Here is a 56,362-nt window from a genome sequence, read left to right as displayed (position 1 = left end):
CGCCGACATCCTCGTCGTCGCGGCGGGCAAGCCCGGTCTCATCAAGGCCGAGATGGTCAAGGAAGGCGCAATCGTGATCGACGTCGGGATCAACCGGATGCCGGATGGGCGCATCGTCGGCGATGTCGATTTCGAACCGGTGCGCGAGCGGGCTTCATGGATTACGCCCGTGCCAGGCGGCGTCGGACCGATGACGGTCACGATGTTGATCGAAAACACACTGCGCTCGGCAGAACGTTTTGCCGACGGAGAAGCGTTTCACCCAGCCCAGCCTTTCTGGCAGATGCCGGCCGTCTAGGCGAGGGGGAATGGGTTATAGCGTTCACGATGACAGGGAGTCTCGGATGACTGACGATACACACAAGGCACTTAAGACCGCCGCGCCTCTTGCGCCGTCATGCCGCATCGCGCGCCGGCTTGCGTTGGGACCCGGCGTCGCGCTGGTCAACGAGAACGAGTCGAACGAGGTGATCGCGCGCTTCGGCTCCTCCTACGACGACGCGCTTGCCGACCAGCTGACGTTGCGCACGATCGCGCGCATCCAGGCGCAGGGCGTCGGCGATGTGCGTGCGGCAGTGTGGCAAGGACGTGCCGTGATGCGCCTGTCGGTCATTGCGTGGGCGACCACCGGGCATGACGCGGATTGCGCTGCCGATGCCATTCTGTCGACCTGGAATCAGGTGCATGGCGACTATCTGTGTCAGGAACGTGAGGCGATGGCGCTGGCCTTCGGCTGACCGTTGAACTGACATCGCATAGGTATGAGGGGCGGCCCCGCGGGCCGCCCGCTTCTTTTCCGGACTACCGCTTACTGTCATTGCCGATCGCGTCCGCAGTCGCGAGCAACGCCTCGGCCATCCGGATACTCGCGGCATCGATCAGTCTCCCATCGAGCGAAACGGCGCCTTTGCCTTCCTTTGCGGCTTGCGCCATCGCATCCATGATGCGGCGAGCCTTGGTGACTTCGGCTTCGGCGGGCGTGAATACGCGGTTGGCGAACTCGATCTGCGACGGATGGATCGCCCACTTGCCCTCATAGCCCAGCACGGCAGCGCGGCGCGCGGCTGCATCGTAGCCATCGGGATCGCTGAAATCGCCGAACGGACCGTCGATGGGACGCAGCCCATACGCGCGGCACGCGACCATCATCCGCGTTTGCGCGGCATGCCATTGATCGCTCCAGAAGTAATCGCGCTCGCCGCGCTCGTTCTTGTCCGTGAGCACGCCGTAGTCGCGATTCACGCCGCCGATCACCGTCGTGCGCGCGCGCGTCGATGCCGCATAGTCCGCGACGCCGAACGACATCGCCTCCAGACGCCGGCTCGATTGCGCGATGCTCTCGACGTTCGCCATGCCGAGCGCGGTCTCGATCAGCACTTCGAAGCCGATGCGTTTGCTGCGCCCGCGCGCGGCCTCGATCTGCGTGACGAGCATGTCGACGGCGTACACGTCCGCGGCCACGCCGACCTTCGGAATCAGGATCATGTCGAGACGCGGACAAGCCTCGACGATATCGACGACATCGCGATACATGTAATGCGTATCGAGACCGTTGATGCGGACCATCATCGTCCTGGTTCCCCAGTCGATTTCGTTGAGCCCTTCGATGATGTTCTTGCGCGCCTGTTCCTTGTCGTCCGGCGCGACAGCGTCTTCGCAGTCGAGGAAGACGATGTCGGCGGCCGAGCGCGCAGCCTTTTCGAACATCGCGGTATTCGAGCCGGGGACAGCCAGCTCCGAACGATGCAACCGCGCTTTGGCCTGCTCGATGACAGTGAAGCTCATGCGGGTTCTCCTGTAGGCAACCTGTGGATGGCGGGTATCGACGACGGGCGACGGACGTTCAGCCCGTCGCGCCGAAACCCGATGCGATGCAGTTGATGGACAGCAGCAGCGGCACCTGATACGCGCGCCGCTGCCGTTCGGTCTCTGCGGAGCGGTAGAGGCGAAGCAGTTCGATCTGCTGCCGGCTGATGAGATCGATCGCGGGCAGGCGGCGCTGCAGGCGGGCAGTGAACTTCGGAAAGCGCGCGCCCAGTCCGGGCGAACCCGTGACCGTCTTCACCATCTTCACGGTGAGCTGGTATTCGGCCTCGATCTGCCTGAAGAGCGTGTCGCGGGTCTGCTCATCCTGAACGAGGCTCGCGTATTCCCGCGCAATATCCACGTTCACCTGGGCCAGCGTCTTCTCGACTTCGTCGATGACGAGCCGGAACAGCCGCGATTCGTCGAACATCCGCCGCAGCAGATCGAGTCCGCGTTCCTGACGCACCGAGAGAAAGCCTTCGATCGCGCTGCCGACGCCGTACCAGCCCGTGAGCGCGTGGCGGTTCTGCGCCCATGCGAACACCCACGGAATCGCGCGCAGATCCTGCAAGCTCTTTGCGCCGAAGCGGCGCGCAGGGCGCGAGCCCATGTTGAGCATCGACAGCTCTTCAAGCGGGCTCGCCGCCTGAAAATACGCGAGCACGCCCGGCTGCTCGATGAACTTCGCGTACGCGGCTCGCGACGCGCCGGAGAGCGCTTCCATCGCCTCATCGAATTCGCCCTTGGGCAGCAACGCTTCCTCGCGCTCGGACTTCAGCGTATGTTCGAGCACGCTCGATGCCAGCAACTCGACGTGATACTGCGCGGTGCCTCGATTCGCGTATTTGAACGACACCACTTCGCCCTGTTCGGTTACGCGAAAACGTCCGTTGACCGAGCCGGCGGGCAACGCGGCAATCGCGCGGCCAGCAGGGATGCCGCCCCGGCTCACGGAACCGCCGCGTCCATGGAAGAACGCGATCGAAATGCCGAGTTCGTCGCCAAGCCGCTTGATCTTCGTCTGCGCCTTCGACAGCTCCCAGTTGCTCGCGAAGAATCCGCCGTCCTTGTTCGAATCGGAATAACCGATCATGATCTCCTGCACGCCGCCCTGCGCGCGGATGCTGCGGCGGACCATCGGCACGGCCAGCAGTTCGCGCAGGATTTCAGGCGCGCGGCGCAGATCGTCGATGGTTTCGAGCAAGGGCACGACGGGCAGCGTGCAGCTTTCCGTGCCCGCCGCGTCGGAAAAGAGTCCCGCTTCCTTCGCAAGCAGATAGACGCCGAGCACGTCGTTCGCACGATGCGTCATGCTGAGAATGAACGCGCCGAACGCATTGCGATCCACCTGCTGACGCATCTCGCGCACCGTGCGGAAAATCTGCAGCGTCTGTGCCGCCTCGGGCGGCAGCGCGAGAAAACGGCGCTCCCGTTCCGCTTCGCTGTCCGACGCTTGCCCCAGTTCGCTCAAGAGCCACGCTTTCCATTCTTGCGAGTCGCTCGCGGGCGGCTCGCCGGACGTGCCGCAGGTCGCGCGCCACAAAGCACGCAGGGCTTGCTCGATGACAGTCGTGTTCTGGCGCAGATCGAGCTGCACGGTGCTGAAGCGAAACGTCTCCACTTCGTGCCGCAATGGCCGTATGAGCATCCGCGCCAGCTGCCCGCTTTCTGTCGCGAGGAGTGTCTGCTCGATCACGAGCAGGTCGGCGGCCAGTTCGTCGGCGCTCGTGTAGCCGCCCTGAACGGGAGCGCCGTCGGCGGGACGGCTCGCGTTGGCGAGCGTCGCATCGAGCCGCCGCAGGATGCACGTCAGGTATTGACGGAACAGTTCGCCCGGATTGCGTGACGCGATGGACGTGGGTTCGCCGCTGGCCATCAATGCGCGTGCAAGCGCTTCGTGAAAGCTGTCCGGCGCGGGCAAGGCTTCGGATGTGATGCTCAGCATCTGCGTCAGTTCGACGAGACGCAGCCGATAGCGCTTCAGACACGCCAGCCTGTTCTCATGCAGCGTCGCGCGCGTGACGCTGTCGTCGACGAACGGATTGCCGTCCCGGTCTCCGCCTATCCACGAACCGAACTGGAAAAAGCGCGGCAGGTCGAAGCGCTCGCCCGGATAGTGGCGCTCGAGCGCGTTCTCCAGCTTGTCGAACAGCAGCGGCACGGCTTCGAACAGCGTCTCGCCGAAAAAGTGCAGTCCCCACGCGACTTCCTGTGCGACAGTGGGCTTTTCGAGCCGCAGTTCGCCGCTCATCCACAACAGCTCGATATCGTTTCTGAGCGCGAGGACGAGCGCAGTGCGTTCGCGAGGCGTCCAGCGCGGCGATTCGAGTTCCATCAGGCGCCGGTAGATGCGCCTGTGGATTTCGAGCACGGTGACCCGCTTCGCTTCCGTCGGATGGGCCGTCAGCACGGGCCGAACTTTCAGATGGCTCAGCGCGTCGCGCACTTCGGCAGCGGGAACGCCGGCGTCAGCGACTTCGGCAATCACGCGCGCAAACGAATCGGGCAACTGGTCATAGCCGCCTTCGATCTCGATCTCGCGGCGCCGGCGCATCGCCGTGCTTTGCTCGGCAATGCTGAGCAGCTGGAACCACATGCCTTGCGCTTGCAGCATGCGCCGCAGCACGACGCGGGCGGTGCGGTCGTCCATTCGCTCGCGCATCAGCTCGCTCATCGATTCGTGCGCGGACTCTCCCCGCAACGTGCGTTCGACTTCGGGCTGACGGGCGTGCGCGATGTCGCGCAACAGCTCCGACAGCAGATCGATCACTGCTTCTTCATAGTCGTCCGCGCTGAGGGCGGGCAGCGACGCCGACGCGGCCGCGAGCTTGTGCAGCCCGTCGGCGGCGGCGTGCCTGCCCGCATGGAGGGGGCGCACAGCCTCGACGCGCGGCGGGTCGGGCTGTGTGTCGATGCCGTAGCCCCAGTCAGGCAACGCGGCGCGCGACATTGTCTTCGAGCACAGAGGCAACCGTGGAACCCAGCTCGGACGCGCTCGGCGCAACCGGGAGGCCGTAGGACTTCATGATTTCGGCTTTCTCGGCGGCGCTATCGCCTGCCGCCGAGATGATGGCGCCCGCGTGTCCCATGCGCCGGCCCTTCGGTGCCGTGAGACCGGCCACATAGCCGACGACGGGCTTCGTCATATGCTCGCTGACCCACTTCGCGGCCTCCGCTTCCTGCGGGCCGCCGATCTCGCCGATCATCACGACGGCTTCCGTCTCGGGGTCCTGTTCGAACAGCTTCAGATGATCGAGGAATGAGCTGCCGTTGATGGGGTCGCCGCCGATGCCCACGCTCGTCGTGACACCGAGGCCGAGCGCGTTGAGTTGCGCGGCGGCTTCGTAACCGAGCGTGCCCGAACGCGACACGATGCCGATATTGCCGCGCCGGTAGATATGACCCGGCATGATGCCGAGCATCGCGCGTCCCGCGCTGATGATCCCCGCGCAGTTCGGGCCGACCACCATCGTGCGGGTTTCCTTCGGATAGCGCAGCAGATAGCGTTTGACGCGCATCATGTCCTGCGCCGGGATGCCGTCGGTGATCACGCAGACGAGTTTCAGCCCCGCGTCGGCGGCTTCCATGATGGCGTCGGCGCAGTAGGGCGGCGGCACGAACACGAGGCTCGCGGTCGCGCCCGTTTCGCGTACGGCCTCTTTCACGGTGTCGAATACGGGGCGCTCGAGGTGATGCTTGCCGCCCTTGCCGGGCGTCACGCCGCCGACCACGCTGGTCCCGTAGGCAATCATCTCCTTCGCGTGGAACGAGGCCTTGTCGCCCGTGAAGCCCTGCACGATGACGCGGGTGGTTTCGTCGATCAGGATACTCATGTCTGTTCTCCTTATCTGTGATTGCCGGCCTGGCGCGCGCGGTGCGCCTTGGATGCCTCGACGGCCTTTTGTGCCGCATCCAGCAGCGATTCCGCCGAGATGATGGGCAACCCGCTTTCCTTGATGATGCGTCGTCCTTCCGCGACGTTCGTCCCCGCCAGTCGCACGACCAGCGGCACCCTCAGGCCGCGTGCCGCCTGCACGACGCCCTCGGCGACCCAGTCGCAGCGATTGATGCCGGCGAAGATGTTGACGAGGACGGCCGACACGTTCTGGTCCGACAGCACGAGGCGAAATGCGGCCGCCACGCGCTCGGGCGATGCGCCGCCGCCGACGTCGAGAAAGTTGGCAGGTTCGCCGCCCGCATACTTGATCGTGTCCATGGTGGCCATGGCGAGGCCGGCACCGTTGATGATGCAGCCGATATCGCCGTCGAGCCCCACGTAGTTCAGGCCGAACTGGGCGGCTTCGGCTTCGCGCGGATCTTCCTGCGTCGCATCGCGCATCTCGGCCACATGAGGATGGCGGAACAGCCCGTTGTCGTCGAAGGAAATCTTCGCATCGAGGGCGATCACGCGATCGTCAGCCGTCACGACGAGCGGGTTGATCTCCACCATCGTCGCGTCGAGATCGCGAAACGCGCGGTATGCGCCCATGATCGTCGAGACAGCGCGGCTCACCTGCTTGATGCTCAGGCCCAGACCGAAGGCGATTTCGCGGGCCTGAAAGGGCTGCAAGCCGACGGCGGGCTCGACCACCGTCTGGAGCACGGCCTGCGGGTTGGTGCGCACGATATCCTCGATATCCATGCCGCCCTGTGCAGAGGCGATCACGCGCACGCGTTCCGCTTTCCGGTCGAGCACGATGCCGAGATAGATCTCGCGTTCGAATTTCTCCGCGACTTCCACGTACACACGCTCGACGACCTTGCCTTCCGGTCCCGTCTGCGTCGTCACCAGATGCTTGCCGAACAGGCCGGTCGCCGCATCGTGCACGTCGTGATAGGTCTCGCAGAGCTTGATGCCGCCCGCCTTGCCGCGCGCGCCCGAATGGATCTGCGCCTTGACGGCCCAGTGCCAGCCGCCGAGTTCCGTTGCGCAATACACGGCCTGATCCGGCGTGTAAGCGACCGCGCCGCGCTGGATCGGCACGCCGAAGCCAGCCAGCAGGTCTTTGGCCTGATACTCGTGAATGTCCATATCGATGTCTCCGATGTAGTGCTGGTTTCCGTTGCGTGGTTCGATGGTTCCGTGGCCGTCAGGTCACGAGGTTGCGCGGCTCGCCACGCGCGAAGGCCTCGATGTTCTCGATCAGCTGGTCGGCCAGCGACTGCATGGCGTCGTCGGAGGCCCACGCAACGTGAGGGGTCAGGATGAAGTTGGGCAGATCGAGTTCGAGCAGCGGATTGCCCGCGACGGGCGGCTCCTGGCTCAGCACGTCGAAGCCCGCGCCCGCGATCAGCCCTTCCTTGAGCGCCGTGGCAAGCGAGGCTTCGCACACGAGCCCGCCGCGCGCCGTGTTGATCAGCAGGCAGTCGCGCTTCATGATGCGCAACTCGTCGAGTCCGATCAGGTTTCGCGTAGCGGGCGTGAGCGGCGTGTGCAGCGAGATCACATCGGACGTGCGCAGCAGCGTGTCGAGCGGCACGTAGTCGAGACCCGGCGTGCGTGCGCGCTTCGAGTCGTGGGCGGCGAAGATCACACGCATGCCGAAGCCGCGCGCGATCCGCGCCGTGCCCTGGCCGAGCGCGCCGCCGCCGATGATGCCGAGCGTCGAGCCATGCAGATCGCGGATCGGGTGATCGAAGAAGCAGAACTGCTTCGTCTGTTGCCAGCGTCCGCGCCGAACGTCGCTGCGGTAAGCGAGCAGATTGCGCCGCAACGCAAGGATCAGCGCGAACGTGTGTTCGGGCACCGTGTCCGTCGCATAGCCGCGGATGTTCGCCACGGCGATCCCGCGCTCGCGGCAGTACGCCGTATCGACACAGTCGTAGCCCGTTGCAGCCACCGCGATCATCCTGATCGACGGGTGCTTGTCGAGCACATTGGCCCTCAGCGGCACCTTGTTGGTGATCGCGATGGTGGCGCCTTCGAGCCGCCGCTCGACCTCGTGTGCGGAGGTCGATGCGTACTGGACCCAGTGGTGCTCGAACGCGGGGCGCCGCACGTCGGCGTTCAGCGTGGAACGGTCAAGAAAGACGATGTCGTGTTGCATGATGTCGTGAGTGCCGTGGTGTGAGCGGGAAGATCGCGACCCGAAACGCCTGCATCGGGACAGTGCAATCAGGCAGCGGCGACCCGGCGCACGGCGGTCCCGGCTGCCGGTTGAGTCGCCGCTTGCGCGCACGGCGCATGCGTGCGCCAATACTGTCCCGCTGCACCTGCGCCGCTGCCGGGGCGAACGTCGATTCCGGCATCGAGCATCGCCATTTCCGCGCCTGCAATCGCGCTCATCAGCATCAGTTCGTTCAGGTCGCCGAGGTGCCCGATGCGGAACACCTTGCCCGCGACCTTCGAGAGTCCCGCGCCGAGCGCGAGGTTATAGCGGCGATACGCCGTGTCGATCACCTGGGCGGCGTTGAAACCTTCCGGCACCACGATCGCCGAGACCGTATCGGAGTGCCACTTCGGCGCCTTCGCGCACACCTGCAGTCCCCAGCCTTCCGTGACGGCGGCGCGCACGCCCGAGGCGAGATAGTGATGCCGCGCGAAGACGTTTTCGAGTCCTTCCTGGAACAGCAGATCGAGCGCGGCGCGCAGCCCATACATGAGCGAAAGGGCAGGCGTGTAGGGGAAATAGCCCGTTGCGTTGGCGCGCACCATGTCGGCGAGATCGAAGTAGCAGCGGCGCGATTTCGCGTGCGCGATGGTCTTCAGCGCTTTCTGGCTCACGCACAGGATGCCGAGGCCCGCAGGCAGCATCAAGCCTTTTTGCGAGCCCGTCACGGCGAGATCGACGCCCCATTCGTCCATGCGGAAGTCGATGCAGCCAATCGAGCTTACGCCATCGACGAACAGCAAGGCGGGGTGACCCGCCTCATCCATCGCGCGGCGCAGCGCGCCGATATCGCTCGTCACGCCCGTTGCCGTTTCGTTGTGGCAGGCCAGAATGCCCTTGATCGTGTGCTGGCCGTCTGCTTTCAGGATCTCGGCGACCCGTTCGACGGGCACGCCTTCGCCCCAATCGACATCGAGAATCTCGACATCGAAGCCGAGGCGCTGCGCCATGTCGGCCCACAGATGGCTGAACTGGCCGAAGCGCGGCACCAGCACGCGGTCACCGGGCGACAGCGTGTTCGTGAGCGCCGCCTCCCATGCGCCCGTACCCGATGACGGGAAAATAAACGGCTGGCCCTCGGCCGTCCGGTAGATCTTCTTCAGGTCGGAGAGCAGGCCATGCGCGAGTTCAGGGAATTTCGTCGAGCGGTGGTCTTCCATCGACACCACCATCGCGCGTTGCACGGCGTCGGGAATATTCGTCGGGCCGGGGACGGCGAGGATATTGCGTCCTGCGATGCGCGTGCCTGAAGTATTCGACATGATTTGTCTCCTTGAGTGATGGCCTTGAGAAGTCGTTCCGGGTGTTCAGTGCGCCGTATGGCCGGCGGCCGCAGTCTTGTCGTCCCGTGACGCAGGCGAGTCTTGGCGCAGCGCGCCGGGCGCGTCGCGATAGACGGGGAACTTCGCGGTGAGCGCAAGCACGGCGTCGGCTGTGCGGCGGATCACGAGATCGTTGCCGGGCACGTCGAGCACATCGGCGATCAGATGCGCAAGCTGTTGCGCCTCGGCTTCGCGCAAGCCCCGCGTCGTGATGGCTGGCGAGCCGATGCGCACGCCGCTCGTGACGAACGGCTTTTGCGGATCGTTCGGAATCGCATTCTTGTTGACCGTGATGAACGCACGGCCAAGTGCGGCTTCCGCCTCCTTGCCCGTCACGTTCTTCGCGCGCAGGTCGACGAGGAACACGTGTGAATCGGTGCGGCCCGACACGATGCGCAAGCCGCGTTGCTGCAGCGTCTGCGCGATGGTTCGCGCGTTGGCAAGCACCTGTTGCTGATATTGACGGAACTCGTCGGTCATCGCTTCGCGCAACGCGGCGGCCTTGCCCGCGATGACATGCATCAGCGGGCCGCCCTGGATGCCGGGGAAGATCGTCGAATCGATCGCCTTGGCGGCTTGCGCGCCGGCGAGAATCATGCCGCCGCGCGGACCGCGCAGCGTCTTGTGCGTGGTGGTGGTCACGTAGTCGGCGATGCCGACCGGGCTCGGGTAAAGTCCCGCCGCGACGAGACCCGCATAGTGCGCCATATCGACGAGCAAGGTCGCGCCCACGCTATCGGCGATTTCGCGAAAGCGCCGCCAGTCGATCACGAGCGAATACGCGGAAGCGCCCGCGACGATCATACGGGGCCGATGCGTTTGCGCGAGTTTCTGCACCTGGTCGTAGTCGATTTCTTCCGTATCCGGATTCAGACCGTACGACACGGCGTTGAACAGCTTGCCGCTCACGTTGACGGCCGCGCCATGCGTGAGGTGTCCGCCATGCGCGAGCGACATGCCGAGAATGGTGTCGCCCGGTTTCAGCGCGGACAGATATACGGCCTGATTGGCCTGCGATCCCGAATGGGGCTGCACGTTCGCATAGTCGGCGTTGAACAGCTGCTTCGCGCGATCGATAGCGAGCTGCTCGACCACGTCGACGTGTTCGCATCCGCCGTAGTACCGGCGGCCCGGATAGCCCTCCGCGTATTTGTTCGTCAGCTGCGATCCCTGCGCTTCCAGCACGGCGGGCGACGTGTAGTTCTCGGATGCGATCAGTTCGATGTGATCCTGCTGGCGCTGCGTTTCCGCCGCGATGGCCTGCCGCAATTCCGGGTCGGTGACGGCGAGCGTGTTTTTGTAGCTGAACATGAGTGAACCTCTCGTTAGTAGAACAGGCAGGCCGAACGCACTGTTCGTCTCCTTCGCGTTCCTGTTGAAACGATGGTAGCGGCGTGCCGCCGAAAACACTCATTCGGGTTACTTATCCGACCCATAACCTCGCGCGTGAGCCTTGCCAGCCGGGCGCGACGCCTCGCGGAGTACCCCCTCATGGGCATTGCGGGCGTAGCCCCGGCTGGTACAGTTGAGACGTGAAAACAAGCCGTCTTCACCATGTGTCCGGGAGGATAGAGAGCGAGATGCTGCACCTGACATTGCGTCAGCTACGCGTGTTCGAAGCGAGCGCACGCCACCTGAGCTTTTCGCGCGCGGCGGAAGAGCTTCACCTGACGCAGCCCGGCGTTTCGTCGCAACTGAAGCAGCTCGAAACGGGCATCGGCATGCCGCTGTTCGAGCAGGTTGGGCGGCGCCTCTTCCTCACTGCGGCGGGCAAGGAGCTTTATAGCCATACGCGGCTGCTCGAGCAGCAGTTGTCGTTTCTCGAAGAGTCGCTCGACCGGTTGCGCGACATGAAGCAGGGCAAGTTGAAGGTGTCGCTGGTGAGCGGGACGGTCAATCCGCTTGCGTTGCAGTTGATCGCAAAGTTCACGCGGGCGTTTCCGGGCGTAAAGGTGAGCCTGTCGGTCGGAAACCGGGAGTGCGTGCTGAACGAACTGGCGAGCAACGAAACCGATCTCGCGATCATGGGGCTTCCGCCCGAAGGACAAGGTCTCGCCGCCGTGCGTGTGGCGAAGAATCCGCTCGTGATGATCGCGCCGCCCGATCATGCGCTCGTGCGCGAGCGCCGCGTCGCGCTGGATATGCTCGAGCGCGAAACATTCCTCGTGCGCGAGTCCGGTTCCGGCACGCGACGCGCGATGGAGCGCTTCTTTGCCGAACACCGCATCAGTTTTCGTCCGGGCATGGAAGTGAGCAGCAACGAGGCCGTCAAATGGGCCGTGCAGGCGGGCATGGGTCTGTCAGTCGTTCCCCTCGCGACGATCATGGCCGAACTCGAAACGCTGCGGCTCAAGGTGCTGGACGTCGAGCACTTTCCGATCGTCCGGTATCTGTATCTGGTGCATCGCGAGAGCAAGCAGCTTTCCGCTGCCGCGTCCACGTTCAGGGAGAGCCTCGTGAACGGCGCACACGAAGCGGGTGAGCGGGTGTCGATGGAAGCCTAGCCGGTCTGCAGGATTTCTCCTTTGCCTTGAACCGATGCGTCGCCGCGCAGCCGCCGCGGCGCATGTGCGCGCGAGACAGCATCGCAAGCGCACCGCCTTCTCGCGTATCGCCCGCATTCGATGTGTTTTGCGTCGTGTGCGATGCAGATTGTCACGCGTCGTGTGATCGCGATAGCCGGGATCGGCATGGGTGCCGTTGCACGCACGCAGCGCGGCAATTCATGGCATGGAACATGAATATGCCTGATCCAAAGCGCAACGAGCCGACAAGACGGTTGCCCGCTGGACGCAGGTCTGCGCGCCTGCCGTAACTGCCTGACTTCTGCGGGCAGACGAACGTTGCGCGGCCGATGCGACCTCTTGAATCTCAGCAATCTCGTCACACGGAGCGCCTATGTGGGTGGTAAAGATTGGCGGAAGTCTGAGCCGCGATCCGCTACTCGAAGAATGGCTCGCGGATCTGAGCGATTTCGGCCGCGGCCGGGTCGTGATCGTGCCGGGCGGCGGCCGGTTCGCGGAACAGGCCCGCGAGCATCAGGACATCTGGCGTTTCGATGATGTCGCCGCGCATAACATGACAGTGCTGGCGATGGCGCAATATGCGCTGATGATGCAGGGCATGTGCCGTCAACTGGTGATTGCCGGGACGGACGCGCAAATTCGCGCCGCGTTGCATGCGGGGCGCGTTGCCGTGTGGGTGCCGCTCGATCTGCTGTTCCAGGAAGCCAACCGGCTGACCCGTTGGGACGTGACCTCCGACAGCCTGGCTGCATGGCTCGCGAACCGGCTGAACGCGGAACGTCTGGTCGTCGTGAAGTCGTGTGAGGTCGAGCCGGCGCGTTCGATCGAGGAGTATGCGGCACTCGGAATCGTCGACGGCTCATTCGCGGGGTTCACGTGCGACGCGTCGTATCCCGTCGACCTTGTGAACCGGAGCGACGGGTCGCGCGTGCGCGACCGGTTGCTTCATGCGACAGCGGACTGAGCAGATGCGTCGATGCCGATATCGTTTGCCGCGGCGTTCGCCGTACGTGTAGAGCCCGACAGTTGCGCGCGCAGATCGCGTACGCGTGCAGGATCGAGTTGGCCGGTGCGCGACCGGTCGCACAGCGCCGTTCGAAAACCGGCGATGTGAGGGCCGAGTGCGCGAATCAATGGTACGTGCTTGCTGAGCAACGCGCCTGCAAGTCCCGCCATCACATCGTGCGCGCGCGCGATCTGCACCATGCTGTCGAGCACGGTAAGCGGCACGCATTGAAAAAGATTCCCGCGTTTCTTGCTTGCCGTATCGACCATGACGCCCGCAAAACGCAGTTCGGACGCGTATTCGACCACCCGCAGGTCGAGGCCGTTGTCCACCAGCAGAACCGGCATCATGTTCCAGTGAAGGCCACGCATATGAGAGAGGGTTCGACATGCGATGTCGAATGAAGCGCTGTCGGCCGGGACGCCTGCCTTCACATAGTCGACGCCGCAACGTCGCGTCCTCGACGCACGAAGTTCCAGCGACGCGTTGTCCCCGGGCCGCAGGTCACGGATAGTGACGCTGATGGGCAGATGCGGGTACTCCGCTCGCAGGGACTGGGCGATGCGCGCCATTCGGCGCGCTGAGACGGCGCCGAGCGCGCCGTCGCCCGGCTCTTCCAGATCGATCAGATCGGCGCCCGCGCTGGCGGCGTCGCGTGCCTCGTCGAGGTTGCGCACGCTAACGAGCATACGGATCATAAGGCCTCCTCGTTGAACTCTCTAGCGCACGCAGCCGGTCTCGCGCAAAAGACGCATGTAGCCAGGTTGTTCAGCTAACGATACACAATGCGACGCCTCTCGATCAGTCGCCTGTCCGGCTACCTGCCGTCTGCGCGATACACGTCGGCACGCTCAAGAACGTTTGCATCGATCGCTTGCGACATTTGTGCCTGGGCCGCTTTTTGCATTGAAGAGCGCGACGCACCGGTTATAAGGAACCCAGATGAACGTGATCGACAGGAATGTGATCGAGCGGCCGCATCTCGCTTCGTCCGAGATGGACCTGATCTTTATCGAAGGCTTTCAGGGCAATACGGTCATCGGCATCGACCCGGACGAACTGACCACGCTGCAGCCGGTGCGGATCGACCTGTGGGCGGGCGTGCCGCACAGTCACGCATGCGACACGGATCGTATCGGCGACACCATCGACTACAGCAAGGTGCACGCCGCGCTGGAGCGGCTGCTGGCGATGCATAAGATGCAATTGCTGGAGGCGTTGGCGGAGTCGATCGCGCAGATGCTGCTCGCCGACTTCGGCGCTCACTGGGTTCGCGTTTCGCTTGCCAAACCCGACAAGTTCGCGAATGTCAGGGCGGTCGGCGTGGTAATCGAACGGACTGCACGGTGGCCGTGAACCGATGCCAATGCGCCGATGTGCCCACAGGGCGTATCTCCGCACGCGAGGCGGTCCGTCGCGACGGCAGTGTGGAGCAGAGCCTTGTGCGGAAATCGGTAGCATTTTGCTTCATGTCTGCACGAACGGATTCGCAGCATGGGCGGGCGGTGTGAGGTCCGCGAACAGACCTTCGAGCCAGGCACCCGTCTTCTCGATCAGAAAACGCCGGAAAGCCGCGCAGGTTGGCGACATCTGCTTTGCGTTCATGTGCACCACGTGCCACACGCGATCGATGGGCGTGCCGTTCACGTGCAGGAGCGACACCTCGTGTGCCAGCAGTTCGAGCCGGAGCGTGTGCAGCGGCAACAGGCTCACGCCCATGCCTGCCATCACCGCCTGCTTGACGGTTTCGTTGCTGTCGAGCGCGAGGGTGCGAGCCGGTGTGAAAAGATGATGCTGGAACATTTCGCTCGCGACGGCTGCAGTGTCGGAGCCTGGCTCACGTAACAGAAACGTGTCATGGCGCAATTCGTGCAAGTCGAAGCATGCTGCATCGACGAACGGATGCGTCGTGCTCGCGGCGATCACATGCGGGTTGTACGCAAGCGGCTCGCAATGCGCGTCGAGCTCGACGGGCGTACGCCCCATCACGGCGAGATCGATCGCATTGTCCTGCAACTGGCGCAGCAGCAAGTCGCGTTTGCCAATCGAAAAGCGGATATCGACCTTCGGATGACGCTCCGAGTACCGCGATATCTGGCGAGGGACGAAGTATCGGGCTGCGCTGACCAGACCAATGGAGACGGTCCCGCCATCGGCCGACGATAGCGAACGCATCGCATCTTCGGCGTCCTTGATGTCGCCAAGAATCCGTTTCGCGTGATGTGACAGCGTCGCGCCAGCCTCGGTGAGCGTAATCCGCCTCCCGATGCGTTCGAAGAGAGTCAGCCCGAGTGCTTCTTCGAGCTGCTTGATCTGCATGGAGACGGCGGGCTGCGTCAGGTGCAACGCTTCTGCGGCGCGAGCGAAGCTCTCGTACTGTGAGGCCGCGGAGAAGATCTGCAACTGACGCAGGGTGAGGTTGCGAAGCAGGTTAAGCATGGTCGGCACTCCATACGGCGATTGATAAGCGTCGCTTAAAGCGCAAATAAAAATATCTGAATTTTTCTTGAGGGACGGCTGGCTTACTGTGTTTGCCAGTGGTCATCGCACGCAACGGACGATTGAGGTCACGATGAATGCACGAATCGAACCATGCGAACAGGGATACTCCGCCGGCATCACGGGCGAGCGCTACGCCGCCGCCATGAGCCCTGTCCGCCCGACACTTTCGAGTTACCTCGCCGCACATCTGATGGCGCGTCGCGCGCAAGCGCCCAACGTCGTGGACGCGGCCGCCGCTGCCGGACTTTGCGTCGTGATCGACGAGATCGCACAGGCAGTGAAGACGATTGAGATGCGCATCGCGCAGGGCGCGATCAGCGGGCCGCAGACTGTCGACCCGGCGCACGCGTCATCGATTCACGCGGCGTTCGGCGCCGCTGCGCATGACGCGCTGATCGGGGCATGCGAGCGCAGCGCGGATATCGCGGGCATGGTCACGCGTGGCATGGAGTCTGTCCGCGTGGCCTCGACGGGCCGTTACGTCCTGTTCGCCGATGCCCTCGACAGCGCGGCGAATGCTGAAACGAACGTGGCGCTCGGAACGGTTTTCTCGATACGGCATGCGGGTGCAGCGAGCGCTGATGGCTGTTGCGTGATCACTGGCACGAATCAGCTTGCCGCTGGCTACGCGCTGTATGGACCGGCGACTATCCTCGTGGTCACCGTCGGCCACGGCACGCACGGATTCACCCTGTGCCGCGAACGCGGCGAATTCCTGCTGACGCACCCTGCTATTCGCATTCCCGAACAGAGCACCGAACTGGCTATCAGCGGCGGCAATGTACGTTTCTGGGAGCCGCCCGTGCAGCGATACGTGCGTGAATGCCAGGACGGCAGCGCGGGCATCCGCCAGCGCGACTTCGACACGCGCTGGAGTGCGTCACTGGTTGCCGATACGCATCGCACGCTGCTGCGCGGCGGCTTGTGTCTCTTCCCGCGCGAGACCCGCCGGGCGCCGCGCGCCGGGCGTCAGCCTCCGCTGTATCAGGCGCAGTCGCTGGCGTGGCTCGTCGAACAGGCAGGGGGAAGGGCTAGCACCGGGCGCGAGCGAATCCTCGATGTCGCGGCCGATACGCACGCGTGCACGCCGGTTTTTCTCGGCGCGCAGAGCGAAGTCGAGCGCATCGAGCGCTACCACCGGGAACACGAGCGAGGCGAGGATACGCCGTTCACTTCACCCCTCTTCAACGAGCGCTCATTGTTTCGTCCGGAAGCCCGCGTGTAGATGGGAGTGACAGCATGTCGATCAAACATCCGATTGTCGCGGTGACAGGTTCGAGCGGGGCAGGGACGACGACCGTGATGAACAGCTTCCAGCACATCTTCCGGCGCGAAAAGCTCAATGCGCAAGTTGTCGAAGGCGATGCGTTTCATCGATTCGACCGCACGGCGATGCGCGCCGCGATGAAGGCGGCAGAGGAAAGCCGCCGTCAGTTCAGCCACTTCGGCCCAGACGCGAACCTGCTGGAGGATCTCGCGGCGCTGTTCAGCGAGTATGCCGCGACGGGGCGAGGAAGGGTGCGTCAATATCTGCACGACGAAGCGCAAGCCGCGCAGTACGGTCTCGAGGCCGGCATGTTCTCGCCCTGGACGGACATCGAGCCGCCCACCGATCTGCTCTTCTACGAGGGCCTGCATGGCGGTTTCGTCGGACGCGGCATCGATGTGGCGCAACACGCGGACCTGCTGGTGGGCGTCGTGCCCATCATCAATCTCGAATGGATTCAGAAACTGCATCGGGACAAGACGCTGCGCGGCTATTCGCAGGAGGCCGTGATGGACACGATCCTGCGCCGGATGCCGGACTATGCCCACCATATCTGTCCGCAGTTCAGCCGTACGCATGTCAACTTTCAGCGCGTGCCGACCGTGGATACGTCGAATCCGTTTACCGCCCGCGACATTCCGAGCGCCGACGAGAGCTTTGTCGTGATCCGCTTTACGAACCCGAAGGGCATCGACTTTCCCTATCTGCTCACGATGCTGCACGACTCGTTCATGAGCCGGCCGAACGTCATCGTCGTGCCGGGCGGCAAGATGGGGCTCGCAATGCAACTGATCTTCACACCCATGATCCTGCAGATGATCGACCGCCAGAGGCGGGCGGCCTGACCCGTCTACGGGAGCATCACAACCGTCAACAGGAGACACAGACATGCAAGTCATGCCGCGCAAGATGCCAATCGATGCCGTGCTGTTCGATCTCGACGGCACGCTGTTGCATACGTCGCCGGATATCGGCAACGCGCTCAACCGGGCGCTGGCCGAGAATGGCTTTCCTTTGCTCGCGCCGGGCGTCGCGCAGACGCTGATAGGCGGCGGTTCCGAGATTCTCATCGATCGCGCGCTGACGCTGCTGGGTGTCGAATCGCGTCCCGCGACTCTCGACCTCGTCCTGCGTCGCTACGAGTTGTGCTACCACCAGATCTGCCGCGATGAAAACCAGTTGACGGAGCTTTATCCCGGCACCGAAGCGACGCTCGACGGTTTGCGGGGCATGGGGCTCAAGCTCGGAGTGGTCACCAACAAGGAGTCACGCTTCGTCGATCCGCTGATGTGGCGCTTCGGTTTGCATGCATGGTTCGACATGGTCGTCGATGGAGACACACGCTTGCCGCGCAAGCCCGATCCTGATCCACTGCTGCACGCTTGCGAAGCATTGGGTGTCGACCCGGCGCATACGCTTTTTGTCGGCGATTCGGTGACGGATGCGCTCGCGGCGCAGGCAGCCGGGATGCCTATGGTGTGCGTCAGCTATGGATACAGCAGCGATCATCCCGTGTTCGAACTGCCATGCATGCGCGTGATAGACAGCATCGGCGAGTTGACGGAGTTGATCGGCGGCCCGCGCACGTGGCATCGTGCAACGCGTATCGATCGCGGCATCGCACCGCAGGAGATGCAGGCAAGCCAGTTGAACTGACTTCGCCGAGGCGCGTCATGTATTGATGTGGACGCGCCTCATTTTCCGATAGAGCGTGTTGCGCGTGATGCCAAGCGCAAGCGCGACCTGACTCACGTTCCAGCGGTGCTTGCCGAGCAGCGCGAGCAGGGCTTCGCGCTCTGCCTGCAGGATCGCATTGAGCGGTGCGGCGCTGGCCGCTTCGGCGTCTGCTTCGTCGGAGTCATCGCTTTCGGGCAGCGCCGGTGCCGGGCTGGCAGGTTGCAGCCGATGCAGATTCTTCTCCCGCTGAACGAGCCACGCGGGCAGATGGGCCGTGGTCAGTGCATCGCCGTCACACAATGCAGCTGCTGTGCGCAGCACGTTGCGTAGCTGGCGGATATTCCCGGGCCAGTCGCTGTCGAGCAGAATCTGCCGCACGTCTGCTGAAATCCGTGGAGCAGGGTTCTGTTCTCTCTCCAGCAGATGGCCGATCAGCGCAAGCTTGTCCTCGCGCTCGCGCAGCGGGGGAAGCTCCAGCATCACGCCGTTGAGCCGGTAATACAGGTCTTCGCGGAACTGGCCGCTTTCGACCAGTTCTTCGAGATCCCGGTGGCTTGCGCTCACGAGCTGAAAGTCGACCTTGACGACGGCTTCGGAACCGAGGGGCGTGACTTCGCGCTCTTCGAGCACGCGCAACAAACGCGCTTGCAACCCAAGCGGCATGTCGCCGATCTCATCGAGAAACAGCGTGCCACCATCGGCTTGCAGAATCTTGCCGCGCCGTCCTTCGCGTTGTGCGCCCGTAAAGGCCCCCGCGCGATAGCCGAACAGTTCGCTCTCGATCAGGTGTTCGGGCAACGAAGCACAATTGACGGCGACGAAGGGACCATTCCTGCCTTTGCTTGCCGCATGCAGCGCATTGGCGAACACTTCCTTGCCGCTGCCCGTTTCGCCATGAACCAGCACGGCGACGCCGCGATCAATCACGCGTGCGCCGAGCTCGAACTGACTGGCAATCTGCGCATCGCCGAATTCGACGCGTGCAGCGCCCGGACATGACGCGGCCGTCGGCCGGGCTGCCCGTGCCGGGCGGCGGGCGGCCGCAAGTGGCTGCGGCGCGATAGCTTCGGCCGCCGCCAGGTCGCGCGGCTCCTGAGCGACCACGAAAAAGCGGCTCGACGCATGGGTGCAGTAGATGGCGACGGGATAAAACGAACTGCTTGCACTACGCGTAACGATCTCGTTGAGCGAAGCATTGAAGATTTCGGTGACCGATTTGCCCGCGATATCTTCGAGCTTCACAAAGCCCAGTTGCATCAATGCGCTGCGATTCGCACCGAGTATCGTGCCGTCTTCATCGACAGTGAGCCTGCCCGCATGCAGCGTGCCGACGAACTCAGGGCGACTGTGAAACTGGATACGATAGGCGTGCGTATGCCGTGCATCGAGCAGGCGGTTCTCGATCATCTGCCGGGACATGCCGACAAGAACGAGCGAATGCTGCTGCAACAGAGGCGAGCGGCTCGTGACGTCGAGCACGCCTGCAATCGATCCGCGTTCGTCGAATACAGGTGCAGCCGCGCATGTGAGCGTGGTATAGCGCTTGTAGAAGTGCTCGTGCTGGCGCACGGCGATGGATTCACGTTCGGCGAGACAGGTGCCCATGCCGTTGGTGCCCGCTTCCCGCTCGTTCCACACGGCGCCGGCGCAAAGTCCCCAGTCTTCGACTTCGCTTGCAAATTCGGGCGACGAAGCAAGATGCAGGATGACGCCTTCGGCGTCCGTCATGATTACAGCAAGTTCGGGATCGCCGAGTTGCTGGTAGAGCGTGGCCATTTCGAGCTTCGCGCAATCGACCAGATCGGCGTTTTGCTCGCGGCGCAGCGCGAGTTCTGCGCTCGTGATCAACGGCGGCGGCGTGCACACATCGGGATCGAGACCATACTCTTCGATGCAGCGAGTCCACGAGCGGACCACGGGCTCACTCGGGGCGAATCCGCCGACGCGCTCACGCATGATGCCTTCGACCCGGTTACCGTTTCGTGAGAGCGACTGGCATGACGACATAGTGGACATCTCCGGGAAAACTCAGGCGCATGTGCAAGCGGGCATGTGCGCCACACTGAGCCAATTATTAGCATTGGGATTTGATGTGGCAATGAGCCTGGTTGGGTTACCTACTGGTGAGTAAAGGTAAACCAGAGGGACGACGCGATAGCCCACGAGTGCCACAGGACGCCGCCGGGAGCGTGGCGCGCCTCACGGATGAAACAGGAGAGGAGAGCGGGGCGTGCGTGCGGCCCCGTTAGTGATGAGAGCGCGTGCCGTGTTCGCGCTGCCAGAGAACGGCTTGAAGACGCGAATGAAGATCGAGCTTACGCAGTACATGCTTGACATGCACTTTCACCGTACCCACGCTGATATCGAGTTTGCGTGCGATGGCCTTGTTGCACAGACCCGCAACCAGATAGTCGAACACCTCGAGCTCGCGCGCAGTTAGCTCGTTCTGCGCCGTGGGAATGCATTGGCCGCCCGAGAGCGCCTGAACCAGGGTGCCCGTCACGGATTCGCTCAGAACGGCCGTGCCCTTGAGCGCCTTTTGAAGCGATACGCACAGGTCCTCGGGGTCCATATCCTTTAGCAGATATCCGTGCGCGCCCGCGCGTAACGCGGCGACCACATCGCGCTCGTTGTCCGACACCGTCAGCATGATGAAGCGCGCGTCAACGCCTGCTTCGCGCATTCCTTCCAGCGTCTCGATGCCGTTCATGCGCGGCATGTTGAGGTCGATCAGGATCACATCCGGCTTGAGGCGGACAGCCAGTTCGATCCCGTCCTCCCCGGAGATCGCTTCGCCAGCGACCTCAAACGCGGGGTTCATCTTGATCAGCTGCGCGACGCCCTTGCGAAACAACGGGTGGTCGTCGATAAGAAGTACTGTGTGAGTGACCATCTGCTCTTCCTGGGTTCATTGACCAGAACAATCAGGTTCATCGGTCTGGACGCGTAAACTGCTCCGTGTAAAGCAGTGCGATCTCGTGAACGTGCGAGCGGTGGTTATTGTTGTTATTGCCGGAATCGATGCCGAAACAGTTTAACAACTTGCTGCGGTTGAAAAAATAACCTTGTGCCGGAACGCGGGCCCATTGCGGGTTTTCCATAGTGTCAGAAGCGTCCGCGCAGTTCTTCTGCAACGTCAAAGATGTCTATCAGACGTTTTGACTACCCCAAGGTCGATGATCGCAAGTCTTTGTCGTTCAATTTCATCGCGCAATCACCCAGTGGCATTACCTCTTTGTGGGTAGATCGTGCTACTCGAATCGTGACGGCGACAGAGTCTGAGAGTCAATGCCGGCGCGGTTAGCCGCAAATGTTCTCGGGTAGTTGCGAATACCACGATTGCGCGTAAGCAACGTAAAGTGCGGTAACTATCACTGCGCATGGGCTACCGCCCGTGAATCGTGCTGGCCTGCCGATCGGGCACGTGCGAGACGAAGGCGGCGGCCGTGTTCGTAAGTTTGGCGAAAGTTATAGTGTGGGCCGGTCAACGAACGCTTGTCCCGCTGATTGCGCGCGCCTTGTGCGCGGCCAGCGCCGCGGGGACGAAGCTCAATACGACGCGTGAGCCGCGTTCGGCCGGCCTCACTTCGAGGCGGCCGCCGAGGCTGCGGGCTCGTTCACGCATGATCGTGAGGCCATAGTGATGTTCGTCGCCCTGCGGGCGGTCGATGCCGCGGCCATCGTCCTCGATTGAAACCGTCATCGTGTCGCCGTCCGACATGAGTTGTACCTGAGCAGTCGTGGCGCGCGCATGACGGATCACGTTGGTCAACGCTTCGCGCACGATCTGCGCGACGTGCATTTCCTCGTTGACTGTGAGGCGCATACGCGGCGCGCGATTGTCAATCGAGATTTGTACTTCGCTGCGCGATCCGAATTCTTCGGCAAGTTCTTCGAGCGTAGAGGCGAGTCCATGTGCATGCATTGGCGAGCGGAACGTCGTGAGCAGCTCGCGTAGTTGCCGGTAGGCGCTGTCGATGCCTTCGCGAATCGCCCGCGCAATTTCGGCGACATCGCTCTGCGAGAGTTCGGGAGGCAGCACGGCCTGGAGGCGGGCAAGCTGGATCTTCATGTAGGACAGCGATTGTGCGAGCGAGTCGTGCAGCTCGCGCGCAATCGCATTGCGTTCTTCGAAGAGCGCCATCCGCCGGTCGCGCACATCGCGGCTGACGTTGGAGATCGCGTGTGCGAGCACGCTCGCGATGGTCTCCATCAGGTATAGGTGGCGCTGCTCGAAGCGCGTGTCCGGCTCCCCTTCCGCGATCAGCACGCCGTAGCTGGCGAGCGGCACGCGTACCGGGGCGGCCAGCACGGGTGGCGGCATCTCGCCGTTGAGCGGCGAAAACGTGTAGGTGCCGACGAGCGTCATCAGTTCGTTCGTGACGCGTGCCCTGACGATGGACGGCACGTTGCCATCCGGCGATACGACGAGGTCGATATCGAGCAGTTGGGCCGTCGATTCCGTCACGACCAGCGCGATGCGCCTTGCCCGGACCACGCCGACGAGACGTTGCAGCAGGGCCTCGAGCGTGCGGCGCGAGGGTTCTTCTTCGGCAAGCTGCGCGCAGATGTGGTGAAGCAGTTCGAGCGACTGGTCTGCGAATGCAATGTAGTCCTCGACGATCCGCTTGAGTTGCGCCGATTCGTTTTGCTCGGTGCGCAATCGAACGGCGAGTTGGGTCTGGAGCTTGAGAAGCCGGTCGATTTCATCGTGTCCATGCGGTAACGCCTGGCCGGTTTCCGCGAGCGCCTGCAATGCGGCGTCGGGCCGCGTGACGAACGCGCGGCGCGCGCCTCTCGCAAGCGAGACGACGCCGAGAATCAGAAGGGCGACGGTGCAGGCCTGCAGCAGTCCGAGAACGGCCATGTGCACTTGTAGCTGGTTGGCGACCTGCGATCGCAGCGCGTTCAGTGCGGGAACCTTTGCATCCGGCTCACTTGCAATGTCGGGCGCTGGTCTCGTGGCGGCAAGGAGGGCGGCGGCAAGTTCCGCGGTCGGCGCGCCGCGTTGCCTCCAGTCGCTCAGTAGCGTATCGTTGCGGACAAGCAGGTCGGCCAGATCTCGCAGCGCATGAGCCCTTTCTGGCGAAGCTGTTTGCAGTTTCTCCGCGCTGATTCGCAATCTCCCGGCTTCGTCGAGAGAGAACAGCGTCTGCCGGAACCCTTCGGTTCCCCTTGCCTGCATGAACGCGCTCACATAGAGCAGTGCAATCAGGGCAACGATGCAGGCGAGCAGTGAGCAAACTCTCGCGTAGAGCGGGTAGCGGTAAACGGGCGCGGACTGGTCGGTTCTCATGGGCGAGGGAAGTAGTGACGCGCAGGGAACCCGCTCACGAGCGATGATCCTGCTTTTCGAAGCGAGAACGTCATGTCGGTTTATCTGTTCGCCACGGTATTGCTGGGTGCGGTTGCTGCGCTGGTGATTCCCAGACTCGGATACAGTCCCGGCGTTAATGATCTATTGTATGTCGCGATTGGGCTGGCGGGATGCCTCGCGGTGTTTCTGCTTGCCATGTCTTATGGCGCGCGCCGCACGGCGCCTCGGGTAGTGCGCGTCGTCGAGTCGCCGGAACTGAGCGCATTCGCCGCCAATCTTTCGACGCCCGCCGTGCTGCTCGACAACGATGCACTCGTGTTCGTCAACAGCGCATTCCTCAAGCATGCACGCTGGGAACCCTACGCTGACGAAATTGTTGGGATGCCGTTCAGCAACCTCGTGCATCCGCAGTCGCTCCTTGATCTGACGGCATTGCTCACGCAGTCACGCGATGGTGAAGAGCGCACCTCGGGCTCGTTGAGGATTGCATACGGCGACGGCAGTTTCCGCTTGCATCCCGTCACTGCGCTGCGCGCGCGAGGTTCGCGCATGACGCTGCTGCAGTTTCCCGCTCCGTACACGAGTGCGGATGCGCAGCGCAGCGAGTTGCAGATCCTGCACCACTGCCAGGATGCCGTCCTGCAATTGCCTCAAGCGCTGTTCCGTGTCGATCGCGAGTTACGTCTGATCTTTTCGAATCCTGCGTGGCGTAGCCTTGTGCGTGCTGTCGGCAGTGACCCGGAGCCGAAGCCGTTCTCGGCGTTTTTCCATCCAGAAGACGCGGAAACGCTGAATGCGCGGTTGAAGTCACTGCTCGATGGCCATTTGAGCGAACTGGTGATGGAAGCGCGGCTCATTCGTGCCGACAACACGACGGCGCAGGTCGAGTTGCGCGGCCATGCCGTGACCGACCACGAAGGTATTCTGGTCGGCGCCGTCGGCCTCGCGACCGACATCTCGAATCGAAGGCGCAACGAAGAAGCACTGCGCGCAAGCCGGCGCAGCCTGCGCACGCTGCTGTCCAACTTGCGGGCGATGATCTATCGCGGTCAGAACAACCGCGAGCGGTCGATGGCATTCGTCAGCGAAGGGTGCTTCGATCTCACAGGATATGAGGCGTTCGAACTGATTGACGAAAGCCGGATGACCTTCCGCTCGCTGATTCACCCGGATGATCGCGAATTCGTGTGGAACGAAGTGCAAACGCGAATCGTGGCCCGAAAGCCTTACGAATTGACTTACCGGATCGTGGACCGCTCCGGACAAACCAAATGGGTATGGGATCAGGGATGCGGCGTCTATTCCGCTCGTGACGAACTGATGGGGCTGGAGGGGTTCATCGTGGAAGTGGCGCGCAGGCAGATGGTCGAAGAAGACGCCCGTCGGCGCTTGACGTTCGAGAACTCCACGGGGCTGTCGAGTGCGTCGATATTCGTCGACCGCGTGGAGTTTTCCGTGGCTCTGTCATCGCGAACCTCACTGCCGTGCGCGATCTTCGCGATCAACGTTGGAGAACTTGAACGCGTGGCGACGCGCTTCGGCCAGGACTACGCCGATCGCGTGCTGATTGCGATCGGCAGACGGCTCGAGGTCGTACAGGGGCAACTGAACTGCGCAGCTTTGCTCGACTCGCATGTATTCGCGGTGCTGCTGGTCGACTTCGGCGCAGACGCGCTTGCCTGGTGCAGCGAAGCGCAACACCTTGCGCAACGCGTGGCGGCGAACATGGACGCGGCGCTGGACGAACTACAGGACAATCTGCGTCGATTGATCGAGGCTCCCGTCAAAGTGGAAGGGCACGAGTTCAAGCTCCCGACGCGTGTCGGCTGCAGTTCGATTGGCAATGGCGAGTCCGACGTCAAGAAGGTACTTGATCATGTACTGTCCGCTTCAGGCTGGGAAGTCGGTGATGCGGCCGGTGAAGCCGGCTAGGCGTTGCATTCAGGGACCGTTCACATTCCCGCTTGCCCGGCGGATCGATCACAGGTTCGAGCGACGGCACCGGCGACGCGACGCGATTTCGCGAACTCCCTTCAACCGGCGAAGCGAGTCCGAAACATCTCCCACCGATACCTGGCCATGAAATAGGCATCCATCACTGCAATAGCATAGACAAAAATTCCGCCGGCGTGCTGTCCAACAAAAGAACGCCCAGGTGCTGCGAGCTGCACGGTCACGAACCCGAGCGACAGCATGAAAAATATCATCACTAACGCGCGCGTCGGCATCCCGTTGATCACTTGCCCGGCTCCGGGCAGAAGCACTGCCGCCACCAGTACGAGATAAGGATGCACGGGTCTCCGTGTGCGCGTGGCCTCAAGCCTGTCCATGAACACCTCCTCTGATTACGTCCGCGCATACCTGCACGGCCTGATCCAGCAGCGATTCGACGAGCGTCGCCGGCAGCGTCGCCTGGCGGAACACGGCGCGTCGTAGCACGAGATATTCACCGCGGTCGGCGCCTTGCGCCTGATAGACCATCCTCACGCCATGTCGCGTGACGAGCATCTCCTTTGCGCGAGGATCACCAAAAAACCGCCTCACGTGAGGATCCAAAACGGAAAGCGGAAGTTCCGCAGCGGGTCTGTCGGCTTTGATCGTCGTCTGGCCAGGCCATTCTTGCGGCGTGACGACCCGCACCGGCAAGCTGTCCGCGGGCGAATAGAACTCGGTGTTCTGCGCACGGGCGAGCAGATCGACGGCACCCCTCATAGGCAGTTCCCGTTTCACCGTAACGAGAAGCCATAGCGACGGCACCTTGCGAAAGGTGACATCGTCGACCAGCGGTGCAATGTGCACTTCGTAGCCGTCATAGCCCCCGACAAGCACAGGCCAGGCGGCAGCGTCCTGTGTCAGACGATGATGGTCGAACAGGGCGAGGCACGCGTCGAACAGCTTGCCTCGCTCCGCTCGCAGCGCCTTGCAGTCGCGCCGATACATCAGGCCAAGCGCGATGAGAAAGAGAACGGCTAGTGCGATTCCCGTCGAATGCATGTCAAGGCGCTCCATGTCGGAGCCGCGCTGTGCGCGGCAAGCGTCGCGTCAATAGTCTCTCGGACGCGGCCAGTCCATCGTGAACTGGTCGCCGCGCTTGACGTACTTGTAGCGATGGAGCGCGAACCAGATCGACGCCGTGATATAGAAAGCCATGATTGACAGAAGCGAAGTGCCATAGCCCAGGTAAGTCGCGAAGTAGGTCGCGGTGCACAGCACTGCCAGCACGATCGCGGGGATCGGATGGAAGGGATGAATGTAGCCGCGATTGATACTCCCAAGGGGCCACATACGGCGGAACTTGACGATATTGATCGACATGAACGTATAGCCGAGCAAGCCAGAGAGAATCGAGAACGTGATCACCTGGTCGAGCAGACCCGTGAACGCGAACGAAATGGCAATGGGCACCAGAAAGATGATGGCGCGGTAAGGCGTCCGATAGCGCGGGTGAACGGCGCCGAACCACATCGGCATATACCGGTCACGAGACATCGAGAACCATGCACGCGACGCATCGTTGATGCAACCATTGGCTGACGCGACGGCCGAGAACAGCGTGCCGACGAAGAGCAGTGCCTGCAACCCCTTGTTGCCGGTCAGCCGTGCTGCGTCGTAGAGCGGAGTGACCGCCTGGCCCAGATACTCCCATGGCATGAGGCCGGTGGCGACATACCAGGTCAGAGCGGCCGCGATCAGCAGCGTGATCATTCCGGACATCGTTCCAAGCGGGATGGAGCGGCCTGCCGAGCGAACTTCCTCCGCCGCCTGACAGGTGCCTTCGATACCGAGGTAATACCACATCCCGAACTGCAAGGCGGCGACAACGCCCAGCCATCCGTACGGCAACTGGGTTAGCAGTTCGTGATGGATGAGCGTCTGCCCCGGATGCCACGGCGCGACACCGAGGAACAGCACGACGATCGCGATGAAGGCAACTGCCGTGATCACGAAGTTGACCGTGAGCGTCACGAACACGCCACGATAGTTGAGGCAGGCGAGAAAGGCGATCGTGAGAAGCGTAAACGGACGCGAATCGAAGTTCGCAAAGCCCGAATCGACGGCCACAGCCTTGACCAGGTCGCCGACCACGAGCGCATCGGCGGCTTCGAGCATGGTGTAGGCCATCACGAGATAGAGCCCGACGTTGAACGCCATCAGCGGCCCGATGATGTGCTTGGCCTGCGTGTACTGCCCGCCGGCGGCGGCGACGGTCGACGTCACTTCCGAGTCGATCATGGCGACGCACGTATAGAGCAGCCCGATGATCCAGCACGCGATCAGCGATCCATACGCGCCGCCTTTGGCGACCGAAAAGTTCCATCCCATGAACTCGCCGACCAGCACGATGCCGACGCCGAGCGCCCACACGTGAATCGGCCCCAACACCTTTAGCAACGCGATGCGTTCGCCTGTTTGTGGTACCCCTGCTGCCTCACTCATGAGCGGCTCCTCTGCGGTAAATGCCGACTGTCTGCCTATTCGTTTCCTTCCGTGGAACTCATCAGGAAATCATCGTCGTAGTCACGGCTGACCTTGAACGCATCGATGAGGATCCACGCGAAGATAAGGATCGAGAGCCCCCACGCCACATTGCTCAGCCATTGCCAGAAATTCATGTCATTACTCCCCAAATTTTTCCGCGATTACCTGTCGGTATTGCCTGTCCGACACGCGCAAGACGAACACGAAATAGCCGACGATGACGAGTGCCGTCACGATGAGCGAGACCGGCTCGATCTCATAGTCGAAGCGCGTGGTGATAATCGGCTTCGCTTGCTGTGCGTCGTAGCCAAGCTTGCGCCATTGCGCCTCCATCGCGGCGTTTTGGCCGAGTTCTCGCCAGGAAACTTGTGTGCTTGCGGTTTGAGTTTCGGCCGCCTTGTCGGGCGCCTTCAACAACAGAGGCGCAAGCAGGCTGCAATACACGAGAACGAGCAGGAAGAGGCTATCGACAAGCTGTCCGAAGCCTTTCTGAACGGGTGGAACATAATCGGCTGCCATGTGGGTTTCCTCCATGATCGGCATGTCGGTTTGCGGGCTCAAAGCCAACGCTGGCCCATCGCAGTTGCCGGCGGGGCAACTGCGGGGCACATTGATGCACGGCGAAAATAAAGCCCGGACGCTTACTCGACGGCTGGACTGAACGAATCGTCTCCGCGCTTGGCCAACTCTGCCTTGGCGGCGCGGTTTTCGTCGAGGTGACGAATGTCGAGGCCGTAGATGTGATCCTTGTCGTCCTGGTAATGACGGATCATCGCGAGGATGGAGGCGGAGTTGAATATCAACACCGCGCCCGCGCCGATGGAGAGCGCGATTCGAACTTGCGCATCGGTTGTCTGCGAGGTGATGGCGAAGTAGACGTAACCCAAGGTGACCCACAACAGCAGGAGAGCGATTTGCGCCATGCGCCTGTCGCGGAAGAACATTCGATCGATGCGCTTTCGGATTGCGTGTTCCATGTGGGCAACTCCTTGGTTATGCCGGCAACGCCGGCAGGGTCAATGATCAGGCGGTTTCACGGAAGTCCGTTTAATCAACAAAGTTTCGCCAATGTTTGTGTTCCGCAGCGGCCTTGTCAATACGATTTGAGTGGGTAGACCGTTTGAAGGTGGCGCCGTCTACCCCATTGGGGGTAACGGTGAGCGATACCGGTTCGGTGCGCTTCGTCGCATTGGGGGAGGCGCCGAAGTCGTTGAAAGCGCAATCGAAACACAACATGACGGCATGGACCATCGCCGTAGACGGCTGATTCATCGCTAGTGGCGATACCCCGGAAGGTGTACGTGAGTTTCCTGGCAGGAAAAAAATGTGATCGCCATTGACGCGCGGTTTTCGCCCGGCTACTGTTGTTCTCGTCGATTCGACTTCGAATCGACGCATCCCGCGTCTCCGCGCGTGGCAATACCACGACCACGCCTGTTCATCTCTAACCACGGATCGATCCTGCTGATGAATACCGAACGATCATCTTCCACTGATCACACGCTCATCATTGATGGCGCAGCCGCAGCCGCCAACGTTATCGAGTCGATCAAGGAGACAGTGCGGAGTGAACGACTGCGTCCCGGTCTGGCCGTGATACTTGTGGGCAAAGATCCGGCAAGCGGCGTGTACGTGCGAAGCAAGAAACGGCGGGCTGAGGAATGCGGCTTCCTCTCACGTCAATATGATCTGCCGGAAGAGACCACTGAGGTTGAACTTCTGGCTCTCGTACGAGAGCTCAATCAGGACCCGGACATTCACGGAATTCTGGTGCAGCTTCCGCTGCCGCCGCAGATCAATCCACATTCGGTGATTGAGGAAATCGTACCGGGCAAGGACGTCGATGGATTTCACTACTCGAATGCCGGCCGCCTTGGAACGGGGGACATCGGGCAGGCCATTGTGCCTTGTACACCTCTGGGTTGCCTGCATCTGCTAAAGCAGGTGCTTGGCGATGGTATCCGTGGAAAACATGCGGTGGTAATCGGGCGTTCCAACATCGTCGGCAAGCCGATGGCGAATCTGCTCATGCACAACGATTGCACAGTCACCATCGTGCATAGCCGGACGGTCGAGCCGCAGAACATTTGCCGGCAGGCCGACATAGTCGTCGCTGCAGTCGGTATTCCCAGGCTCGTGAAGGCGGACTGGATAAAGCGGGGGGCAGTCGCTATCGACGTGGGGATTAACCGCGTCACGAAACCCAATGGCGAGACCGGGCTTGTCGGGGACATCGACTACGAGAACGTGTTCCCCCTGGTATCCGCGATCACGCCGGTTCCGGGCGGGGTTGGCCCCATGACCATCGCGATGCTGATGTTGAACACGCTAAATGCCGCATCTCGTTCCAGTCTTTCGCCCGCTGATGCCCAGTAGCGCTCATTAGTCCGGCGACAAATCAATGTGGTGCCTGTGTAACGAGCAGTATCGTGATGGTTGTGCGTTTCGCGTGCGGAATGTGTATCAATAGATCGCGAGACCATGCGTGAGCGCGACCACGAGGATTCCGGCGAGGATCGTCAAATAAGGCAGAATTCCCGCACGCTTGCCGGCCTTGACCCCGTTCACGAGCTGCATGTCTTCCTTCGTCGTTTCGGGGAAGTGTCCCTTGTCAGTGACGTAGTGTCGAAACAGGAACACGGGAATAATCAGCGCGGCAAAGGCCAGGCCCGAAACCAGAGTGCCAGTACCCCAGATGTCCGCACCCATGCCGAGCAGTGCAAGATCCACGAACGAAAACACGGTGCCGAGCGCGATCAGCCAGTTCGGCGCGCGGTATGGCCGGCTCCAGTGCGAACGGTCGAGCCGGTGAATCCACGCGGCATTCAGGTTCAGAAAGATGAAAATGATGTAGCCGACATTGGACATCGCCAGCACGAACACATAGTCCGACATCAGGAGAAGGATCAAGTTGAAGCACAGGTCGGTCCACATCGCGCGGGTCGGTGCGCCGTTTGCATTGACGTGTGACAGATACTTCGGCAGCCAGCCGTCCACCGACGCCTGGTACAGCGTGCGGGAGGAGCCCGCCATCGATGTCATGATCGCGAGGACGAGCGCCAGTACCAGCATGACCACGAGGATGCGTTCAACCAGCAAGCCGCCATGGATCATCGGCGCCATCGCCTTCGCGACGCCCATGCCGCTAAAGATGTCCGGAGCCAGCATGCCGCTATAGACAGCCGGTGTCACAACGTTGCCGGCAGCATCCTTGACTTCGGGCGTCACCAGGTGGCCCAGACCGAGCACCCCTTGAAACGATAGCGGCAACACCGTGAAGACGAAGATGGACAGCAGGCCTGAGTAAAGGTTTGCCTTGAACGTATCGACCCTCGGGTCACGAAATTCACGCGTATAGCAGATGGCGGTTTCGAACGCGTAGGTCGAGTATCCGGCGATGAAGAGGCCCCCCGCCATCAGAGTGACGCCTGCGCGGTCCCAGGTGCCATCTATGATTTGACCGCCGCTGTCTTTTGCGAACGGCAAGAGCGGCAGCAGATTGTGCAGCGGCAGATCGCCAGTCAAAAGCGGCACCGTGCCGACGATGATCAGCGGAATCAGCGCAACGACGCCGAGAATCATCTGAATGCGCGCGGCGTGCAGAATGCCCCGGTTCTGCATCGCAAACGTGATCAGCAGGATCGTCGCGCCGAGAATGAATGTAGCGTTGATCCGCAGGCTCAGGCCGCTGCGCAACCAGTCGAGATTCACGAGGGTGATCTGCCATGTGTTGATCGCGGCATCAGGAGGGAACATGATCGAGAGCACGTAGCCTGCCGCGAGCCCGGAGCCGATCGCGATCACCGGCGACCACCCGGCCCAGGCGCACCACACTGATAACGGCGCGAACAGCTTCGAATAGCGCACCCATGCGACCGCGCCGTAGACCGATGCACCACCCGATTTGTGCGGGAACAGCCCCGCAATCTCCGCATAGGAGAATGACTGGACAAAGCCCAGGCCGATCGAGATGATCCAGACGGCCCACGACAGCTTGCCCACCGTCGCCGCAATGGAGCCGATCGAGAACAGCACCAGCGCAGGGGCGCCGCTCGCTACCCAGAATGCGCCCGTCCAGCTGATCTTTCGTTTCAGCGAACCCTCCGGTTCGCCGGCATACTGCTCGGGAATCGCACTCATTGCTGTCTTCCTTTGCCGGTAAGGACACCTCGCCGGGTGCCGTTCAATGGGCCGATTCTGGCTCTCACGACAGATATTCTGCGCTTTGCCATGCAGAGCAGAGGGGGCGATCTCTGTCATGGTTTGGCGCAAGAGTGACGGCTGAATGTAGCATGGACGCGCGAACGGTAAAAGACGATGGCTCTGCCGCGCCCGTGCGCCTGGCCTGACTGGCTTCGCAGTGTGCGCCGCGCGATCTACGGCAATCGCGGTTTCATGCGGATCGCGCCGGCGTCCGCAGCCGTTTCGTCAGCAGTGTTCCAGAGCGGTCGACAGGTCCGAAATGAGATCGTCCGGGTGCTCCAGTCCAACCGATATGCGAAGCAAACCTTCGGAAACGCCTGCTGCCGCACGGACATCGGCAGGGACGCCGGAATGCGTCGTCGAGGCGGGGTGACAAATGAGAGACTCAGTACCGCCAAGGCTCACTGCCGATTTGAAAAGCGTCAGGCCATTGATGAACCGGAACGCCTGTTCGCGACCTCCGTCGAGAATGAAAGCGAATGTCGAGCCGGGGCCGCTGCACTGTCGCCGATACACCGCCTGATACTTCGGATCATCGATAAGTTCTGGATGAAGTACCTTGACGGGCATGAACGGATTGCTTGCAAGCCATCGCGCAACAGCAGTGCCGCTTCGCGCGGCGTGCTCCATGCGCAGCACGAGCGTCTCCATCGAACGGGTGATCATCCACGATGAATGCGGATCGAGTTGTGAACCAAATGTGCTTCGAATCGCCCGTATTTTCGTGATCAGGCTTTTGCTCCCCGTGACTCCGCCTGCGACCAGATCGCTGTGTCCACCGACGTACTTCGTGAGCGAATACACATTCAGGTCGATGCCTTGTTTCGCAGACTTTTGGAACACCGGTCCCAGTAGCGTGTTGTCGCATACCGAAAGAGGTCGATAGCCATGACGTCTTTCGAATGCGTCAATTTCCGTGCGTAGCGCTTCCAGATCGAAGAGTGCATTGGTCGGATTCGCTGGCGTTTCGACATAGCACATCGTGACCTTGCCTTTTGTCGAAGCCGCTTCGAGTGCAGCGCGAATCGCCTCCGCCGACAGACCGTCGCTAATCACTTGCGAACTGATTCCCCATTCCGGCAGAAACTTCGAAATGAGCGTCTCGGTGCCGCCATAGAGCGGCGTCGATTGAACCACGCAGTCGCCAGGTTTCAGAAAGGTAAGCAGCATTGCCGCAATCGCGGACATTCCGCTCGAGGTCACGACTGCGGCTTCCGAACCATCGAGCAACGCGAGTCTGTCTTCGACGATTTCCAGGTTTGGATGACTGAAGCGGCTATAAACCAGGCCAGCGCTTTCGCCTTCGGGAAGTGGCTTGCGCCCCGATACCATGTCGAAGAAGTCTGCGCCGTCCTCGGCCGTACGAAACGCGAATGTCGAAGTCAAAAAGACTGGAGGCTTTACCGAGCCTTCCGACAGGAATGGATCGTAGCCGTATGACATCATCAGAGTTTCGGGGTGCAGTTGCCGGTTTGCGATCTTGCGCTTCTGGTCGTTGCGGTTGGGCATCCTTCGCTCCATACAAGGAAGTGGGAAATGCCGAACAGTGGCCGCAATTTGCGCGTGCAATGTGTATGCGCGCGAAAAGATTGCTGGGCGTCGTGCCGACATTCTGATTATGCTACCGCTGCGGGCGTGAGCCTCGTTGCGAAGTGTCCATTCTGGCCATCGTGTTCGGCATTGGCGCCGGGCCGTGGCTATGTCGCGCCTCGCCTGAGCATGAAGTCCACCGTCTGGCCAGCCCGATCGACCGCCCGGTACAGATAGACCCGTCTGCCGCGAATCTTCAAGCAGGTCTCATCGACACGTAATCGCGAGACGCGCATTTAGAGAATGGCGCCATCCGGGTAGACGGTTCGGTTCTCGAATAGAGGAGTGTGGCTTTCTTCTTCATATGGCGGCAAGCGCCATAACAGAGCGCGGCGCACTTGCGACGTGGTTTTTCGGTGGTAGCGATATCGATGAAGGGATCGGCACGGTTGACCGAAGACGTGACGACAGCAGGAAAGCGGCGGCCGTGATAAAGCGATTTCGTCTTCTTCATCGCTTCATTCTGCCTTCGCCTCCCCACCAACCTGACGAGCCCATTCAGGACACGGCGGTCGCCTGCGAACACCGCGTACTCCCCGACAATCCGGCCGCGTCGCCGCGCGGACCGGCTGCGCCGCATCGCCCTATAATATTTGTTGAACGGCTGGCGAATGAACGTTCCGGGGTATAGCTATGATCAATGCGGATCTTGGACAACAGGTTGAGGGCTATGTCGCGAAGCTGGTTGAGTCGGGTCGCTACCGCTCTGAAAGCGAGGTGCTGCGCGAAGGCGTGAAGCTCATTCAGGATCGCGAACTGCAACTTAACGCACTGGATGCGATCATCGATCGCGGCATTGTCGATTCGGAGGCCGGACGGGGCAAGCCCGCCAAGGACGTGTTCGACCGACTTGAAGCAAAGTACCATGCGATGGGGAGCACCAGGCAATGATTGTCCAGATCCTTCCTGACGCGGAAGCCGACCTTGAGGCCATCGGCGATTACCTGGCCCGCGACAATCCCCGTCGTGCCGTGAGTGTCGTGCGCGAGCTGCGCGACAGGTGCCGGCGGCTTGCCGACGTGTACGTTGCATTCCCGATGGTGCCGCGCTACGAAGACCGTGGCGTGCGTCACCAGGTTCACGGCGGTCACCAGATTTTCTATCGTGTCGTTGGCGAGCCCCCTGAGCGCATCGACATCATTCACATCCTGCACAGCGCGCGCAACTACTCCGCGATACTGTTTCCCTGAAATTTGCGTGAGTCACCCGACGACGATCCGATTGCTTCTGCGCATGTGATCTTGCTCAGGAACGGCGACGTTCCGCGCAAACGCGTGCCATTGCCGATTGTCCGTACTTTAGCGTCCATCGCTGTATGCGGATGCCCGCATGTCGGATGCCCGCATGCGTAAAAACGCGACTTGCTGCGCCATTTCCGGCGTGACGCGCATCGATGCGTTTTTCCGGATTTCCATCGGCGGGGTTACTGCGTCTGTCGCATCAGGAAGGCATTTCGTACCTGATGTGCCTCTCATTAGCGGGTCGCGCGGTGTCGTTCATACGCGGTCTGGCACGAAACGCAGCGGGCCGTGTAGGGCGCGGCGGCAAGCCGCTCATAACCGATCGGTTCCCCGCACTCGACGCATGCGCCGTAGAGGCCGGCAGCGATGCGTGCCAGCGCCGCATCGATCTGCTGCAGTTCGACGAAATCGTGCCGCGCGAGCGCAGCGCGCAACTCGTCGCCCGCCTTGCGCGATGCGGTCTCGTCGGGATGCGACTCGGGACCCAGCACTTCGGGCGGCCGGGCTCCGGCGAGATCTCCATATTCGCCGTGCAGCGTCGCCTGCAACTCACGACGGCGCTCGCGGAGCCTTTGCTGTAACAGCATGAGTTCGGAAGAGGTGAGGGTGATCATGGACAGGTTCGATGTAATTTGTAACGCCACGCATAACGGTGGCATCGCGAAGGCCTTCCGTCAAATTGCATGCCTGCCGAACAAGTATTTAACTCGCGCTCGATTCGAGTTCGACTGGCATGCGTCAAGTATAGGTTTTGCGAAACAGCAGTATCGACCCGTCGTTAGCGAGGCCGTACGAGACGCTCCGATATGGGGGCGGGACGGCATGCGTTGACGGGTGAACGGAGGATGCCATGAAATCTCGGCTGCCTATGGAGGAGGTCACAATTCCCATGAAGGACGTGCGTCTGATGGGCACGCTTACGAGGCCGCAGGACGCTCGTTCACTGGTTCTGTTCGCGCACGGCAGCGGCAGCTCGCGGTTCAGCCCGCGCAACCGGTACGTGGCCGCGGAACTCAATCGGGCGAGCATCGGAACGCTGCTGATGGACCTGCTCTCCGAGCAGGAAGACACCGGCCCGGCTGCCCGCTTCGACATCGACCTGCTGGCGACGCGTCTCGCGCAAGCGACGGAATGGATCGCGGCGCGGCAGACACCACCCCTTTCTGTGGGCTACTTCGGCGCGAGCACGGGCGCCGCTGCGGCGATCCGCGCGGCACGCGTATCGTCTGTTCCGATCCAGGCCATCGTTTCGCGAGGCGGGAGGCCCGATCTCGCCGGAGGCGAGGTGCTCTCGTCAGTGCGCGCGCCCACGTTACTGGTGGTCGGCGGGCTCGATACTCACGTCATCGAACTCAATCGCGCGGCGTTCGCCCTGCTCGAAGGCCCGAAAGATCTGGTGATCGTTCCCGGCGCGACGCACCTGTTCGAGGAGCGCGGCACGCTGGAAGCCGTCGCGCGGCTCGCTGTGCAATGGTTCGGGCGCTACCTGGGCAACTCGCGCGGCGATGCACGCGGTAACGCGTGATGCTGCACGCGCCAGCGTAAGCCGGCCGCGCTGGCGAGGCACAAGAGCTGCTGCGGATGCACAGCGCCTACGCGCATGCACGCAGCACAAACGTGTCGTCTGCGCGCCGCTCCACGCGGGCGCCTAACGGCCGGCTCTCCCGATTGAGCGTTTCTTCCAGCCATCGTATGCCCTCTTCAGGCGCATGGTTGACGCGGAAGCGGCGTGTCTGCGTGGGCGTCATTGACAGTTCGACCAGATTGCCCGTAGCGACGTCGACGACGGGGAAATACATCAGCGAGAGATCGCCGCGATACGCTTCCTGACCGCTAATACCTTCATAGTCGTTGATGAAGTCCCCGGCGCCGTACAGGAGGAGCTTGCCCCGATACAACTCAATGCCCTTCACGTGGTGCGACGAATGACCATGCACCACATCCACTGCCGCCGAATCGACGAGATCGTGTGCGAAGCGCCGGTGCGACGCGGGGATATCGAAATCGAAGTTCGCGCCCCAATGGATCGAAACGACAACGACATCGGCCGGCCGCCTGACCATACGCACCTGCGTCGCGATTGTGCGCACGGATTCGGCGGAAAAATCCGCGAGCCGGTTCACGCCGGGGCGGCCCCGGCCGGCGGCCCAGTCCTTGCCCACGCCGCTGCATTGCGTTGCAAGGGCGAAGACCACCACTCTGCCGCGGCCCGCGAGTTCGATCAGGGCCGGCGCGGCCGCCTCGACGTCGTCCTGTCCCGCACCGGCCGTATGAATGCCGGCGGCACGCAAGGTACTCAGGGTTTCCAACAGACCGCGGTAGCCCCAGTCGAGCACGTGATTATTCGCGAGCGAGCAGCAGTCGATTTTCGCTGCGCTCAGGACAGGCGCATTGGCGGGATGCATCCGATAGTGGATGCCCTTCCTGGGCCATGCGTCCTCGCTGGACGTGACGGCGGTCTCCAGATTGATGATGCGCGCGTCGGGATTCATGCGATCAAGTTCGCGCCGCGCATCGCCCCAAACGTAGTCGAACGGGACACGTTCCGGCAACGGGCCGGCATTCGCCTCGGCGAGGCTCACATAGTCTTTTGCCGATCGGACATAGGGCTCGAAGAGACGGGGCCGGTTGGGATGCTTCAGTATCTGGTCGATGCCGCGCCCCAACATCACATCCCCGCATAGAAACAGCGTGATGCGGTTCATGCGTCAGCCAGCAGGGGAATTCCCGGGCAGCGCCGGTCGTCGCGTATCGGCAGCGGCATTGCGGGGAGTGGACGCTTTCAGAATAGTTCGCTGGCATTTCTGCGTCCAGGCAGGCGATCCGTACAATGGCGACACGCGTGTGTCGTTTTCGATCATTGGCATCGTTCCTGCACGTTGTCGGCATGGCGCGAGAGGCGATCCGCTTCCTGCTCGAACCATCCCGTTGAACTATGAAATCCCCCACCGTCCCGCACAAACGCTTTTACGTCCTCGACGAGAAGAACAGGCCCGTCGAGGTGTTCGACTGCAGCGAGTGGTCGCACTGGATGTCCGAGAACGAACAGATCTTTCGCCGCACGTTGCTGGAAGAATCCGGTGTGACAATCACGACCCGCTTCCGCGGTGTGTCCGAAACGGGTATCGGGGAGGCTCTGCTGTTCGTGACGCGCATCGCCGGAATGCAATCACGGGACAACAAGAGCTACGGGGCACGTACGCTCGATGAGGCGCTGGAGCAGCATGAGCGCATCGTGCAAAAAATCCTCCGGATGCTCTCCGGGCGGTGATCGCCATAATTGCGGCAGATGCTCTGCGACCGTAGGCACGACTTGTGAGTGGAAAATTGCGTGCCTGCTAGTTCCCCGGAACGTCCGGCAGCCATTTGACCTGCCTTTCGCCGCGCCGCAAATCAGTGACCGCTGGCTAAACCGCCTTCCAGCGCTTTGTCAGCAGGCCGTGGAGGAATTGGCATGCTCGTTGGCGATGTGCTGCTGCGTGGAAACGGAGCAATTCCACCCGTTAGCGTCGCAAGCGGTCCTTCTCTGCCGCCCGTTGATCAATCAGCTCCATTACCACGACAGCGCACTCTCGCGCCGTCACGACGCCCCAGCTCCCTGATGCATTTCGCCGCCCCGCATCAGGCGCCGCGCGATGTCGGCCGTTTGCAGCGTCCCGCGTTCAGTCGGCGAATGGGCCGCGAGGTAGCGGACGACTGCAATGAGAACATGCCGGCCTTCATCAGCATTGCCCCACGCAGCAAACTGCCGGACCCCTGCCTCCAGCATCTGATAGGCATGGAAGCCCGCATCTTCGCGCAGCACAGCAAGGGCAAGCGTGCCGATCAGCGCCTGCGGCGGATGGCCAAGCGTGAGGTGCCGCGCCACCAGCCTTGCCGCAAGATCAACCTGTTGTTGCCGGTCGAGGGCATCGAGCAACGCAATGCGGACCGTTTCCTCGTCGGCAGGAAGGTCATCGAGCTGATCGTTGCCCTCGCCCGGAAGGCGGGCCGGTGGCACGTTCAGATACCGGGCAAGGTAGAGCGCCATGGCGCCATGCATGATGGCGCGTATTGCCGTGACATGACCGTCGATGCCCGCGTTCCCGATCCGCGTGAGCATCTGGTGGAGCGCGTTGGCATGGGTAAAGACGTGGTGCGCCGTCTCCCAGTCAGCGTGCTCGTTGGCATTGCCGAAGCGCGCTACGCGCAGCGCCGCTGCGTAAGCGAGGGACTGTCCCAGGTCAGCAGGAGCGGCGCCTGCGCGGATCGCCGCTTTCAGCGCATCAATGATCTTCGCTGGATCGTCTCCGAGCAGTTCGCGCGCGAGCGCAGCATGGCTCGACCAGCCTTGCGAGCCGTCCCCGACAGCGAGAAGTTGCCCCATCTGGCCGGCTGATTCGTCACACAGCGCGACAAGATCCACGGGCTGGCGCCAGGCGGTCGATTCCTCGGCGCCACGCGCGGCTACCATCTGGGCGACGATAGTAGGCAGCACAGCCGACGCGTGCCCCCAGCCGATCAGGTCGAGGCACTCAAACGCCTTGTTGATGAAGTCGAGCGAATGACCGGTGTCGGCAAACGCCCGTTCGGTCCCGGCAGAAAGCAGGGCATCGGCGAGCAGAGCTGGCGAGAGACCGGCAGCAATCGCGGTCAACAGGGTGCGCTCGGCCGCCTCGCGATGACGCACGTTTGTCCAGAGGCACAGCCAACGCCTAAGCGCGGCTGGCTCCGGCCGGCTTCCAAGCGGCGTACGTTCCCGCCGCGGAGCTTCGCCCTCGCAGTCTTCCGCCACACGGCGCGCGCCGTGAAACAGGGCGAGCCAGGCGTCGTCCTCCGGCAGCACGGGCAAGAGATTCGCGAGGGCCGTCAGTATCGTGAGACCGACGCCCCAGCCGTCACGGTTCTGCGCCCCGAACAGCGCCACCTGCCGCACGATATCTGCCACCGGTACGTCGGCCGCCAGCTGACCGTACACGGCCTTGGCGATGACGAGTCCGAGGTCGTGTGCGAGGCCGTCCGCAAGCCGCTGATGCCAGTGCGCCGCGGGATCGGAATGTGCAAACGTGGTCGCCACCCAGACGTCGCCATTGCGCAGTTCGACCGCGCAACTCGGCACATCGTCCGCCCAGAGGTCGAACGTGCAGCCGCTCTCCAGATCGAAGCGGGCGTGGTGCCAATGACAGGTCAGGATGCCGTCCTCGACAGTGCCTCGCTCGAGTGGGAAACCCATATGGGGGCACCGATTGTCGAGAGCGAAGACGCGCGCGCGATCGTAGATGACGAGGATTGGACGATGGCCGCCTTGCACGACGAGCCGGCCCTTCGCTTTCAGCTCCTCCAGGCTCCCCACGAGCACGAATTCGTTATTTGGTGAATCCATGCGCATACCTCCCGCATTCGTCCCTTCACGGACGTCGTAGGCACGCCCGGTCCCTTGTCAGCAAAAGCATACTCTGGTTGGCGTCCCAGGACCGGTCGTAGCCCCATGCCGTGGTTCGCTTCGAATGTCCGTCAGCGTGAGCCTGTGAGCAATCTTGCGGCTTGCCTGAATCATCACGTTGGCAAGGCCCGTGATCTTGTCGGGGTCATTGGCCGTGAAGGACTGAGCGATGCCGCTGATTCGCGCATTCAGAGCGGCGACAGCCCGGTTCGTCCATATGAGGCTGAGCGAATGTGCTTACAGCGCCTCATGCGCAAATGCGTTTGCTCCCGCGGGACTGATTCTCGCCAAAGCTGCTTCAACCTCATCCGGGCTGATGCAGCCGGGCAGATAGTCGATTCGAACCCTGCCGATCATCCGCTGTTCGAGCCATGTTTGAGCATAGGACGCGCCGCCGAGCGTCTCCATGCCCTTCAAGCGGTCGCAAAAAAAATGGCCCGCACCTTTGCGGACCCGTTTCTGGTGACACACAAGACAGGCGCCCTGTGCCCCGTTTTGCGGCCACGCGCCGTAATCACGCGCCACGTCTACAGGATAGTCACGGCGGCCGAGCCCGGCGGAATCCTTAGCCGTGTCGGACGCGCGCGAGCGTTGGCGTCGGTTGGCCTGTCCGGGAAGCCAGTATCTGCCGGATCGTGGCCAGCGATTGCTCGGCGGCCGCGCTGGGCGTGAGATGGCGCGGTGCGCTGAACCGAGGCGCCGTCACCCCCAGGATCTGGCACACCGCCGACAGGTACGGCTTTGATGGGCCGGACCGCTGCGCTGCCGCAGCGATTGCCGCATCGCCGACCGTCTCCCGCAGCCAGGCAAGCGTGCGGCGGTCCCGTTCATTCTGTACGCGCACCAGATGCTCCATGACGCCCTCCAGCACTGTATATGCAATCATACTGTATATATATACAGGTTTCGGGGAATTTTCAAGGAGACCCACAAGGGACATACAGCTTTTCCCGAAGCGGTCATTCGTCGGCACCTTCGGCATCGAAATAGTCAATGCGCCGTCGCGACGGTAGCGGTGGGTCAGACCGCGCTGACCGCTCGTCCGCCGACTTGCACGTCCCCGTCCATGTACCGGGCGAGAAGCGTGCATGGCTGTCCGAGCGCGTCGCCTTGCAAAAGCGTAATACTTCGTTCGAGCATCAACGCCAGCGCGCCGGCTGCCACGCCCGTCGCGGCGTCTTCGAATCGCGGGTCCAGATGATTGAAATTCCGCCCGGCGTAGACGCCGTCGCGAAGGCGGCAATAGACATAGATGCCCGAAACGCGGCGCTTACGGCTCCAGTCGGCAATGCCTGTGAGATTGGGGCGCAACGCATTCAGCAAGGATTCGTCCCTCACCTCGACGAGCAGCTTTGGGCTTCCAATCGATGCGGGCCCGCGTATACATATCAGGTCCATTGAATTAGCGCGCAGCAACCCGGCGGTTTCCGCTCCATCGATAACCAATGCCGGACAAGCTTGCGCCTTCACGCCGACAAAAATATCCTGGTTATCACGCTCGACCTCAAGCGCCTGTCGATGCATGCTCGTGACGAACCGAAGGCGCGCGATATCGGGATGTCGCTCAAAATATATCGCGCTCGCCGCGAGAGTCGCATGCAGGCAAAGGGGGCTGCGGGCGTGCGGATAGTAATAGTCGAGCTGCGGATCGCAAGCAGCATTCGCGTCCACAAAAACCGTAGCGTTCGCATCTTGTTGTTGGGCGAACTCCAGTCTTTCTACTTCAGCCAAAGTTGAGTCTTCGATGACGAGTGCCGCGTTGCCACTCTCATCGGTGCGGCCAAAGCAACGCATGCGATGTATTTTCATTGTCGGTCGCGTGCTGTCGGATTGCGGAGAGATGGGAATTATCCGGCATTCTGTCGACTACCTCGACTGTCTCTTTTTGGCCGGTTGCACTCCCTGGCCATGACGACACAAAGCTGCCGCTGGCGAAGGGTGAATGTTTTTGAACGGCGGCTCATCGCTCATTCGCCTCGCTGGTTCTCGCTGCGTTGTCCGATTGCATCGAGTTCGGCGAGCGTCGCGTCGGTCAGCTTCAACTCGCCCGCCTGCAAGTTCTCGCGCAGATGCGCGACGGACGACGTGCCGGGAATCAGCAGGATGTTCGGCGCACGATGCAGCAGCCATGCGAGCGCGACCTGCATCGGCGTCGCGCCGAGTTCGCTTGCGAGGTTCGACAGCGCCGACGACTGAATCGGCGTGAATCCGCCGAGCGGAAAGAACGGCACGTACGCGATCCCTTTGGCCGCGAGTTCGTCGACGAGCGCATCGTCCTCGCGATGAACGAGGTTGTAGTGATTCTGCACGCAGACAATCTCCGCGATGCGCTGCGCTTCGGCAATCTGCGTCGCGGTCACATTGCTCAGGCCGATGTGCCGCACGAGCCCTTCGCGCTGAAGCTCGGCGAGCGCGACGACCTGCTGTTCGATCGAGCCTTCGCTCGGACTGTGAACACTCCCCATGATGCGCATGTTGACGACGTCGAGCGCGTCGACCCCAAGGTTGCGCAGATTGTCGTGCACACCGCGCCGGATATCCTCCGGCTCGAACGCGGGGAGCCACGCGCCATCGTCGCCTCGCACCGCGCCGACTTTCGTGACGATCAGCAGATCGTCGGGATACGGATGCAGCGCTTCGCGGATCAACTGGTTCGTGATGTGCGGCCCGTAGAAATCGCTCGTATCGATGTGATTGACGCCCGACGCGATCGCCTCGCGCAGCACGGCGATGCAGGCGTCGCGGTCCTTCGGCGGCCCGAATACGCCGGGCCCCGCGAGTTGCATGGCGCCATAGCCCATACGGCGAATCTGGCGGCCGGCAAACGTGAAGTGATCGGCTGACTTGAACTTCGACATGACGCTCTCCTTGTTGAACGCCGCCAGTTTGATCCGGTTGCGCTGTTGAATAAAGCGACCTAAGGTGTACGGGTTGTTGAAAATTTCGAACAATCGACATGGAACTCAACGATCTCGCCGCCTTCGTCTCGGTCGCGCGCGCGGGCGGCTTTCGCGACGCCGCGCGTATCAGCGGCGTTTCGGCATCGAGCCTGAGCATCGCCATTCGGCGGCTCGAAACGAAGCTCGACTTGCGGCTGCTGAACCGGACCACGCGCAGCGTCGCGCCGACGGAAGCGGGACAGCGCCTGATCGACAAGCTGACGCCGCTCTTCAGCGAAATGGAAGCCGCGCTCGATGTGCTGAACATTTTCAGGGACAAGCCGAGCGGCACACTCAAGCTGAACGTGCCGTCGAGCGTGGCGCGCATCGTGTTGCCGCCCATCATCGCGCCGTTCCTCGATGCGTATCCCGACATCCGCGTGGAAGTGGTAGTCGAGGACGGTTTCGTCGACGTGCTGTCGATCGGCTGCGATGCGGGCATCCGCTACGACGAGCGTCTCGAGCAGGACATGATCGCCATTCCGATCGGACCGCGCGTGCAGCGTTTCGCGACGGCCGCGGCGCCCGGCTATCTCGACGCGCACGGCAGGCCGGAGCATCCGCGCGATCTGCTTGCTCACGCGTGTTTGCGCGGCCAGTTCGCGGGCGGCGCGATGCCGACATGGGACTTCGAGCGCGACGGCGAAGTGGTGCGGCTCGATCCGTCGGGGCCGCTCGTCGTCAGGCCGGGTGCGGCGATCGATCTGGCCGTCAGCGCGGCCGTCGCGGGCGTGGGCGTCATCCATCTGTTCGAGGGCATGTTGCGGCCGCATCTCGACAGCGGCGCGCTGGAGCCGATCCTCGAGCCGTGGTGGCAGCCGTTTTCAGGGCCGTTTCTGTACTATCCGGGCCGCCGTCATTTGCCCGCGCCGTTGCGCGCGTTCGTCGATTTCCTGAAGGCGCAGGATGCGCCCGATGCACCTTCCCGCCGCTGACGATAGAGTTATCTCTTTCGACGGATGGGCCGGCCCGCGCACGTGGCCTTCGCCGCCGCGTGATTGTTCCGTCCGTTCGCCCGCAACCCGATCCGCTGAGGTTCACTGCCATGAAGAAGCTGTTGAACGATCCGTCGCGCGTCGTGCGCGAAATGCTCGAAGGCCTTGCGATGCTGGCGCCCGATACCGCGCTGCTGCATGACGCGAATGTCGTCGTGCAGCGCGGTCTCCCCGCGCCGCACGCGCGGCGCGTCGCGGTCATCTCGGGCGGCGGCAGCGGACACGAGCCGGCCCACGCGGGCTACGTCGGCGAAGGCATGCTCGCTGCGGCCGTGTGCGGCGAAGTGTTCACGTCGCCGTCGACGGATGCCGTGCTCGCTGCGATCCGCGCGTCGGCGGGACCGAACGGCGCGCTGCTGGTCGTCAAGAACTACACGGGCGACCGTCTCAACTTCGGCCTGGCAGCGGAACTGGCGCGCGCCGAAGGGATTCCCGTCGAAGTCGTCGTGGTCGCGGACGACGTGTCGTTGCGCAACACCGTCGAGCGCGGGCGGCGGCGCGGCATCGCGGGAACCGTGTTCGTGCACAAGGTCGCGGGCGCGGCGGCCGCGGCGAACAGGACACTCGACGAAGTCGCGGCGCTCGCGCGCGAAGCGGCGGACGCGATCGGCACGATGGGCGTAGCGCTCGACGGCTGCACGCTGCCCGCCACGCGACAGGCGAGCTTCTCCCTGGCGGACGACGAGATCGAGCTCGGCCTCGGCATTCACGGCGAGAAGGGCGTGCAGCGCACGCAGCCGATGCCCGCCGACGAACTGACGGAGACGCTGCTCACGGTGATCGCCGACGATCTGCAACTGGTGAACGGCGAGCGCGTCGTGCTGCTCGTCAACGGTCTCGGCGCGACGCCGCCGATGGAACTGGCCGTCGTCGCGCGCGCGGCGATCAACGGTCTTCGGCGACGCGGGCTCGTCATCGAGCGTGCGTGGTGCGGCACGCTGCTGTCGGCGCTGAACATGCCGGGCTGCTCGATCTCGGTGATGCGTGTCGACGACGCGCGCCTCGCGCTGCTCGATGCGCCGACCCGCGTCGCCGCGTGGAGGGACACGGGGCGCGTGAACGTCGATGGCGCGGTGGGTGTCGCGTCGCATGCGGACGGCGGCGCCGTGGCGGGCGTAGTCACGGCGATGCGTGCCGAGCAGCGCTCGACGTTGCAGCATTCATTCGACGCGGCCGCGCGTGCGTTGATCGACGCCGAAGCGCGCCTCACCGATCTCGATTCGAAAGCAGGCGATGGCGATCTGGGTTCGAGCATGAAGCGCGCGGGCGAAGCGGTGCTCGCGATGCCGGATACGGCGTGGCCTTCGGAAGCCGACGCGCTCGCGGAACTCGCCGTGACGTTGCGCCGTGCGATTGCGGGCAGCTCGGGGCCGTTCTATGCGACGGCCTTGCTGCGCGCGTCGCGCCGTCTCGCGGAAAGCCGCGCGCCTTCGGCATCGGATTGGGCCGACGCGTTCGATCTTGCCGTCAGCGCGATCGCGGAACTGGGTGGCGCGCAGCCCGGCGAGCGCACGATGCTCGATGCGCTGCGGCCCGCAGCGGACGCGTTCTCCGCCGCCGTTCGCGCCGGCTGGCCGCTCGCCGATGCATGGGCCGTCACCGTCGAGGCCGCGAAGAAAGGCGCGGACGCGACCGCGTCGATGATGCCGCGCGTCGGACGCGCGAGCTATCTGGGCGAGCGTGCCGTCGGCGAGCCGGATGGCGGCGCGGTGGCGGCCGCATGCTGGCTGCGCGCGCTGACGCCGTTCGTCCGCTAATCCGCTAATCCGCTAATCCGCTAACCCGCTAACCCGCTAACCCGCTAACCCGCTAACCCGCTAACCACGCGACGCGCGACAGCCGTTGCGTTGCGCGTCAGCCCTCGCGACGGCGCGAAACGCATCCGCATCAGATGGATGTCACTGAGCGCCGAGCTTCTTGATCAGCGCATCGAGTTGCGCCATTTCGTCTTCGGTCAGATCGGTCAGCGGCGCGCGCACCGGGCCCGCGTCACGGCCGACCAGCTTTGCGCCCGCCTTCACGATGCTCACCGCGTAACCCTGGCGACGATTGCGGATCGCCAGATACGGCAGGAAGAACTCGTCGAGCAGCTTGCCCGTCGTAGCGTGATCGTCGGCGGCGATCGCGCGGTAGAACGCCATCGCCGTCTTCGGAATGAAGTTGAACACGGCCGACGAATAGACGGGGACGCCCAGCGCCTTGTATGCGGCTGCGTAGACTTCCGCCGTCGGCAGGCCGCCGAGGTACGAGAAGCGGTCGCCCATGCGCCGGCGGATCGTCACCATGCTTTCGATGTCGCCCACGCCGTCCTTGAAGCCGATCAGATTCGGGCACTTGTCCGCGAGACGTTCGAGCGTGTCCGCGTTGAGCTTCGAGTTGGCGCGGTTGTAGACGATCACGCCGATGTTCTTTACCGCGTTGCACACCTGCTCGACATGCGCGGCGATGCCTTCCTGAGGCGCTTCCGTCAGATAGTGCGGCATCAGCAGCACGCCGCTCGCGCCGAGGCGCCCGGCTTCCTGCGCGTATTCGATTGCGACGCGCGTCGGTCCGCCCGCGCCTGCGAGAATGGGCACCTTGCCTTTGCAGGTCTCCGTCGCCGTGCGGATGATGTTCGTATAGTCGGACTTCGTCAGCGAGAAGAATTCGCCTGTGCCGCCCGCCGCGAAGAGGGCCGTCGCGCCATACGGCGCGAGCCATTCGAGACGCGCCGCATAGGTGTCGGCGCGGAAGTTGCCGTTGCTGTCGAAGTCGGTGACGGGGAACGACAGAAGACCTTCGGAAACGATCGCTTTGAGTTCTTGAGGCGTGGTCATGGTTCGCTTTGAATGTCGGTCAATGTGACGCGGCCATGCTGGCCGCGTTGCTTCGGCGTTCCGCCTTGGTTCGCTATCAGCGCACGATCGGAGTGATCGGAGCACGATCGGCGTGCGAACAGCGCGCGGTTAGCCCGACATCAGCGCACGAGGCAGGGACGCTTGTTGTCGAACTTCCAGTTCGGAATCAGGTACTGCATCGCGACGCCATCGTCGCGCGCGCCCAGTCCATGCTGCTGATACAGCGCATGCGCTTTTTCGAGCGCATCCATGTCGAGCTCGATGCCGAGGCCAGGCCTCGCCGGCACCTTCACCTTGCCGCCGACGATCCGCAACGGATCGCGCGTCAGATACTGGCCGTCCTGCCAGATCCAGTGCGTGTCGATCGCGGTGATCTTGCCGGGCGCGGCGGCCGCGACGTGCGTGAACATCGCGAGCGAGATGTCGAAGTGATTGTTCGAGTGCGAGCCCCATGTGAGGCCCCAGTCGTTGCACATCTGCGCGACGCGCACCGATCCTTGCATCGTCCAGAAGTGCGGGTCGGCGAGCGGAATGTCGACCGATTGCAACTGGATTGCATGGCCCATCTGGCGCCAGTCGGTCGCGATCATGTTGGTGGCCGTCGGCAGGCCCGTCGCGCGGCGGAATTCGGCCATCACTTCGCGGCCCGAATAGCCGTTCTCCGCGCCGCACGGGTCTTCGGCGTAGGCGAGCACATCGTGCTTGTCGCGGCACAGGCGGATCGCTTCCGCGAGCGACCACGCGCCGTTCGGATCGAGCGTCACGCGTGCATCGGGGAAGCGTTCGGCGAGCGCCGTGACCGCTTCGATTTCGGCGTCGCCGGAAAGCACACCGCCCTTCAGCTTGAAGTCGTTGAAGCCATAGCGCGCTTGCGCCGCTTCCGCGAGGCGGACGACGGCCTCGGGCGTCATTGCTTCTTCGGTGCGCAGGCGTTCCCAGTTGTCGCGGCCTTCGGCGCCGCTCGCATACGGCAGGTCCGTTTTGTTGCGGTCGCCGATATAGAACAGATAGCCGAGCATTTCGACTTCGTCGCGTTGCTGGCCTTCGCCGAGCAGCGCCGCGACGGGCACGCCGAGATGCTGGCCGAGCAGATCGAGCAACGCGGCTTCGAGCGCCGTTACCGCGTGGATGGTCGTGCGCAGGTCGAAGGTCTGCAGGCCGCGGCCGCCCGCGTCGCGATCCGCGAATTGCTTGCGTACCTTGTTCAGCGCCGCGTGCAGATTGCCGATGGACTGGCCGACTACGAACGGGCGCGCATCGTCGATGGTCTTGCGGATATTCTCGCCGCCCGGCACTTCGCCGACGCCTGTGTTGCCCGCGCTATCGCGCAGAATGACGACGTTGCGCGTGAAGAACGGTCCATGCGCGCCGCTCAGGTTCATCAGCATGCTGTCGCGGCCGGCGACGGGCACAACGCGCAATTCGGTGACGGTCGGCGCGCGCTGGGTTTGGGATGCGATCGTAGACATGAAAGTCGGTCCTGAAGTTCGATGCTGGGAGATCAAGGAGTGGGCTCAGCAGACGTCGTGCGGCATCTGTCGAATGATTTCGACCCAGTTCGCGCCGCGTCCGCCTTCACAGCGCGACAGCAGGGCAAGCGCGCCTGAGCCGGCGTCGATCGCAAAGACGGCGACGTGCGTCGACTGCTCGCCGCATGCGACGAGGAAGCGTCCGCTCGGATCGATCCTGAAGCCGCGCGGCTGCGTTTCGGTGTCGGTGTAGCCCGCGTATTCGAGCGATCCGTCGTCCGTCACGCGATAGCTGATCAGCCGGCTCGTCGTGCGATCGGCGACGAAAACGAAACGTCCGTCGGGTGTGAGCTGAATGTCGGCGGCCCAGATGCGTGTCGATGGATCGACTTCAGTGCCCGCAGTGCCCGAAGCACGCGGACGCGGGCCATCGTGCAGATGAGCAAGCGCCGGCGCACGCGGCGCGATCGAGCGGGCAGTGAGCGTGCCCGTTTCTGCATCGCGTGCGAACACTGCGACCGTCGCGCGAAACTCGCTCGATACATAGAGCGTTTTGCCATCAGGCGAAAAGCGCAGATGACGCGGACCGAAGCCCGGCTCGACGCGCACCTTCTGCACGAGTTCGAGCCGTGCATCGGCGGCGCGCTCGACGATCGCGTAACACGACACCGTATCGGAGCCGAGCGACGCGACGTACGCAAAGCGGCCATCCGAAGACGCCACGATCGAATGGGCGTTCTCGATGCCGTCGATCACCTGGACCGGTTCGACGTGCGCGTGCGCATGAACATCGGCGGCGCGATACAGGCTCACCGAATGCTCGCCATACGATGCGCCGAGCAGCCATGCGCCGGACGGCGCCAGCGACAGATAGGCGAGGCTGGATGCAATGGACGCTGTTCGCAGTCGCGCGAGGCTGCCCGTGCCCGAATCGACGGAATACGTGACGATGGTTCGCTTCGCTGCGCGCGTTGCGGCGTGGAGCAGGCTGCCGTCGGCGGACAGCGCCATCGGCATGACGGCCTCGCCAGCGGGATGACGCGCGAGGCGCTCGATGCGGCCCGTCGAAGCGTCGACGCGAAACACGGCAAGATCGCCGTCCGCCGCATTCGAGACGATCGCGAAGAACGATGCGTGAGTCGGGGCGCTCATGATGTGCGTGCGTCCGTTCGACAATCAGGCATCCGCGATGAACGTGTCAGCGTCATCGTCATTTCCGCTGCTGTCCGATTTCGTGATCGGCGAGATACTCCAGCGCGCGGACCATGCCCGAGTGATCCCATGCGTTGCCGCCGTGCGCCGCGCACGCGTTGAAAAGCGCCTGACAGGTGGCCGTATTCGGCAGCGAAACACCGAGCGCTTGCGCTGTCGAAAGCGCAAGGTTCAGATCCTTTTGATGCAGCTCGATACGAAAGCCCGGATCGAACGTGCGCTTCGTCATGCGTTCGCCGTGCACTTCGAGAATGCGCGACGAAGCGAAGCCGCCCATCAGCGCCTTGCGCACCTTCTCCGCATCGACTCCCGCTTTCGACGCGAGCAGCAGCGCCTCGCCGACGGCTTCGATCGTCGCCGCGACGATGACCTGATTGGCCACCTTGCAGATCTGGCCCGCGCCCACTTCGCCGATCAGCGAGACGTTCTTGCCCATCATGTCGAAGAACGGCTTGACGGCGTCGAACGCGACTTGCGAGCCGCCCACCATGATCGTCAGCGACGCAGCCTTCGCGCCGACTTCGCCGCCGGACACGGGCGCGTCGAGATACTCGGCGCCTTTCTCGCGCACGCGCGCCGCGAAGTCGCGCGTCGCGATCGGCGAGATCGAGCTCATGTCGACGACGATCTGGCCTTGACGCAGCTTGCTTGCCACGCCGTTCTCGCCGAACAGCACGCGTTCGACGTCGGGCGTGTCGGGCACCATGATGAAGATCACATCGGCTTTTTGCGCGAGGTCGGCGGGGCTGCTGCAGGCGAGCACACCCGATTGCGTCAGCTCGTCCGGCACGCCGCTGCGCGTGAAGGCGGCAAGCTCGACACCGTTCTTGCGAAGATTGGCCGCCATGGGCTTGCCCATGATGCCGAGTCCGATGAAGCCTGCTTTTTTCATTCGCTACTCCAGATAGTGTGAGGTGAGGGGGCGTCCCGCTCAGTCCGGCATGAAATGCTTTCGGACGTTTAGCGCGGCATTGCGCAGAAGCCCCATGTCGGCGCACACGGAAACCAGCGTGCTGCCCATGGCCAGGTAGCGTTCCGCGTCCTGCTGCACGGGCGCGAGGATGCCCGAGGCCTTGCCCGCCGCTTTCGCCCGTTCGAACACATGCGCGATGGCCTGCTGGACATCGGCGTGCGCCGGATTGCCGAGATGGCCGTATGCGGCGGCGAGGTCCGACGGTCCGATGAAAACGCCGTCGATGCCTTCGACCGCCGCGATTTCGTCGATCGCCTCGACGGCCGCGCGGCTCTCGATCTGCACGACGACGCAGATGTTCTCATTGGCGACGTGCAGGTAGTCGGCCACCGTGCCGTAGCGGTTGCCGCGCTGACTGACCGACACGCCGCGAATGCCGTGCGGCGGATAGCGGGTGGCGGCCACGGCGCGGCGCGCATCGTCCGCGCTATCGACGAACGGAATCAGGAAATTGAAGAAGCCCAGGTCGAGCATGCGCTTGATGATCACGCTGTCGTTGGCGGGCGGCCGAACCACGGGCGCCGAACGGCTGTCTTTCAACGCCATCAGTTGGGGGATCAACGTGAGTTCGTCGTTGGGCGCGTGTTCGGCGTCGAGCAGGAGCCAGTCGAAGCCGACGGTGCCCAGCAGTTCGGTCGTGATCGGGCTCGCAAACGACGCCCAGCAGCCGATGAGCCGCTCGCCGCCTCTGACGGCGGTGCGAAAGCTGTTCGGCAGCGGTTGATATGGGGACGGCTGGGTCATCTCATTCTCCTGTCGGCCAGAGTGCGCGCTTTGGCTCTTGCTCCGGGCCCATGCAAGGTGGTTGCCCGGCTGGCGAAGCCCGCACGGGAACATGGTATGTCATAGGACGTCTGAACACAAGATAAGTCGTCAGTTGACCTGGAGGAAGGCTGGTAAACCCTGAATTTGTCCACGAGCTATCCGCGACAAGCCCGCAAGGCGGCTGCGCGTAAGGACATGCGCGGCCCGCGTACGCGAAATATGTTGTACGATGACCGATGCCGACCGGACCGATGGAGAAAGAACAGCGCGCCCACGACGACTTTCCGGCAGAACCGTTGCCGCATCGGTTAGCCGGCGGACCGTCCGCTCAGCCCAGCGGCGTCGCCGCGAAAAACGGATCGGCAACGCGCGATCGTCCAATCCGCTGCGCAAAAAAAAAAGCGGCCACATGCGGGCCGCTCGTCTGGTTGCGTCGTCGATGGATCACGTCGTGCGAGTCGCCGCCGCTTCTTCCGCCTGAGCGCTTGCACGGCGCAAGCGTTCACGGCTGCTCGACAGATGCATGCGCATCGCGGCGCGCGCACCATCGGGGTCCTTGCGCGCGATCGCGTCGAGAATGTTCTCGTGTTCGAGATTGACGCGCGCCATATACGCGTTGAGATCGCTTTGCGCGAGTCCCGGCGAATCCACGCGATGCCGCGGAATCAGCGCCGTGCCCAGTTGCGTGAGGATGTCGACGAAATAGCGATTGCCCGTCGCGCTCGCAATCGAAATGTGGAATCGCAGATCTGCGGCCGTGCTGTCGCCGCCTGCGCGGCTCGCTTCTTCGACGGCATCGAGCGCCTCGCGTATCTTCGCGATGTCGCGTTCGCTCGCGCGTTGGGCCGCGAGCCCCGCGCATTCCGTTTCCAGGCTGATGCGCAATTCCAGCACCGAGAGCACATCGTTCAGCGTGGTCGCGGGGACCATCTCGAGGCCCAGCGGTTCGCGACGTGGTTCGAGCACGAAGCTGCCGATGCCGTGGCGCGTTTCGATCACGCTATTCGCCTGCAGCCGCGAAATGGCTTCGCGTACCACCGTGCGGCTCACGCCGAGCAACGACATCAGCGTGGTTTCAGTCGGCAGTTGATCGCCGGGCTTGAGCGCGTGCGATGCAACCTGCTCGTTCACATAAGCGACGACCTGATCAGCAAGACTCCCGCGTGGTCGCCTCGGGGTCGAACCTGGTGCAGCAGACGCGGCCATGAAACGCTCCTCGGGGATTCAGATTTGTCTTCATTATACGTTGTCCTACAACGCGAAAGCGGGGCGTAGTTACGAATTGACTGGCCGTCAAAAGGCGAATACGTCGCGTCCGAATCGCTATTCGTAGCGTTATTGCACGGCTCGTCGGACATCGCATTGCAAGTTGTCTCTCCACACCTGATGCGCGTTTCGTTGCAGTTGCAAGCATCTGCAATGCGGCTCACGCGTCCAGCGTGATGCGCGGTAAAAACGCGTGTGGCACGGTACGCGTCGGACAGATGTTCATGCGGTCCGCATTCGCCGTGCGGTATATTGCGAGCCTGATCTGCAGCGCACATGAGGCGGGCAAATCCGTCGCCGTCAGCGAGCCGGGGCGGTTCTCATGTCGCCAGACCGCTACCGGAACCGTATGCCAGCCCTCGATCTCCGCACCGTCATTCTCATGTCGTCAGTCATGCCTGGGCTGATGTCGCTCGTGATGTTTTCACTGGGGCGTGGCTTTCCGGCGAACATTCGCGGGGTTGGGCATTGGGCGTCGGGGGCGCTGGTCGTGTCGGTGTCGGCGATCATGCTTGCGCTGCGCGGCGGCATCGCCGACTGGCTTTCCATTGTCGTCGCGAATGTCGGCATGATCCTCGGCTCGGGGCTGTGGGTGATCGGCAGCCAGCTGTTTTTCGGGCGCCGTCCGTCGCGGCGCTTCATTGCACTGCTGCTGATCGTCGGCGTGATCGCGATGAGCTGGATGACGTGGGTGCAGCCGTCCGTCGCGGGACGCACGATCTGCATGTCTCTGATCCTGACCCTGACCTACGGAGCGCATTGCGTCGTGATGCTGCGTTTCGGCCGCGGCAGCAATACTGCGCTATTCGTCGGCTCGATGCTGCTGGTCCAGACGACCGTGACGGCGGCGCGTGCCGTCACGATGTTCATGCCGGCATGGGCGAACGCCGGGCTCTTTTCAGCGGACCTCTTCCAGATAATCTATCTGACGACGGGCTCGCTGATGTCGCTGACGGTGACGGTCGGCCTGCTGTTCGCCGCGATGGACCGGCTTCGCAACCAGCTCGAACAGCAGTCCTTCATGGACCCGCTGACGGGCTTGCTGAATCGCCGCGCCTTTCTGAGCGCGCATCAGCAGGAACGCGAAAAGACGATGCGCACAGGCGGACTCCTTTCGCTGATCCTGATCGATCTCGATCACTTCAAGCAAGTGAACGACACGTACGGGCACGCGACGGGCGATCGCATCCTGATCGACTTCGCCCGACGCGTCGCCGACATGCTGCCGGAGCACGGCCACTTTGCGCGCTGGGGCGGCGAGGAATTTGCCGTGCTGCTGCCGCGCGCGCAACCCGACGAGGCGAGAGAGCAGGCCGAAATCATCCGGCGACGGGTCGAGCAGAAAGAGGACGAGTCGCTGCCCGGCTATACGTGCAGCATCGGCGTCGTGTGCATGGCCGCAGCCGACGCGACCATCGAGCAACTCGCGCGCGATGCCGACGAAGCGCTGTACGGCGCGAAGCGCGGCGGCCGGAACTGCGTCAGGATCAGCGATCATGTGATCCTGCTTTAGGCGTGTCGTTGCCGCGAACGCTTTGAAAAGCCAATTTGCGTCGCGCGCGTCAGCGGCTCGCGAACGGGCGGTGTCCTGTAACGGGCGCGTTGCAGCAACGCTCGGCTGCGACGCAAAACGGCCCGCCGGGTGGCGGGCCGCTGAGACAGCTTCGTCGGTGCTTAATCAGTGCGTGCCGGATTAGCTGTCGGCGTTCGCCGCAATGAAGCTCGAAAGCGCCGAGTATGGCTGGCTAATGGGAGTACCGTTGATCATAATGCCGTACGTGTTGTTGCCGCTGTCCAGCACGTAGTACATCACAGACTGGATATTGTGGCTCTTTCTCGACCGGTAGTAGCTCGCCAGCGTCGAAGAAATGTAGGCGGCGCGATAATCCTCGGTTTTCTCCGGGCCGGTATTCCATTCGGAGATGATGAACGGCACACCGTATCGGGCCTTGCAGTAGGTCGGCAGATCGAAGCCCGGACCTGCACCGTCGACCCCGATGTTGAAGATGTCGCCGTACACTTCGTAGTTGTGCCACGTCGTGACGTCCCAGCGCACTTTCGGATAGCCGCCGCTGCCGTCCGGCTGCATGCCGTCCCACAGCGCATCGGCTGCGCCGACGTCAGCGACGCAGAAGTTGATCCCGCACTTCGCCGACGGTTGAACCGACTTCACGCCGTCGATCATTCCGCGCATCACGCCGCGCATGACGGGCCAATTGGCGTTGTTGAAATCGGAGGCCTTCGTTCCCGCGTACGTGAAGTCCATGACAGTTGCGGCCTGTCGTGTCAGTTCGTTTCCGCATTCATAGAGCGTGACGCCATACGGCTGGAGCGCTTTTGCGACCGCCATGCCGACCGCGAATCCACGGTTGTATGCGGCGCCTTCGCCGGGAAGCAGCTTGCCGGTTGCGTCATACACGCCCTGGTTGACGAGAACGAACAGCGTGAGTCCGGCGGCCTGGAAGGCCTGCGCCAGCTTCGCGACGGCATTCAATTGCAACGGGTCGTCGGTACATCCCACACGATACGACGTGCAGCCCATGTTCTTCATGATCGCGACAAGCTGCGCGGGCGTGTACGTGTAGTCGAAGTGTCCGTTGACGCCGTAAAAACTTCCAGCCGTCGTCAGCGACGTAGCGAGGCGCGGGTCGTCACACGGCACCCATCTGTCGAGGTCCGCGAGTACATAGAACTGACCGGCCGTGCCGCAATGCCAGATCTTGCCGCCGTACCACAGCAGGAGCGAAACGTTGTACGTGTTGCCGACGGTCGCGCGGTTGCGGTAAATGACGCCGTTGACGACCGTCCAGATTGCGCCCGTCTTGTCGATGATGTACGTGGCCGAAGGAATGGTCGTGCCGTCAGCCGACGTGCCACCGAGGCGCGGATCGTTGCAGGCGTTCCACGAAGAGCCGTTCCATCCATAGAACTGGCCGCCCGTACCCTGGTGATAAATGCTGCCGCCGAACCAGAGCAGCAGCGACACGTTGTACGTGTTGCCGACGGTCGATCCGTTTCGATAGATCACGCCGTTGACGACGGTCCATACCGCGCCGGACGTATCGATGATCTGCGAGGCAGGGGGAATCGTGGTGCCGTCTGCGGAGGTGCCGCCGCCGCCCAGACGCGGATCGCCGCTCGCGAACCAGGTGGTGCCGTTCCACGCATAGAACTGACCGCCCGTGCCCTGGTGATAAACGGTGCCCCCGTACCACAGCACCAGCGTGACGTTGTAGTTGTTGCCGGCCTTTACGCCGTTCAAATACACGGAGCCGCCGGACAGCGTCCAAACGGAACCGTTGTTGTCGATGATGGACGATGCGGACGGAATCGTCGTGCCGTTCGCCGATGCAGCGCTTGCGCGGGCCGTCGATTTGGCAACGGGCGAGTCGCCGCTGATGCCTTCACTGCCGCCGCCGCATGCGGTCAGGATGTAACT

Annotated in this window: 52 protein-coding genes and 1 pseudogene (2 of these 53 running past the window's edge); 17 read left to right on the top strand and 36 right to left on the bottom strand. The window is 62.9% G+C overall.

The window, feature by feature from the left end; translation table 11 throughout:
• Positions 1-298, top strand: the final stretch of a protein-coding gene (gene folD / locus BN2476_RS32335) for a bifunctional methylenetetrahydrofolate dehydrogenase/methenyltetrahydrofolate cyclohydrolase FolD (RefSeq protein WP_087738262.1). The gene continues 602 nt to the left of window position 1, outside the view; the window shows 298 of its 900 coding nt (coding positions 603-900); its start codon lies off the left edge, out of view; it ends in the stop codon at positions 296-298.
• A gap of 46 nt (positions 299-344) precedes the next feature.
• Positions 345-737, top strand: coding sequence for a hypothetical protein (locus BN2476_RS32330; protein WP_235851057.1), 393 nt, complete (start codon positions 345-347; stop codon positions 735-737).
• Positions 738-801: 64 nt separating this feature from the next.
• On the opposite strand, the gene BN2476_RS32325 is transcribed toward BN2476_RS32330, so the two are convergent.
• The 7 genes from BN2476_RS32325 to glyA all read right to left on the bottom strand — a co-directional run bounded on the left by BN2476_RS32325 (position 802) and on the right by glyA (position 10,549).
• Positions 802-1,785, bottom strand: a complete 984-nt coding sequence (locus BN2476_RS32325) for an HpcH/HpaI aldolase/citrate lyase family protein (protein WP_087738261.1) — start codon at positions 1,783-1,785, stop codon at positions 802-804.
• 58 nt (positions 1,786-1,843) lie between these two features.
• Positions 1,844-4,756 (bottom strand): phosphoenolpyruvate carboxylase, encoded by a 2,913-nt coding sequence (locus BN2476_RS32320; RefSeq protein WP_087738260.1) that lies wholly within the window; start codon positions 4,754-4,756, stop codon positions 1,844-1,846.
• Entirely contained in the window at positions 4,734-5,639 is a 906-nt protein-coding gene (gene sucD, locus BN2476_RS32315) for a succinate--CoA ligase subunit alpha (RefSeq protein WP_087738259.1), read from the bottom strand. The genes BN2476_RS32320 and sucD overlap by 23 nt, the downstream gene beginning before the upstream one ends.
• Positions 5,640-5,650: 11 nt before the next feature.
• The gene (locus BN2476_RS32310; protein WP_087738258.1) at positions 5,651-6,838 is read right to left on the bottom strand and encodes a malate--CoA ligase subunit beta; all 1,188 of its coding nucleotides are present in this window, start codon (positions 6,836-6,838) and stop codon (positions 5,651-5,653) included.
• Positions 6,839-6,896: 58 nt separating this feature from the next.
• Positions 6,897-7,853, bottom strand: coding sequence for a D-2-hydroxyacid dehydrogenase (locus BN2476_RS32305; RefSeq protein ID WP_087738257.1), 957 nt, complete (start codon positions 7,851-7,853; stop codon positions 6,897-6,899).
• 68 nt (positions 7,854-7,921) lie between these two features.
• Positions 7,922-9,178 (bottom strand): aminotransferase class V-fold PLP-dependent enzyme, encoded by a 1,257-nt coding sequence (locus BN2476_RS32300; protein WP_087738256.1) that lies wholly within the window; start codon positions 9,176-9,178, stop codon positions 7,922-7,924.
• Positions 9,179-9,223: 45 nt separating this feature from the next.
• On the bottom strand, positions 9,224-10,549 hold the full coding sequence (gene glyA, locus BN2476_RS32295; protein ID WP_087738255.1) for a serine hydroxymethyltransferase: 1,326 nt from the start codon (positions 10,547-10,549) through the stop codon (positions 9,224-9,226).
• Between the two features lie 269 nt (positions 10,550-10,818).
• Between glyA and BN2476_RS32290 the strand changes: the two genes are divergently transcribed.
• Together BN2476_RS32290 and BN2476_RS32285 are read left to right on the top strand one after the other, a co-directional pair.
• Positions 10,819-11,742: a LysR family transcriptional regulator gene (locus BN2476_RS32290; RefSeq protein WP_087738254.1), complete on the top strand. Its 924-nt coding sequence runs from the start codon at positions 10,819-10,821 to the stop codon at positions 11,740-11,742.
• 394 nt (positions 11,743-12,136) lie between these two features.
• Positions 12,137-12,727, top strand: coding sequence for an amino acid kinase family protein (locus BN2476_RS32285; protein WP_087738253.1), 591 nt, complete (start codon positions 12,137-12,139; stop codon positions 12,725-12,727).
• Here the strand turns inward: BN2476_RS32285 and BN2476_RS32280 are convergent.
• The gene (locus tag BN2476_RS32280) at positions 12,709-13,467 is read right to left on the bottom strand and encodes a (5-formylfuran-3-yl)methyl phosphate synthase (protein ID WP_087738252.1); all 759 of its coding nucleotides are present in this window, start codon (positions 13,465-13,467) and stop codon (positions 12,709-12,711) included. The genes BN2476_RS32285 and BN2476_RS32280 overlap by 19 nt on opposite strands.
• Before the next feature lie 244 nt (positions 13,468-13,711).
• Here BN2476_RS32280 and BN2476_RS32275 point away from each other — a divergent pair, with 244 nt between their 5' ends.
• Complete coding sequence (locus BN2476_RS32275; protein WP_087738251.1) at positions 13,712-14,125, top strand: dihydroneopterin aldolase; 414 nt, start codon at positions 13,712-13,714, stop codon at positions 14,123-14,125.
• Positions 14,126-14,236: 111 nt separating this feature from the next.
• Here the strand turns inward: BN2476_RS32275 and BN2476_RS32270 are convergent, their stop codons facing one another.
• A complete protein-coding gene (locus tag BN2476_RS32270; protein ID WP_087738250.1) occupies positions 14,237-15,208 on the bottom strand; it encodes a LysR substrate-binding domain-containing protein in 972 nt (323 codons plus the stop codon).
• Positions 15,209-15,341: 133 nt separating this feature from the next.
• Between BN2476_RS32270 and BN2476_RS32265 the strand changes: the two genes are divergently transcribed.
• The 3 genes from BN2476_RS32265 to gph are packed head-to-tail and all read left to right on the top strand — an operon-like array spanning position 15,342 to position 18,194.
• Complete coding sequence (locus BN2476_RS32265) at positions 15,342-16,496, top strand: class 1 fructose-bisphosphatase (protein WP_235851056.1); 1,155 nt, start codon at positions 15,342-15,344, stop codon at positions 16,494-16,496.
• A gap of 14 nt (positions 16,497-16,510) precedes the next feature.
• Positions 16,511-17,383, top strand: a complete 873-nt coding sequence (locus BN2476_RS32260; protein ID WP_087738249.1) for a phosphoribulokinase — start codon at positions 16,511-16,513, stop codon at positions 17,381-17,383.
• A gap of 43 nt (positions 17,384-17,426) precedes the next feature.
• The gene (gene gph / locus BN2476_RS32255; RefSeq protein WP_087738248.1) at positions 17,427-18,194 is read left to right on the top strand and encodes a phosphoglycolate phosphatase; all 768 of its coding nucleotides are present in this window, start codon (positions 17,427-17,429) and stop codon (positions 18,192-18,194) included.
• A gap of 15 nt (positions 18,195-18,209) precedes the next feature.
• Here gph and BN2476_RS32250 read toward each other — a convergent pair whose 3' ends face one another.
• The 3 genes from BN2476_RS32250 to BN2476_RS32240 form a co-directional block, all read right to left on the bottom strand.
• Positions 18,210-20,222, bottom strand: a complete 2,013-nt coding sequence (locus tag BN2476_RS32250; RefSeq protein WP_087738247.1) for a sigma-54-dependent Fis family transcriptional regulator — start codon at positions 20,220-20,222, stop codon at positions 18,210-18,212.
• A 238-nt stretch (positions 20,223-20,460) separates the two neighbouring features.
• Positions 20,461-21,108, bottom strand: a complete 648-nt coding sequence (gene narL, locus BN2476_RS32245; RefSeq protein ID WP_087738246.1) for a two-component system response regulator NarL — start codon at positions 21,106-21,108, stop codon at positions 20,461-20,463.
• 591 nt (positions 21,109-21,699) lie between these two features.
• Entirely contained in the window at positions 21,700-23,511 is a 1,812-nt protein-coding gene (locus BN2476_RS32240) for a histidine kinase (RefSeq protein ID WP_087738245.1), read from the bottom strand.
• A 72-nt stretch (positions 23,512-23,583) separates the two neighbouring features.
• Here BN2476_RS32240 and BN2476_RS32235 point away from each other — a divergent pair, with 72 nt between their 5' ends.
• Positions 23,584-25,464 carry a sensor domain-containing diguanylate cyclase gene (locus BN2476_RS32235; protein ID WP_087738244.1) on the top strand — a complete coding sequence of 627 codons (1,881 nt, stop codon included), beginning with the start codon at positions 23,584-23,586 and terminating at the stop codon, positions 25,462-25,464.
• A 101-nt stretch (positions 25,465-25,565) separates the two neighbouring features.
• Here the strand turns inward: BN2476_RS32235 and BN2476_RS32230 are convergent, their stop codons facing one another.
• From BN2476_RS32230 to BN2476_RS32210, 6 genes are all read right to left on the bottom strand, one after another.
• The gene (locus BN2476_RS32230) at positions 25,566-25,862 is read right to left on the bottom strand and encodes a hypothetical protein (RefSeq protein ID WP_087738243.1); all 297 of its coding nucleotides are present in this window, start codon (positions 25,860-25,862) and stop codon (positions 25,566-25,568) included.
• Positions 25,849-26,526, bottom strand: coding sequence for a hypothetical protein (locus tag BN2476_RS32225; protein WP_235851054.1), 678 nt, complete (start codon positions 26,524-26,526; stop codon positions 25,849-25,851). The genes BN2476_RS32230 and BN2476_RS32225 overlap by 14 nt, the downstream gene beginning before the upstream one ends.
• 48 nt (positions 26,527-26,574) lie before the next feature.
• Positions 26,575-27,969, bottom strand: coding sequence for an APC family permease (locus BN2476_RS32220; protein ID WP_087738241.1), 1,395 nt, complete (start codon positions 27,967-27,969; stop codon positions 26,575-26,577).
• Positions 27,970-28,004: 35 nt separating this feature from the next.
• Positions 28,005-28,145: a hypothetical protein gene (locus tag BN2476_RS47315; RefSeq protein ID WP_162849278.1), complete on the bottom strand. Its 141-nt coding sequence runs from the start codon at positions 28,143-28,145 to the stop codon at positions 28,005-28,007.
• Between the two features lie 4 nt (positions 28,146-28,149).
• Positions 28,150-28,554, bottom strand: a complete 405-nt coding sequence (locus BN2476_RS32215) for a hypothetical protein (protein ID WP_235851053.1) — start codon at positions 28,552-28,554, stop codon at positions 28,150-28,152.
• A 98-nt stretch (positions 28,555-28,652) separates the two neighbouring features.
• The gene (locus BN2476_RS32210; RefSeq protein WP_087738240.1) at positions 28,653-28,988 is read right to left on the bottom strand and encodes a hypothetical protein; all 336 of its coding nucleotides are present in this window, start codon (positions 28,986-28,988) and stop codon (positions 28,653-28,655) included.
• A 490-nt stretch (positions 28,989-29,478) separates the two neighbouring features.
• Between BN2476_RS32210 and BN2476_RS32205 the strand changes: the two genes are divergently transcribed.
• Positions 29,479-30,387, top strand: coding sequence for a bifunctional 5,10-methylenetetrahydrofolate dehydrogenase/5,10-methenyltetrahydrofolate cyclohydrolase (locus BN2476_RS32205; protein ID WP_087738239.1), 909 nt, complete (start codon positions 29,479-29,481; stop codon positions 30,385-30,387).
• A gap of 87 nt (positions 30,388-30,474) precedes the next feature.
• Here the strand turns inward: BN2476_RS32205 and BN2476_RS32200 are convergent, their stop codons facing one another.
• From BN2476_RS32200 to BN2476_RS47050, 4 genes and pseudogenes are all read right to left on the bottom strand, one after another.
• Positions 30,475-32,151: an APC family permease gene (locus BN2476_RS32200; protein ID WP_087738238.1), complete on the bottom strand. Its 1,677-nt coding sequence runs from the start codon at positions 32,149-32,151 to the stop codon at positions 30,475-30,477.
• 288 nt (positions 32,152-32,439) lie between these two features.
• On the bottom strand, positions 32,440-33,723 hold the full coding sequence (locus BN2476_RS32195; RefSeq protein WP_087738237.1) for a cystathionine gamma-synthase family protein: 1,284 nt from the start codon (positions 33,721-33,723) through the stop codon (positions 32,440-32,442).
• Positions 33,724-33,897: 174 nt separating this feature from the next.
• Positions 33,898-34,028 (bottom strand): annotated as a pseudogene (locus BN2476_RS32190) (DDE-type integrase/transposase/recombinase); the annotation flags it as partial.
• Positions 34,001-34,258 carry a hypothetical protein gene (locus BN2476_RS47050; RefSeq protein ID WP_162497895.1) on the bottom strand — a complete coding sequence of 86 codons (258 nt, stop codon included), beginning with the start codon at positions 34,256-34,258 and terminating at the stop codon, positions 34,001-34,003. The pseudogene BN2476_RS32190 and the gene BN2476_RS47050, both read right to left, overlap by 28 nt.
• Before the next feature lie 179 nt (positions 34,259-34,437).
• Between BN2476_RS47050 and BN2476_RS32185 the strand changes: the two genes are divergently transcribed.
• A complete protein-coding gene (locus BN2476_RS32185) occupies positions 34,438-34,695 on the top strand; it encodes a type II toxin-antitoxin system ParD family antitoxin (protein WP_087738236.1) in 258 nt (85 codons plus the stop codon).
• On the top strand, positions 34,692-34,994 hold the full coding sequence (locus BN2476_RS32180) for a type II toxin-antitoxin system RelE/ParE family toxin (RefSeq protein WP_087738235.1): 303 nt from the start codon (positions 34,692-34,694) through the stop codon (positions 34,992-34,994). The genes BN2476_RS32185 and BN2476_RS32180 overlap by 4 nt, the downstream gene beginning before the upstream one ends.
• Before the next feature lie 284 nt (positions 34,995-35,278).
• Here the strand turns inward: BN2476_RS32180 and BN2476_RS32175 are convergent, their stop codons facing one another.
• On the bottom strand, positions 35,279-35,659 hold the full coding sequence (locus tag BN2476_RS32175; RefSeq protein ID WP_087738234.1) for a TraR/DksA family transcriptional regulator: 381 nt from the start codon (positions 35,657-35,659) through the stop codon (positions 35,279-35,281).
• Positions 35,660-35,895: 236 nt separating this feature from the next.
• Between BN2476_RS32175 and BN2476_RS32170 the strand changes: the two genes are divergently transcribed.
• The gene (locus tag BN2476_RS32170) at positions 35,896-36,570 is read left to right on the top strand and encodes a dienelactone hydrolase family protein (protein WP_087738233.1); all 675 of its coding nucleotides are present in this window, start codon (positions 35,896-35,898) and stop codon (positions 36,568-36,570) included.
• Positions 36,571-36,637: 67 nt separating this feature from the next.
• Here the strand turns inward: BN2476_RS32170 and BN2476_RS32165 are convergent, their stop codons facing one another.
• Entirely contained in the window at positions 36,638-37,750 is a 1,113-nt protein-coding gene (locus tag BN2476_RS32165; RefSeq protein ID WP_087738232.1) for a CapA family protein, read from the bottom strand.
• Between the two features lie 230 nt (positions 37,751-37,980).
• On the opposite strand from BN2476_RS32165, the gene BN2476_RS32160 reads away from it, so the two are divergent.
• Positions 37,981-38,316 (top strand): hypothetical protein, encoded by a 336-nt coding sequence (locus BN2476_RS32160; RefSeq protein WP_087738231.1) that lies wholly within the window; start codon positions 37,981-37,983, stop codon positions 38,314-38,316.
• Positions 38,317-38,625: 309 nt separating this feature from the next.
• Here the strand turns inward: BN2476_RS32160 and BN2476_RS32155 are convergent, their stop codons facing one another.
• From BN2476_RS32155 to BN2476_RS32140, 5 genes are all read right to left on the bottom strand, one after another.
• The gene (locus BN2476_RS32155; protein WP_218274561.1) at positions 38,626-40,407 is read right to left on the bottom strand and encodes a Rieske (2Fe-2S) protein; all 1,782 of its coding nucleotides are present in this window, start codon (positions 40,405-40,407) and stop codon (positions 38,626-38,628) included.
• Between the two features lie 297 nt (positions 40,408-40,704).
• The gene (locus BN2476_RS46720) at positions 40,705-40,875 is read right to left on the bottom strand and encodes a hypothetical protein (protein ID WP_160111798.1); all 171 of its coding nucleotides are present in this window, start codon (positions 40,873-40,875) and stop codon (positions 40,705-40,707) included.
• Positions 40,876-41,032: 157 nt separating this feature from the next.
• Positions 41,033-41,323: a CppA family protein gene (locus BN2476_RS32150; RefSeq protein ID WP_087738313.1), complete on the bottom strand. Its 291-nt coding sequence runs from the start codon at positions 41,321-41,323 to the stop codon at positions 41,033-41,035.
• Between the two features lie 164 nt (positions 41,324-41,487).
• A complete protein-coding gene (locus BN2476_RS32145; RefSeq protein WP_087738229.1) occupies positions 41,488-42,276 on the bottom strand; it encodes a PhzF family phenazine biosynthesis protein in 789 nt (262 codons plus the stop codon).
• A 158-nt stretch (positions 42,277-42,434) separates the two neighbouring features.
• On the bottom strand, positions 42,435-43,325 hold the full coding sequence (locus tag BN2476_RS32140; RefSeq protein ID WP_087738312.1) for an aldo/keto reductase family oxidoreductase: 891 nt from the start codon (positions 43,323-43,325) through the stop codon (positions 42,435-42,437).
• 98 nt (positions 43,326-43,423) lie between these two features.
• Here BN2476_RS32140 and BN2476_RS32135 point away from each other — a divergent pair, with 98 nt between their 5' ends.
• Entirely contained in the window at positions 43,424-44,341 is a 918-nt protein-coding gene (locus BN2476_RS32135) for a LysR family transcriptional regulator (protein ID WP_087738228.1), read from the top strand.
• A 110-nt stretch (positions 44,342-44,451) separates the two neighbouring features.
• Positions 44,452-46,158, top strand: coding sequence for a dihydroxyacetone kinase family protein (locus tag BN2476_RS32130; RefSeq protein ID WP_087738227.1), 1,707 nt, complete (start codon positions 44,452-44,454; stop codon positions 46,156-46,158).
• 141 nt (positions 46,159-46,299) lie between these two features.
• Here the strand turns inward: BN2476_RS32130 and kdgD are convergent, their stop codons facing one another.
• From kdgD to BN2476_RS32100, 6 genes are all read right to left on the bottom strand, one after another.
• Positions 46,300-47,217, bottom strand: coding sequence for a 5-dehydro-4-deoxyglucarate dehydratase (kdgD, locus tag BN2476_RS32125; RefSeq protein ID WP_087738226.1), 918 nt, complete (start codon positions 47,215-47,217; stop codon positions 46,300-46,302).
• A 140-nt stretch (positions 47,218-47,357) separates the two neighbouring features.
• Complete coding sequence (gene gudD, locus BN2476_RS32120) at positions 47,358-48,707, bottom strand: glucarate dehydratase (protein WP_087738225.1); 1,350 nt, start codon at positions 48,705-48,707, stop codon at positions 47,358-47,360.
• Between the two features lie 45 nt (positions 48,708-48,752).
• Positions 48,753-49,859: a lactonase family protein gene (locus BN2476_RS32115; RefSeq protein ID WP_087738311.1), complete on the bottom strand. Its 1,107-nt coding sequence runs from the start codon at positions 49,857-49,859 to the stop codon at positions 48,753-48,755.
• 58 nt (positions 49,860-49,917) lie between these two features.
• A complete protein-coding gene (locus BN2476_RS32110; protein WP_087738224.1) occupies positions 49,918-50,811 on the bottom strand; it encodes a 2-hydroxy-3-oxopropionate reductase in 894 nt (297 codons plus the stop codon).
• Between the two features lie 39 nt (positions 50,812-50,850).
• Positions 50,851-51,636 carry a 2-dehydro-3-deoxyglucarate aldolase gene (gene garL, locus BN2476_RS32105; protein ID WP_087738223.1) on the bottom strand — a complete coding sequence of 262 codons (786 nt, stop codon included), beginning with the start codon at positions 51,634-51,636 and terminating at the stop codon, positions 50,851-50,853.
• Positions 51,637-52,101: 465 nt separating this feature from the next.
• On the bottom strand, positions 52,102-52,863 hold the full coding sequence (locus BN2476_RS32100) for a FadR/GntR family transcriptional regulator (protein ID WP_087738222.1): 762 nt from the start codon (positions 52,861-52,863) through the stop codon (positions 52,102-52,104).
• Between the two features lie 442 nt (positions 52,864-53,305).
• On the opposite strand from BN2476_RS32100, the gene BN2476_RS32095 reads away from it, so the two are divergent.
• On the top strand, positions 53,306-54,436 hold the full coding sequence (locus BN2476_RS32095; RefSeq protein WP_235851051.1) for a GGDEF domain-containing protein: 1,131 nt from the start codon (positions 53,306-53,308) through the stop codon (positions 54,434-54,436).
• A 180-nt stretch (positions 54,437-54,616) separates the two neighbouring features.
• Here the strand turns inward: BN2476_RS32095 and BN2476_RS32090 are convergent, their stop codons facing one another.
• Positions 54,617-56,362, bottom strand: the 3' portion of a protein-coding gene (locus BN2476_RS32090; RefSeq protein ID WP_087738220.1) for a hypothetical protein. 48 nt of this gene lie beyond the right edge of the window; the window shows 1,746 of its 1,794 coding nt (coding positions 49-1,794); its start codon lies beyond the right edge, outside the window; the stop codon is at positions 54,617-54,619.

This window comes from Paraburkholderia piptadeniae (genome assembly GCF_900007165.1).
GTDB classification, from domain to species: Bacteria; Pseudomonadota; Gammaproteobacteria; order Burkholderiales; family Burkholderiaceae; genus Paraburkholderia; species Paraburkholderia piptadeniae.
Note: the sequence above shows the minus strand (reverse complement) of the source record. Positions and strands in the feature narration are given on the sequence as shown.

Coding starts and splice junctions, on each gene's coding strand:
- BN2476_RS32130 (WP_087738227.1), top strand. CDS start 44,452: ATGAAGAAGCTGTTGAACGATCCGTCGCGCGTCGTGCGCGAAATGCTC.
- BN2476_RS32270 (WP_087738250.1), bottom strand. CDS start 15,208: ATGCTTAACCTGCTTCGCAACCTCACCCTGCGTCAGTTGCAGATCTTC.
- BN2476_RS47050 (WP_162497895.1), bottom strand. CDS start 34,258: ATGAAGAAGACGAAATCGCTTTATCACGGCCGCCGCTTTCCTGCTGTC.
- BN2476_RS32215 (WP_235851053.1), bottom strand. CDS start 28,554: ATGCCGATCATGGAGGAAACCCACATGGCAGCCGATTATGTTCCACCC.
- BN2476_RS32300 (WP_087738256.1), bottom strand. CDS start 9,178: ATGTCGAATACTTCAGGCACGCGCATCGCAGGACGCAATATCCTCGCC.
- BN2476_RS32225 (WP_235851054.1), bottom strand. CDS start 26,526: ATGCATTCGACGGGAATCGCACTAGCCGTTCTCTTTCTCATCGCGCTT.
- BN2476_RS32230 (WP_087738243.1), bottom strand. CDS start 25,862: ATGGACAGGCTTGAGGCCACGCGCACACGGAGACCCGTGCATCCTTAT.
- BN2476_RS32265 (WP_235851056.1), top strand. CDS start 15,342: ATGAATGCACGAATCGAACCATGCGAACAGGGATACTCCGCCGGCATC.
- BN2476_RS32260 (WP_087738249.1), top strand. CDS start 16,511: ATGTCGATCAAACATCCGATTGTCGCGGTGACAGGTTCGAGCGGGGCA.
- BN2476_RS32325 (WP_087738261.1), bottom strand. CDS start 1,785: ATGAGCTTCACTGTCATCGAGCAGGCCAAAGCGCGGTTGCATCGTTCG.
- BN2476_RS32285 (WP_087738253.1), top strand. CDS start 12,137: ATGTGGGTGGTAAAGATTGGCGGAAGTCTGAGCCGCGATCCGCTACTC.
- BN2476_RS32145 (WP_087738229.1), bottom strand. CDS start 42,276: ATGAAAATACATCGCATGCGTTGCTTTGGCCGCACCGATGAGAGTGGC.
- BN2476_RS32155 (WP_218274561.1), bottom strand. CDS start 40,407: ATGGATTCACCAAATAACGAATTCGTGCTCGTGGGGAGCCTGGAGGAG.
- BN2476_RS32180 (WP_087738235.1), top strand. CDS start 34,692: ATGATTGTCCAGATCCTTCCTGACGCGGAAGCCGACCTTGAGGCCATC.
- BN2476_RS32150 (WP_087738313.1), bottom strand. CDS start 41,323: ATGGAGCATCTGGTGCGCGTACAGAATGAACGGGACCGCCGCACGCTT.
- BN2476_RS32135 (WP_087738228.1), top strand. CDS start 43,424: ATGGAACTCAACGATCTCGCCGCCTTCGTCTCGGTCGCGCGCGCGGGC.
- BN2476_RS32240 (WP_087738245.1), bottom strand. CDS start 23,511: ATGAGAACCGACCAGTCCGCGCCCGTTTACCGCTACCCGCTCTACGCG.
- BN2476_RS32280 (WP_087738252.1), bottom strand. CDS start 13,467: ATGATCCGTATGCTCGTTAGCGTGCGCAACCTCGACGAGGCACGCGAC.
- garL (WP_087738223.1), bottom strand. CDS start 51,636: ATGACCCAGCCGTCCCCATATCAACCGCTGCCGAACAGCTTTCGCACC.
- BN2476_RS32160 (WP_087738231.1), top strand. CDS start 37,981: ATGAAATCCCCCACCGTCCCGCACAAACGCTTTTACGTCCTCGACGAG.
- kdgD (WP_087738226.1), bottom strand. CDS start 47,217: ATGACCACGCCTCAAGAACTCAAAGCGATCGTTTCCGAAGGTCTTCTG.
- BN2476_RS46720 (WP_160111798.1), bottom strand. CDS start 40,875: ATGGAGACGCTCGGCGGCGCGTCCTATGCTCAAACATGGCTCGAACAG.
- BN2476_RS47315 (WP_162849278.1), bottom strand. CDS start 28,145: ATGAATTTCTGGCAATGGCTGAGCAATGTGGCGTGGGGGCTCTCGATC.
- BN2476_RS32305 (WP_087738257.1), bottom strand. CDS start 7,853: ATGCAACACGACATCGTCTTTCTTGACCGTTCCACGCTGAACGCCGAC.
- BN2476_RS32185 (WP_087738236.1), top strand. CDS start 34,438: ATGATCAATGCGGATCTTGGACAACAGGTTGAGGGCTATGTCGCGAAG.
- BN2476_RS32175 (WP_087738234.1), bottom strand. CDS start 35,659: ATGATCACCCTCACCTCTTCCGAACTCATGCTGTTACAGCAAAGGCTC.
- BN2476_RS32115 (WP_087738311.1), bottom strand. CDS start 49,859: ATGAGCGCCCCGACTCACGCATCGTTCTTCGCGATCGTCTCGAATGCG.
- BN2476_RS32200 (WP_087738238.1), bottom strand. CDS start 32,151: ATGAGTGCGATTCCCGAGCAGTATGCCGGCGAACCGGAGGGTTCGCTG.
- BN2476_RS32100 (WP_087738222.1), bottom strand. CDS start 52,863: ATGGCCGCGTCTGCTGCACCAGGTTCGACCCCGAGGCGACCACGCGGG.
- narL (WP_087738246.1), bottom strand. CDS start 21,108: ATGGTCACTCACACAGTACTTCTTATCGACGACCACCCGTTGTTTCGC.
- BN2476_RS32195 (WP_087738237.1), bottom strand. CDS start 33,723: ATGCCCAACCGCAACGACCAGAAGCGCAAGATCGCAAACCGGCAACTG.
- BN2476_RS32235 (WP_087738244.1), top strand. CDS start 23,584: ATGTCGGTTTATCTGTTCGCCACGGTATTGCTGGGTGCGGTTGCTGCG.
- BN2476_RS32095 (WP_235851051.1), top strand. CDS start 53,306: ATGTCGTCAGTCATGCCTGGGCTGATGTCGCTCGTGATGTTTTCACTG.
- glyA (WP_087738255.1), bottom strand. CDS start 10,549: ATGTTCAGCTACAAAAACACGCTCGCCGTCACCGACCCGGAATTGCGG.
- BN2476_RS32320 (WP_087738260.1), bottom strand. CDS start 4,756: ATGTCGCGCGCCGCGTTGCCTGACTGGGGCTACGGCATCGACACACAG.
- BN2476_RS32170 (WP_087738233.1), top strand. CDS start 35,896: ATGAAATCTCGGCTGCCTATGGAGGAGGTCACAATTCCCATGAAGGAC.
- BN2476_RS32220 (WP_087738241.1), bottom strand. CDS start 27,969: ATGAGTGAGGCAGCAGGGGTACCACAAACAGGCGAACGCATCGCGTTG.
- gudD (WP_087738225.1), bottom strand. CDS start 48,707: ATGTCTACGATCGCATCCCAAACCCAGCGCGCGCCGACCGTCACCGAA.
- BN2476_RS32110 (WP_087738224.1), bottom strand. CDS start 50,811: ATGAAAAAAGCAGGCTTCATCGGACTCGGCATCATGGGCAAGCCCATG.
- BN2476_RS32250 (WP_087738247.1), bottom strand. CDS start 20,222: ATGTCGTCATGCCAGTCGCTCTCACGAAACGGTAACCGGGTCGAAGGC.
- BN2476_RS32330 (WP_235851057.1), top strand. CDS start 345: ATGACTGACGATACACACAAGGCACTTAAGACCGCCGCGCCTCTTGCG.
- gph (WP_087738248.1), top strand. CDS start 17,427: ATGCAAGTCATGCCGCGCAAGATGCCAATCGATGCCGTGCTGTTCGAT.
- BN2476_RS32310 (WP_087738258.1), bottom strand. CDS start 6,838: ATGGACATTCACGAGTATCAGGCCAAAGACCTGCTGGCTGGCTTCGGC.
- BN2476_RS32205 (WP_087738239.1), top strand. CDS start 29,479: ATGAATACCGAACGATCATCTTCCACTGATCACACGCTCATCATTGAT.
- sucD (WP_087738259.1), bottom strand. CDS start 5,639: ATGAGTATCCTGATCGACGAAACCACCCGCGTCATCGTGCAGGGCTTC.
- BN2476_RS32210 (WP_087738240.1), bottom strand. CDS start 28,988: ATGGAACACGCAATCCGAAAGCGCATCGATCGAATGTTCTTCCGCGAC.
- BN2476_RS32140 (WP_087738312.1), bottom strand. CDS start 43,325: ATGTCGAAGTTCAAGTCAGCCGATCACTTCACGTTTGCCGGCCGCCAG.
- BN2476_RS32290 (WP_087738254.1), top strand. CDS start 10,819: ATGCTGCACCTGACATTGCGTCAGCTACGCGTGTTCGAAGCGAGCGCA.
- BN2476_RS32275 (WP_087738251.1), top strand. CDS start 13,712: ATGAACGTGATCGACAGGAATGTGATCGAGCGGCCGCATCTCGCTTCG.
- BN2476_RS32165 (WP_087738232.1), bottom strand. CDS start 37,750: ATGAACCGCATCACGCTGTTTCTATGCGGGGATGTGATGTTGGGGCGC.